The sequence below is a fragment of the Micromonospora sp. PRAS1 genome, assembly GCF_059553435.1.
Genome location: NZ_JCANNB010000016.1, coordinates 114,121 through 171,791, shown reverse-complemented (window position 1 = coordinate 171,791; position 57,671 = coordinate 114,121). Strand labels below are relative to the sequence as shown.

Below are 57,671 nucleotides of genomic sequence, written 5' to 3'. Positions count from 1 at the left end.
CGTATTTCCGGTCGCCGTGGCCGCACACGGCGCTGATCGCATCGGGGCAGGTCGGGCCTGCCTCGCTTATCTCACCGTGCGGCTGAACACCGGAGCGATCGCGCACCTGCACGTGAATTGGCTGTCGCCGGTGAAGGTACGAAAAATGATCATCGGCGGCTCGAAGCGAACCCTGGTCTGGGACGATCTCAACCCCGGTCAGCGGCTCGCCATCTTCGACCGGGGTGTGGACGTGGCCTCGACCGAGGAACTCGGCGACGAGCAGCGCCGGGAGATGCTGGTGTCGTACCGCTCCGGGGACATGGTCGCGCCAGCGCTGACGGAGCGGGAGGCGCTGCGGACCATGGTCGAGGAGTACGCCCGCGCCATCCGCACGGGCCGCCCGGCGCTCACCGACGGCCGGTCCGGTCTGCGCGTCCTCGCCACCCTGGAAGCGGCGTCCCGCAGCCTCGCCGACGACGGGAAGCTTGTCGAAATCAACGATTGGAGCGGATCGAAGTCATGAGCGCGGTGGAGATCGCCGGGGCGCGCGCCCTGGTAACCGGTGGGGCGGGCACGATCGGCTCGCACGTCGTGGACGAACTGGTCGCCGGGGGCGCGGCCGAGATCGTCGTGCTGGACAACCTCGTCCGTGGCCGGCGGGAGAACCTCGCCCGGGCCCTGCCGCACGACAGCGTACGGCTCGTCGAGGGCGACATCCGGGACGCCGCGCTGGTGCACGAGCTGACCCGGGGCAAGGATCTGGTCTTCCACCTCGCCGCCATCCGCATCACCCAGTGCGCCGAGGAGCCCCGGCTGGCCAACGAGGTGCTTGTCGACGGCACCTTCAACGTGCTGGAGGCGGCGAGCGCGGCCGGCGTACGCAAGCTGGTGCTCTCCTCCTCGGCCTCGGTGTACGGACTCGCCGACGAGTTCCCGACCACCGAGCGGCACCATCCGTACCACAACGACACGTTCTACGGCGCGGCGAAGGCCTTCAACGAGGCCATGGCGCGCAGTTTCCACAGCATGTCCGGGCTGGACTACGTCGCGTTGCGCTACTTCAACGTGTACGGCCCACGGATGGACATCCACGGGCTCTACACCGAGGTGCTGATCCGGTGGATGGAGCGGATCGAGGCCGGCCGGCCGCCGCTGATCCTCGGTGACGGCCAGCAGACGATGGACTTCGTCCACGTCGCCGACATCGCCCGGGCCAACATCCTGGCCGCCCGGGCGGACGTGACCGACGACGTGTTCAACATCGCCAGCGGCACCGAAACCAGCCTGCGGGAGCTGGCGCAGGCACTCAGCGACGTCATGAAGTGCGACCTGGCCCCCGAGTTCGGGCCCGCCCGCGCGGTCAACGGCGTACCGCGCCGACTGGCCGACGTGACCGCCGCCGCACGCGACCTGGGCTTCCGCGCCGAGATCGACCTGCACGAGGGGCTCCAGGGGTTGGTCGACTGGTGGCGGGCCGAACGGTGAGCGGGCTCAGCCGGCAGGGCCGGGCCGATCGGGCAGCGGAGACGGCGCGATGAACGGCCATCGGATCCCGGTGATGCTGCCCCGGCTCGGCGAGGAGGAGGCGGAGGCGGCCGCCGAAGCGGTCCGCTCGGGCTGGGTCGCCCAGGGGCCCCGGGTGGCCCGCTTCGAGCGGGAGTTCGCGGCCTTCGTCGGCGCCGGTCACGGGGTGGCCGTCAGCTCCTGCACCGCCGCGCTGCACCTGGCCCTAGTGGTGCTGGAGGTCGGCCCGGGCGACGAGGTCATCGTGCCCTCGTTCTCCTTCATCGCCACCGCCAACGCGGTGCGCTACGTCGGCGCGACCCCGGTCTTCGCCGATGTCGACTCCGCCACCGGCAACCTGACGGTGGCGACGGTGGACGCCGTGCGTACGCCCCGGACCCGGGCGGTCATCGCCGTGCACCAGGCCGGCGTGCCGTTCGACGTCGCCGCGCTGCGCCAGGCCGCCGACCGGTGGCGGCTGCCGTTGGTCGAGGACGCCGCCTGTGCGGCGGGCTCGACCGCGTACGGACGGCCGGTCGGTTCCGGTGCCATGATCTCGGCCTGGTCGTTCCATCCCCGCAAGCTGCTCACCACGGGTGAGGGCGGGATGGTCACCACCGACGATCCGGAGTACGCCGCCCGGCTGCGCCGGTTGCGGGAACACGGGATGAACGTCTCGGCGGCCGACCGGCACGCCAGCGCCACGCCGGTGCTGGAGTCGTACCTGGAGACCGCCTTCAACTACCGGATGACCGACATCCAGGCCGCGATCGGGCTGGTCCAACTGGGCCGGCTGCCGGAGCTGGTGCGGCACCGGCGGGCACTTGCCGCGCGGTACCACGAACTGCTCGCGCCGATCGGCGGCCTGCTGCCGGTCCGCGACCCCGCCCACGGCGAGACCAACTACCAGTCGTTCTGGGTGCTCATCGACCGGGAGTACGGGGTGGGCCGCGACGAGGTGCTCGCCGAGTTGGCCGCCGTCGGTGTCTCGGCACGGCGCGGCATCATGGCCGCCCACCTGGAGCCGGCGTACGCGGACGTCGTTGCCGGGTCGCTGCCGGCGACCGAACGGCTGACCCGGAACTCGCTGATCCTGCCGCTGCACCACGCGCTCACCGAAGCCGATCAGGATCACGTCGTCGCCGTGCTCCGCAAGCTGGCCACCTGATGCGCAGCCTGGTCATCGTCGGTGCCGGCGGGTTCGCGCGGGAGACCGCGGCCGCCGTACGCGCCGTCAACGACCTGCGGCCGAGGTGGCAGCTGCTCGGCTTTCTCGATGACGACCCGGCTCTGCACGGCACCGAGCGGGTCGGCCTGCCCGTCCTCGGCGGGACCGATCGGCTGGCGGAACTGGGCGAACCGGCGGTCGTCGTCTGCGTCGGTAACCCCCGCGACCACACGGTCCGGCGGCGGGTGGTGCACCGGCTCGCCCTGCCGGCCGACCGGTACGCCACGATCGTCCATCCCGGCGCGCACCTCGGTACGGCCTGTTCGGTCGGCCCCGGCGCGGTGCTGCTCGCCGGCGTGGTGCTCACCGCGGAGGTGACCGTCGGCGCGCACGTCGCGGTCATGCCGCACGCCGTGCTCACCCACGACGACACGGTGTCCGACCACGTCACCATCGCCTCCGGTGCCCGCCTCGGCGGCGGCGTCGTGCTGCGTCCGGGTGCGTACCTGGGCGCCGGTGCGCTGATCCGTGAGGGCGTGACGATCGGCGAGGGCTCGCTTGTCGGAATGGGTGCGGTGGTGTTACGCGACGTGCCGCCCGGCGAGGTCTGGGCCGGCAACCCGGCCCGCCGGCTGCGGGGCATCGAGCCGCCGGCACAGCCGACCGGATCCGAACGAAGGACCATGCCAGAGGCCGTGGGGAGCTGATCATGCCAGGAATTCCGCTCGTCGATCTCGCCGCCGCGCACACCGAGATCGCGGAGGAGGTGGAGGCGGGCTTCAAGCGGGTGATCGCCGACGCCGCCTTCATCGGCGGGACCGAGGTCGCCGCCTTCGAACGGGAGTACGCCGCGTTCACCGGCGTACCGTACTGCGTCGGGGTGGCCAACGGCACCGATGCGCTCGAGTTGGCGCTACGCGCCACCGGTGTCGGGCCGGGCGCCGAGGTGATCCTGCCGGCGAACACCTTCATCGCCACCGCCGAGGCGGTCGCCCGGACCGGTGCCCGGCCGGTGCTTGTCGACTGCGACCCGCAGTCGTACCTGATCGACGTCGACGCGGCGCTCGCGGCGATCACGCCGGCCACCCGGGCGATCGTCCCGGTGCACCTCTACGGTCAGCTCGCCCCGGTCGAGCGGCTGCGGGCCGGGCTGGTCGGGCGGGACATCGCCGTGGTCGAGGATGCGGCGCAGTGTCAGGGCGCGACCCGGCACGGGCGGGCCGCGGGCGCCGACGGCATCGCCGCGACGAGCTTCTACCCCGGCAAGAACCTCGGTGCGTACGGCGACGCCGGCGCGGTGGTGAGCGCCGACGCCGACCTCGCCACGGCGGTCCGCCGGCTCGGCAGCCACGGCGGGCTACGCCGGTACGTGCACGACGTGGTCGGCGTGAACAGCCGGCTGGACGGCCTACAGGCCGTGGTGCTGCGGGCCAAGCTGGCCCGCCTGGCCAGCTGGAACGCACTGCGGCGGGCAGCCGCGGCCCGCTACCACGCGCTGTTGGAGTCGGTCGAGGTGCTCCGCCCGAGCGTGCTGCCCGGCAACGAACACGTCTGGCACGTCTATTGCCTCCGGCTCCCCGGTGACGGCACACCGGCCCGCCGCGACCGGGTGCTGGACCGGCTGCACGCGGCCGGCGTCGGCGCGGCGATCCACTACCCCGTGCCGGTGCACCGGACGCCCGCCTTCGCCGACCTCGGTTTCGCCGCGGGTGCCTTCCCGCACGCGGAGCGGATCGCGCCGGAACTGCTCTCCCTGCCGATCTATCCGCAGCTCACCGCGGACCAGCAGGAGCAGGTCGTCGCCGCGCTGCGGAGCGCGCTCGCCGACTGAGATCCGCCGCCGGAGTCGACGGCGACCGGTGCCGGCGGACCCTCGGCGGCGACGACGGGCGGTGGGTGGAGGAAGCGGGCCTGGAGTTGGAGTTGCCGTGTACGTGACGCTGCGGGACCGCCCGGGCGGTACGGGTCACCGGGGAGCCGGTGACCCGCTGCGTCGCGTCTCCGGGACCGTCGTGCTGCTCGGCCTGGTCAGCCTGCTCACCGACGTCTCGTCGGAGATGGTGGCGTCGGTCCTGCCGCTCTACCTGACCGCCATGGTCGGCCTCGCCCCCATCGCCTACGGCGTCCTCGACGGCCTCTACCAGGGCGTCAGCGCGCTGGTGCGGATCGCTGGCGGCTACCTCGGTGACCGTGGCCGGCACCCCAAGTGGGTCGCTGTGGCCGGTTACGGCGCATCCGCGCTGAGCCGGTTGGCGATGCTGCCCGCCGCGAGTTTCGCGGCCATCACGGCGGTGGTGACGGCCGACCGGCTCGGCAAGGGGCTGCGTACCGCGCCCCGGGACGCCCTGATCGCCACCGCGTCGCCGCCCGAGGCGCTCGGGCGGGCGTTCGGCGTCCATCGGGCGCTGGACACCGCCGGGGCCGCACTCGGACCGCTCGTCGCCTTCGCCCTGCTCCTGCTCGTGCCCGGCAGCTACGACTCCATCTTCGTGGTCGCCTTCGCCTTCGCGGTCGCCGGCCTCGCGGTGCTGGTGCTCTACGTCCCGGACCTGCCCACCTCGGCCCGCGCCGACCGGCCCGGCCCCCGACAGGTGATCCGGGAGGTGACCGGCGGCAGGCTGCGCCGACCGCTGCTCGCCGCCGCGCTGCTCGGCGTGCTGACCATCGGCGACGGCTTCCTCTACCTGGCCCTGCACAGCCGCGACGAGCTGGCCGCCCGCTACTTCCCGCTGCTCTATGTCGGCACGAACGTCGCCTACCTGGTGCTGGCAGTGCCCGTGGGCCGGCTGGCCGACCGGGTCGGCCGTGGCCGGGTCCTGGTCGCCGGGCACCTGGCGCTGCTCGGCGGTTACCTGCTCGCGGCACTGCCCAGCGGAAACATCGGGCTCACCCTGGCCGTCCTGCTGTTGCTCGGCACCTTCTACGCCGCCACCGACGGTGTGCTCGCGGCGCTGGTGAGTCGCCTGGTGGCGGCCGAGGCGCGCGGCAGCGGCATCGCCGCCGCCCAGACCACTGTGGTGCTGGCCCGCTTCGCCGCGTCCGTGCTGTTCGGGCTCGCATGGACGCTGCACGGGCCGCAGCTCGCGTTGCTGTTCTTCGCCGCCCTGCTGGCCGTCGCGATGCCGGTCGCCGGGTGGCTGCTGCGTGGCGTCGACCGTCCCGCATCGGCGCCGGCCGCCGACGCCCGCCCCCAGGGAGCACCGGCATGAGTGGACTGAGCCCGCGTACCAGGCTGGTGGTGTTGACGGTGGTCCTGCTGACGACAGTCGTCGGCGCCGCCGGCTACGTCTGGCGGATCCGCCAGCAGCAGCCGGCGGCCGGTGCGGCGACGAACGCCGCAGCGGCCCACGCCGACCTGGCGGCGGTGCGTGCCGGGCCGCACGTGGTCTTCCGCAACACCGCGCTTGGCGCCGACTACGGACGGGTGGCGATGGTCCCGCTGGCGGAGCCGGCGACGGCGCGGGCGGTCACCCCGGTGTCCTGCGACCGGGTGTACGCGACCCGGGACGCGGCGGTCTGCGTCGCGGCGGAGCGGGGACTTGTCACCACGTCCCGGGCCCACCTGCTCGGCCCGGACTGGACGCCCCGGCGCGACCTGCCGGTCGTCGGCCTGCCGAGCCGGGCCCGGCTGTCCCGCGACGGCGCGCTGATCGCCACCACGACCTTCGTGCACGGCGACTCCTACGCCAACCCCGGACAGTTCTCCACCCGGACCGTGGTCACCCGCTCCGACGGCGAGGTCGTCGGGGACATCGAGCGGTTCGACCTCGTCGTCGACGGCAAGGTGGTCACCGCCGTGGACCGGAACCTGTGGGGGGTCACCTTCGCCGACGGCGACCGGTTCTACGCCACCGCCGCCTCCGGCGGCCGGACCTGGCTGGTCGAGGGAAGCCTCGCCGCGCGTCGGGTCACCGCCCTGCGGCGGGACGTCGAATGCCCGTCGCTGTCGCCGGACGGCACCAGAATCGCCTTCAAGGAGCGCGGCGACCTGCCGGCGGGCCGCTGGCGGCTGGCGGTATACGACCTGGCCAGCGGCACGCGGACCCGGCTCGCCGAGACCCGCAGCGTCGACGACCAGGTGGAGTGGCTGGACGACCGGACCGTCGTCTACGGGCTGCCCCGGGGCCGACCCGGTACGGCCTCCAGCGATGTCTGGTCGGTGCCGGCCGACGGGCGGGGTGCCCCCGCACTGCTGATTCCGGACGCCTGGTCACCGGCGGTCGTCCGGTGAGCGTCATCCGACCATCGGGGCCACGGCGGAACTGCCGGTGCCACGCCCCGGCCCACCGACCCTGAGGACCTGGCATGCCGCGACTCGCCGTCATCACCCCGAGCTACGCACCCGACTTCGAACTCTGTGCGGACCTGCACCGTTCGATCCAGGCCCAGCGCGTCGGGCCGGTGACCCAGCAGATCATCGTGCCCCGGCGGGACCTGGCCCGGTTCGGTCAGCTGGCCGGCGCCGAGGTGCACGACGTCGCCGAGTTTCTGCCCCGCACCTTCCGGCAGTTGCCCGGGGTTAACGGCTGGGTGAACCTGCGCCGGCCGGTCCCGCCGCTGCGGGGTTGGATCGTCCAGCAGATCGTCAAGCTCGCCGCAGCGGCGGGCTCGGACGCCGACGTGGTGCTGCTTGTCGACTCGGACATCGAGTTCGTCCGCCCGTTCGGGGTCGACCGGTTCCTGCGCGACGGGGTCACCCGCTTCTACCGCAAGCCGGGCGAGATCGACGATCGGCTGCCGCGCCACGTGCTCTGGCACCAGGTCGCCCGGAAGCTGCTCGGCCTACCGCCGGCGTCCCCGCCCTTCACCGACTACGTCTGCTGGCCGGCGCCGTGGGATCCGCAGATCGTCCGGGAGTTGCTGCGGCGGGTGGAGTCGGTGAGCGGCCAGCCATGGGCCACCGCCATCGGCGCGCAACTGCACTTCTCCGAGGAGATCCTCTACGGGGTCTTCGTGGACGAGGTGCTTGGTGCACCCGCCACCTCGTACGCCACCGACGACATGCTCTGCCTGGGCTACTCCGCGGAGGTGCCGCTCGACGAAGGCGGCCTGGCCGAGTTGCTCGACCGGATCGCGCCGGACGACATCGCGGTCATGATCTCCGCGAAGTCGGGAACCCCGTTGCCGCTGCGCCGGGCCGCGCTCGCCGCCCGATTCGTGGCCGGTGAGCATCGGGCCGCCGACTGAGCCGCGCTCGCCCGGGTGACGGTCCTCCGTGGACGGGGCCGGCCCGACCTCAGTCCACCCCCTCGACGGTACGCAGCGCACGCAGCGCGGTGCGCAGCCGGTAGACCAGCGCGCCCATCGCGACGAGGCTGGCCGCACCCGCCAGCATCAGGGCCAGCACGTCGACCGGGACGGTCCGGGTCGCCGCCCAGGCGGCCAACGCCACCGCCACGGTGCCGGCAACCGGCAGTAGCAGGCGCGCCACGAAGGCGCCCACCGGCACGCCCACCCGAGTCAGTTCGTACAGGTAGATCGGAAGGACGACGAGCAGGGCCACCGCGAACTGCGCGGCGGCGGCGCCCGGCGCGCCACCGAACCACGCACCTGAGTAGACGGCCGGCACCAGCGCGGCCAGCCAGATCAGTTGGATGGTGAAGACCGCCCGGGTGTTGGCCAGCACCACGAAGTAGTCGTAGACGAGTTCGAAGAGGATCCGCAGGATGGCCAGCAGCCCGAGCCATGGAAGCACCTCGGCGGCCGACTGCCAGGGCGTGCCGTAGACGAACCGGATCAGCGGGTCGGCGGCGGCGGCCAGCAGCACACACACGGGCATGGTCACCGAGGCGAGCAGCCCGGCCGTGGAGAGGAAGGTGCTCCGCATCGCCGCAGGATCGTGCTGGAGCCGGGCCAACGCGGCGGGTGCCACCGCGCGGACCGGTTGCGAGAAGATCGACAGCGGCCAGTTCGACAGGTTGACCGCCAGGACGTAGACGCCGAGGGGTACCGGTCCCAGCACGGCGCCGACGATCACCTTGTCGATGTTGCCGACGGCGAAGACCACGATGCTGGAGCCCGCCAACGGCACACCGAAGCGCAGCAGCGCGGTGGCCTTGGTCCGGTCGAATCCGAAGCGGACGCCCTGCGGGGCGAACGCGATGAAGAGCACGGCACCGGCGAGCACGCCCGCGACGTGCCCGATCGCCAGGCTCATCGCGCCGAGCCCGCCGAGCGCGCAACCGATGGAGGTAAGCGCGCTGACCCAGGTCGCCACCTGGTCGGCGATCATCTTGCGGCCCTGACGGAACTCGCGTTGCAGCATCGCCACCGGTGTGGCCACCAGGCCCGACACGATGACCGCCACGGTGATCACCCGCAGCACCGGGGTCGCCGCCGGATCACCCATGGCCGCCGCGAAGGCCGGTGCGCCCAGGAAACAACCGACGTAGACCAGGAGGCTGGACAGCACCGAGATGGTCGCCACGGTCGGCGCGATCTCGGCGGGCGGGCCCGGCCATCGGACGATGGCCAGGCTCACCCCCAGTTCGCTGAAGCTCAGCACCGCGAGCAGCGCCACCATCGCCACGGCGTACGTGCCGAAGGCGTCCGGGCCGAGGATGCGGGCCAGCGCGATGCCGATCCCGAGGGTGCTCAGCCGGCTGATGATGGTGCTCGCCATGCTCCAGCCCAGGGCCCGGGACGCCCTGGTGAGGAGAGCGGGTTGCTCGGCTGATGGGGAGGGTCGTTCCTCGACGCTCACCCGAGCACCTGTCGGATCCGTTGGCGTGCGGCGGCCGGCAGCAGATCGGCCGTGGCCCTGTGCCCGGCCACCCGCAGCCCTTCCCGCAGCCGGGCAGCCGGGGCGGGCCGGTGCCGCAGCGCCTCGGTGTAGACCTCCTGGAGGGTCTGGGTGGCCACCTTGAGGCTGAACCGGTCCAGGATGAGTCGCCGCCCCCAGCACCCACGCTCCACGCGCAGCATCGGGTCACCGGCCAGTTCGGCGATCTGCGCCGCGAGCGGCGCCGGATCAAGGTCACCCTCGCCGATGCCGTAGAAGCCCCAGCGCAGGAAGTAGTCGATCGTCTCCGGGGCGCAGGTACGGGAGAAGCCCTGGATACCGAGCACCACGAGAGGGCGGCCGAAGGCCATCGCCCGCAGTGCCGACCCGCCCATGCCCAGCGCGATGTCCGCAGCCGCGTACGCGGGACGTGGGTCGTCCAGCGGGCCGGTGAGCACCACCGCGGGGCGGCCGAGCGCGCTGTTCACGCGATCCGCTTCGGCCGCCACGTCGGGCAGCGAGGGGCCGCCGCCGGTCACCACGAGACGGAGCCGGTCGTCGTCGAGCAGCCGCAGGGCACGGATGGCCCGCAGCACCCCCTCGGCCTTCATGTCCGGTTCGAGGCGGGTGACCACACCGAGCACGATGTCTCCCGGTCGGATGCCGTGCTGTTGCCGGAACGGCTGACCATCGACCACCGCCGGGTCGTCGGAATCGGTCTTGACCGGTGGCTCGATCAGAGCCGGTGGCGGACGGAAGGCCGCGGCCTCCGCCACCAGCTGCGCGGTGCCGACGATGAGACTGCCGTAGCGGGGAATCCAGCGTGGAACCTGCATGCCGTACACGGTGGTCACCATCGGTGTGCCGAACCGCAGGTGTGGGCCGTAGAAGGCGTCGAGCGCGACCGAGTACTCGTACGCGTGGACCAGGTCGGCCCGGAAGTCACGGACGGCCCGACTCAGCGCCCGGGACAGCCCCGGCCGCATCGGCATCGCGCGGCTCAGGCGTTCGGCCGGGTGCCGGACGGCGATCACCGGCAGGCCCGCCTGCCGGGCGATCTCCGCCACCGGACCGGGCTCGTCCTGGTAGTTGCCGAAGATCGCCACCTGGTGGCCCTGGTCCCGGACGCTGACCGCGAGATCCAGGGCGTTGAGCTGACTGCCACCGAGTTCCAGATGGTGCAGGCCGACGAGCAGTCGCACCCTGATCCCCCACTTCGCGCTGCGCCGGCAGAACTGCCGCCGGAGCAGGAAAGCCGCCACCGGCCCCGTAACCCTAGGTGACGCCAGAGATCCGCACCGTCAACTGCCCGACAGTACGCGCCGTACCAACGGGGGATGCCGTGCCGCCCCGGCTCCACGATAGTTGCGCAGAGCGTTCGCGGGGACACGCTGAGGGCGGTACCCGCACTCAGGCGGACGGCGAAGGGGACGGGCAATCATCATGATCGGTCGCACGAAGCGGTTGGCGCGGGACCGGATCCGACGCCTCGGCCATGCCCGGGAGCTGCGACGTCGTACTCCCCCACCGCTTCGCTACGATGCCGGTCGCGCCGAGGAGGGCGTCGTCTACTACCTGAGCCCGGACGACAACCGACCCAGCGGCGGCATCCGCAACCTCTACCGCCACGTGGACCTGCTCAACGAGTCGGGCGTCCCCGCGGCGGTGCTGCACTCCCGTCCGGGTTTCCGCGCCGACTGGTTCGCCAACGACACCCGGGTGATCGCTGCCGGTCAGGTCACGCTCGGTCCCGCCGACCTGCTGGTGGTCCCCGAGTACTACGGTCCGGCGCTGCGCCGGCTGCCCGCACCCGCCCGCAAGCTGATCTTCAATCAGAACGCGTACCGCACCTTCGCCGAGTTGTCGCTCGACGGCACCTCGGCCGGTGCACCGTACCGGGACTGTCCCGGCGTCGAGGCGCTGCTGACGGTCTCCCGGGACAACGTCGCACTGCTACGCCACGCCTTCGCCGACCTCGACGTGCGACTGGCCCGGGTGGTGGTCGACGCCCAGCTCTTCCATCCGCCGGCCCGCCCGGCACCCCGCCGGATCGGGCACATGCCCCGCCGTCGCGCCGCCGAGCAGGAACAGTTGCTGCACATCCTGCGGGCCCGCGGCGTGCTTGCGGGTTGGGAACTCGTGCCGATCGACGGCATGAGCGAGGCGCAGACCGCCGAGGCGCTGCGCGGTTGCGCGATTTTCCTCAGCTTCAGCGAGCGCGAGGGGTTCGGCCTGCCACCGGCCGAGGCGATGGCGAGCGGCGCGTACGTCGTCGGCTTCACCGGGCTGGGCGGGCGGGACTTCTTCGACCCCGGCTACTGCTCCCCCGTCGCCGAGGGCGACCTGCTGGGCTTCGCGGTCGCCGTCGAGCAGGCGCTACGCCGTTACGACGAGGAACCGACGTCGCTGGTATCGGCCGGAAGGGCCGCAGCCGACCGGGTCCGCTCGGAGTACCACCCGGACGGTCTGCGCGCCGACCTCGCCGACATCTACCGGAGCTACCGCCGTCCGGTGCCCGGTGGGAGCTGCTGAGGACGGCTGCTGCGTTGCGACCGACGGTGTTGGCCGCCGTCCTCGGCAGCACGGCGCGGTGGGCCGTGCTGCCGAGGGCGGTTGTCAGGTTCCACTGGGTTCGAAGAAGACGTCGACCCAGTAGTTGTGGTGGGAGGTCCAGTTCGGGAACGCGCTCGGACCGTATCGGTAGCGGCCGGCGTTGGCCGACACCCGCAGCGGGCCGGTCACCACCTCTCCCGATTGGAACGCGGCGATGTTCACCGCGTAGTGCCCTCTCGTCGTGTGATACGACGCGACGTACGTCGTACCGGCGGTGATCGGCACGGGTTCCGGGAACCGTACGCTCTGCCAACCGGATCCGGTCTCGGCCACGAAGGTCGCCGTCGCCAGCCGCGCGCCACTGGCGGACCAGAGCGAACCGGTGTGCACGCCGGTGTTGCCGTTGCCCTTCCAGAAGCGGATCCCGGTCACCTTTCCGGCGACCTCGCTGCGGAACGCGACGCCCACCTCAAGGGCGTCCGGATCGTTCCAACTGGTCACCTGGGGTGCCGCCGAACCGGTGAAGATGTTGACGCCGGCCGGTGCGCCGGCCGGCCCGGACGGTGTCGAACTCGGTGTGCCCGACGGTGCTGGACTCGGCGGGGCCGACAGCGCCAGACTCGGTGTGACCGACAGCGCCGGACTCGGCGTCGGACTCGGCGTGACCGACAGCGCCGGACTCGGCGTGACCGACGGTGTCGGGCTGGGTGTGGCGGATGGTGTCGGACTCGGCGTGGGGGTGGGCCCTGCCCCGGGCTTGAACAGCGGATCCACCCAGTAGTTGGCGTTCTGGTACCACTGCGTGGGGAATCCCGACGATCCGTACCGGAACACTCCGTTGCCGTTGCTCGGCGCGCTGAGCAGCCCGTTGGTCCAGGGCCTGTCGAAGAAACCCGGGTCATAGGCGTAGTTGCCGTTCGGCGCGAAGTACGACATGACGTACGTGGTACCGGCGCTGACCGGGTACGGCTCGGCGAACGCCGCGGTCTGCCAGCCCTGGCCGGACTTCGGCCCGAAGGTGACCTGCCGCAGTCGCTCGCCAGCGGCCGACCAGAGGGTTCCGGTGTGCGCACCGGTGTTGCCCGGCCCCTGGTAGAAACGCAGCCCGAGTACCGTGCCGCTGACCGACGCAGTGAACCTGACCCCAAGTTCGACCGCACCGCTGTCGTCGGACACCGCCGGGTTCGTCGGCACCGCGTCGGCAGCGAAGAGCCGCACCACCGACGGGTCGAGGTCGACGGTGAAGCTCCACTCGGTCGGCGAGTCCGACGCGTTGCCCCGGGTGTCCTCGGCGGTCACGCTTGCGGTGTAGCGCTGCGCCGACTGCAACTCCTCGCTGGGAGTGAAGGTCGCCGTCCTGGTTGCCGCCTGGTAGGACGTGTCGCCCGCCACCGGATCACCATTGGCGTCCCGGAGGGTGAACTGGATGGACGACGGCGCGACCGCCTTGGAGAAGATCACCGACAGCGTCGAGTCCAGCGGTACGCCTGTCGCGTTGTCCATCGGCGTCGTCCCGACCACCATGGGTGGCGCGTCCTCGCTGGCCACGAATCGCACGTCCACGTAGTAGTTGGTGGCACTCGACGGGCGGTCCGGGAAGCCGGCACCGTACTTGTAGACGCCGTTGGGCTCGTCGAGGTTCGAGTGCGGCGCGGTCAGCGGCCCGGCGATCTGGTCGGCCAGGGAGAAGTAGTACTCGTCGGCCGCGTAGTGCCCGTAGGGCGCGAAGTACGAGGCCACGTAGGTGGTGCCGGCCGACACCTCGACCGGCCTGCTGAAGGTCAAAGTCTGCCAACCGGTGCTGCTCTCGCCGGTGAAGGTACCTCCCGCGAGCAGCCGGCCGCCCACGGTCCAGAGACTTCCGGTATGCGTGCCGGTGTTGCCCGGCCCCTTGTAGAAGCGGATGCCGGTGACCAGCCCGTCGACCTGTGGCCTGAATCGGACACCCAGTTCCACCGCGGTGGAGTCGGTGGCAGCGGCCGTCTTCGGCACCCGGGCACCGAAGAGCGTGCTCGGTCCGGTGAGATTGAACAACCTGCTCTCCAACGCGCTGCCGATGTTGACGCTGTCGTCGATCGCGCGTACGTGGAACACCTGGGCACCGAGGCCGGCCGTGTAGAACTCGTACGCCCAGTCGGTGGTGCCGGTGGCCGGGTGCCACGTGGCGCCGCCGTTGGTGGAGACCTCGACGCCCGCGACCCGGCCGCCGCCGGTGTCGGCGGCGGTGCCGCGGACGGTGACCTTGCTGCCGTTGGCGACCGTGGTGACCGCCGCCGGCGCGGTGATGGCGACCGTGGGCGCCTCGGTGTCGGTGGAGGAACTGACGGGCTCCAGGTCGGTCATCAGCGTGCCGGGCTGCACCCCCATGTCCCCGAACAGGTTGACGGTGGCCTGCTGCATCGGCCGGCTGACCGGCGACCGCACCCCGTCGTGGTAGGTGTCCAATCCCCAGGCCCACTGGATGGTGCCGGCGGAGAAGACCAGGGCTCCACTCGCGGCGCGGTAGAGCGTCGCGTGGTGGGTGGTGGTGCCGGCGGCCGTTTCGGAGCCGAAGTCCTGCAGGTACTCCGGGGTCGGTCCCACGGTGGTGGAGAGGCGGATCAGGCCCGGCGGCCGGAAGCCGTTGTCGAGGTCCTCGTTCGACTCGTAGCCGACGATGTGCGGGGCCAGGGTGGCGGTCCCGGTGGTGGGCAGCCCGGCGTTGCGCCAGAAGCGGTACCGGCCCTGCTCGGCCGGCACCTGAAGCGGCAGGTCGGTGAAGTTGGCCATGTACGCGGTGCCGATCAGTGCGTTCTCCGGACGGCCGCCACCGTTGGTCGGGGTGCTGAACCGTGGATCGCGCCAGGTCCCGGTCCACTCCTGCGGGGTGTCCTCGATCCGTTTGTTCTCCCAGGTTTCCTTGTAGCAGACCAGGGTGCGGTGCGGCGTGTCGTTGCCGTCCACGCTCGGTTCCCAGCGGGTGCGCCAGTAGACGTCGTTGCCGCTGAAGAAGGCGAGGCTGACCCCGGCGTCGCGGGCCGCCTCGACGTTTGCGCGTTGGGCACCGGACCAGTACTCGTCGTGGCCGGTGGAGATGAAGACCTTGTGGTTGCGGATCAGTTCGCCACGCCGGTCGGAGTCGACGCCGGTGGTGTAGCTGATGTCGTATCCGTTGCGTTCCAGGAAACGCAGCATCGGGTACTCGTTGCTGAACAGGAAGTCGCGACTGGCCTCGCGTCGGGTGGCGAACGGCCGGTTGTAGCTGATCTTGTATGCCCGCCCGAGAAGCCCCGGGTAGAGGTTGGCGCCGCCGTACGAGTTGTATGCGTGCCAGGTGGTGTCGGAGGTCTGGAAGAACAGATCCGAGGTGCTCGCGTCGTCGCGGATCACGAATGTGATGTGGCTGGCTCCCCCGGTGTCCGTCCGGGTCAACCGAGCGAGGTGGACGCCGGACACCGCCGTGGCGGGCACGTTCCAGAAGGCCGACACCGCCCAGTTGCCGCAGTCGACGAGATTGGTGCTCGGGTCGCTGACGCAGGCGGGCTGCACCTGCGGCAGCGCCACCAGCGGGGCGATCTCGGCGACCCGGCGCGCTCCGGCGCCACCGTAGTAGCCCAGCCGGTAGATGTCGATGCGGTAGTCAGCCGCATCAGTCTTGATCTTGAAGTCGATCCGTTCCCCCAGGTTGACGCTCATTTCCGTGGCGAATCCCTGAATGCTCTCGTCGTCCCCCCAGGGAACATCCCACACCGCGCTGGGTGTGCCCTCTTTGCTGTTTTCGCAGACGATCGGATTCACCACCGGATTGCACGGATCAATTTCGCCGGCCGCCGATGCCGCACAGATCACCACGGATCCGGCAACCACCATGCCCCATGTTGAAGATACCGCCACAATTCGACGGAATCGCCTCCCCGGACCCCCACCCATGATTCACGTCTCCCGCCGTCGCCCCAGCCACGACCAGGCATTTTTCAGCCCAGCTAACTGGGAGTGACGGTATAGATGCAAACTACCCGGCTACTCCACCAAACGGATCGTTCCATCGGGAAAACGATGATCGACCCACCTGTTCGGACCAACCGGACCATTTCGCAACCGGTAATTTCACCACCGGCTGTCGGCTACCCGGCCGCGAACCAACGGGTGGTTGAGGTACGGACGGTTCGTCGCGGGTGGGTGAAACGCCAGACCGCACCGGTCGCGCCGATCATGAGCGGCAGCAGCGTGGCGAAGGTGGTGAAGCTCAACGAATCAAACGTGAACCCGACAGCTATCGCGACGATCTGGGTCGAGATGAGCGCCGCGCAGAGATGCCGATCCTCCGCGCGGGTCGCCCGACGCAGGGCGACAACGGCCAACGCCATGGCAGCCAGATGCAGCGCCGCGAGCACGGCGACGCCGACCAGCCCGCCGGCTAGCGCCTGCGCGAACCACTGGTTGTCGAGATACTGGTACTGCGGCCAGACCCAGGTGCCGATCCCCCGGCCGAGCCAGGGACGCTCGACGAAGTAGCTCTGCACCATCTCGTACCGGTCGGTGCGGGCGGTCACGCTCGGATCCTCGGAGGCGCCGGTGAAGAGCCCGACCACCGTGTTGATGAGGCCGGGCTTGAGGAACATCAGGGCGGTCAGCAGTCCGGCCCCGATCATCGCCATGTTGTACCGCATCCGCCAATTCCAGATCGGCACCATGACCAGCAGCATCAGGCCCGCCGCCAGGAAACCGGTGCGGGAGACCGTGGTGGGAATCGCCGCCGCGATGAGCAGGGCGAGAATCACGAAACGCTGCCGGTCCTTTCGCTCGGGAGCGAAGCGGGCGAAATGAATCGCAAATGGCAGGCTCATGGCCATCACCGAACTGAATTCGATGTAATGCAGTGTTGTGCTGGCCACCCGGATTCCGGAACCCCGTATCTCGAATCCCGGCACAAAGCCTTTCGGCTCGAGCCCGGGCACCATCAGATAAACGGTGACATCGGTCCAGAGGACAAACTGCAACAGCCCGACCAGGGCCATGAAGCCGGCACACCAGACGAACACCCGGAAGACCAGCCGTAACCGGTCCCAGTTCGGCAGCCCGTCGGCAACCACCAGCACCACACCGGCGAACGCGGCAACGTAGAGCATCGCCCGGTCGGCGCTGTTGGCCTCCATCGTGGTCAGACCACGCAGGAAACCCACCGCGTAGGAGAGGATCGCCCAGAGCAGGTAGAGCAACACCACCCAACGCAACGGCTGCGGCCCCACCATGGACAGTCGCGGACTGCACCGCACCAGAACCCACCAGGCCGAGAGCAGCACCGCGATGATGAGCGCCGGCCGCCCCAGGTCGGTCATGTTGGGCACGATCAGCTTCGCCGGGATCAGCATGAGCAGGCAGAGCATCAGGCTGAGCAGCACGGCGGCGTCCACCCGGGCGTACCGGCGCCGGGAGACGTACACGCCGTTCGCGACGCTGGCCGGCTCGAGATCCGCCGGGTGCAGTAGCGACATGGTCAACGGTGGTTGCCTTTGGCACCCGGCGGCGGCCACTCGGTGCGCGGCACGATGACCGTCGCGTCGGCGGAAACCGGTTCGAGCGCCGCGCCACGGTCGTCCAGGCCGCCGGCCTGGGCGCTGTTCCGCTCGGCCCAGGCGCTCCGCTGGTTCACCGGTGGGACAGCGGTCGGCGGCGCGGTGGCCGCCGAGTGTCGCCCCCGCCGACGCCGGATCACCGCGTCCAGCAGCACGGTCAGTGCCGTGGTGAGCAGTACGCCGAGCCCGGCGATGGCGACCAGTGCCCGCTTGACCTTCGAGGTCGACTCGGTCACGTTCTCCCCGACGGTCAACCGGAGAGTGGTGATCGTCTGCTCGGCGACGGCACCGTAGTCGGCCTGGAGGGCGGTCACGTTCTCGCCGAAGCGCCGGACCAGTTCCTGGGTGGTGGCCGTGGCCTGTTCCCTGGTGGGTGCGATGACCTCGAAGGTGACGATCGGCAGCGCCTGGTCCAGGGTGAGGGTGAAGGAGTCGGTGTACCCCGCGTCCTTGAGCGCCTCCACCACCTTCTGGTCCTGCACGGTGAGGATGGCCGCCTTGCCCAGCGAGGCGAGGCCGAGATCGAGCCACGGGTTGCGTGGTCGGGGCGTACGGCGGTCGTCTTCCTTCGGAGTGACCGAGGGCGGGACAAGTTGGACATAGCTGGTCGCCACGTAATTCGGCTCTATCTTGACCGCCGCTAGAACGGTGGCGGCGACCGTCAGCAACAGCAACGGACCGGCGATGTACCACCGGCGGATCAGAAGCTTGGTCAGGTCCCAGAAGTCCACTACGTCCCTCTCAGCCCCAGTACGAGGGCCGACGTTTTCCCGGACGTGACCCACCCACGTCGCCCATGCGTATTGCCAGCCCAGTGTCCAATCGGCATGCCCCTGGTGCAAGGAGGTAGCGGACGCGCGGAGCCGGAATTCACCTCGTCCTCCATCTCAGCGGAGGTCAAGACGGCGGCCAGTCAGGAATGCGACAGTCAATTGCTGCGAGCTGGTTTCCAAATAGCGACAGTCCGGCGCCACCGAGGGTGGTGCCGGACTGTCCGCCGGTGGTCCCAATCAGCCGGTCGGCGTGATCTTGTAGATGTGGTACGAATGCTCGCTGGCGAAGTTGTCGTTGATCATTCCCCCGCTGATCGGCACCGTCCGGTTCTCGAAGAGCACCTGCGCCTGGTTCGCGGTGATGCCCGCCGGCAACGTGAGCCCCTGGATGCCGGTGCCGCCGGTGCGGCCCGGCATCGCGAAGATGTAGTACGAACCGGCGTACTCCTTCAGCATCGTGTCGAGATGGTGGTTGAAGGTCCAGGCGTACGACTGGGTGTTGAGCACCGGCGCCAGGCTGGTGATCCGCTTGTTCAACTCGGTCACCGTCGGCCGCACCGCCGCACCGCACTCGTCGCGCAGCAGATGCTGGGTGAGGCACGGCCCGCCGAAGTTGTGGTTGAAGTAGATGATGCCGCGGGCCTCGTTGATCAGAGAGTTGATCACTGCACCGGCGATCTGGGGCCCGGTGATGGTCGGTGCCGAATCCTCGGTGAACGGATGCCCCAGCTCGACGAAGGCCCAGATCGGCTGACGTTTGCCGTCCATCGCGTCGACCTGGCGCATCCGTTGCATGGTCAGGCCGTAGTTGGCGGCGCGGCGGCAGGTGCTCGCGGAGACCCCGATGCTGGGTCCCTCCGAGACGGAGAGGCATACGTTCGGATCGGTGTACCAGTAGATGTCACTGGAGAACAGCGACGTGTAGCTGTTGGCGAAGTGGCTGGCCTCGCTGTCGGTGTTCCAGAACATCACCCCCTTGCCGAAGTTCGCGTACCGCATCCGACCGTCGCCGGTCGGCAGCTTGGCGGAGAGCCGGCGCAGCACGTCGAAACCGCAGTCGAGCTGGGCACCGACACAGATCTGCCCCTCGCCCGGGTAGTTTCCGGTCCAGGTGCCGGTGCCGGGCCCGGCCCACATGTCGACCTCGTCGTTGAGGCCCCACGCCGTCGTCTCGGCGCCCTGCCCCGGCACGTCGGTGTCCACGACGGCGAACATGCCGTTGCGCCGGACCAGGGACAGGTCGGAGTTCGAGGTCAGTACGACGTAGGTGTTGAGCCCGGCGGCGCGATCCAGGTCGACGTCGTGCTGGGTGAGCACCGACTCGAACCACACGCCGATCGGGAAGAAGTTGTGGCTGGCCCAGCCCGCCGCGTTGGGCACCGGGAAATTCGCGTAGTAGGACGGACCGCCCTCCCAGGCGACCAGGGGCAGGTTCAAGGCTCGGCGAACCGGTGGACTGGCCGTGGGCGTGCCCGTCGGTGGCGCCGTGGTGGCCGTCGGCGTGGTGGGTGCCGTGGTCGGGGCAACCGGGGCGGGCGCGAAGACCACGTCCACCCAGTAGTTGCTCGCCCGGTACGTCTCGGTGGGAAAGCTCGACTCGCCGTACGCGTAGACACCCGCACCGGAGGTGGTCATCAGCGGACCCGAGCTGGCCTTCTCGGCGAAGTAGTCCTCCGAGACCCGGTACCGCGTCGTGTGGTACGAGACGACATAGACCTCACCGGCCTTGATCACGACCGGAGCTGGCAGCCGCACCTCCTGCCACCCGGAACTCGTCTCATTGGTCGAGGTCGCCGTGGCCAGCCGCTGACCTGCGGTCCACACGCTCACCGGGTGGGTGTTGCCGGAGCCCGCCGCCTTGAGGAACCGCACAGCGGTCAGCGTGCCGTCGCTCGACGAGGTGAAGCGCAGCCCCACCTCGACCGGGGTGGCGTCCGGATCGGTCGGCACCCCGGAGACGTCCAGGTCGGCGAAGAACGAGTAGCTGGTGACCGCCGCGGCGGTGCCCCAGGCGCCCAGCGCCGACGCGAGCACGATGATCATGGCTGCGGCGACCGTGGTGAGGACCCGGCCGCGCCCCGGTCGGCGGGCCGGCGGCGCGGGGTGCGGGTACGCGAGACGAAGTGGAGCAGCGGGGGGATACGGGCTTTCCACGAAATAGCGCCTTTCCGTCAGGTATGCGCTGCCGCCGGTGCCGGGCGGTCCACGTGGAACTGCGATCCAGCCGGACCCACCGAATGCGAGCAGCAGTCGCGTTTTTCGCTCGTCATTGCTGTGACGGCTAACGACGCCCGGCGTGCCGCCGGAATGTTCGTCCCGCAGATTTAAGCGGTACTTAACGAATATCCTGCTAACCCGTATCGCCCCATTGATGGCAGAAATACGACACCGCCTCGGGGCTACCGTCGCGCCCGTACCGACCCCGGTCGCCCCCAGCCGGACCGGGCACTCCAGCCCGGCGAGCGGCGCTTCGCCTCGGCCAGCAGGATGATCGCGACGTAGCAGAGCGCTGCCGGCGCCAGCCGAGGTGACCGGAGCAGCACCTGCCGCAACCAGGACCAGGAACTCGGGCCGGGCACCGGGTCGGCGGCCACGCCGTACTCTGGCGGCGCGGCCCGCAGGAAGCGCCAGAACTCCGCGTTTCCCTCCCGCGCCCGGGCCACCCGGCGGACCAGATCCCCGGTACGTCGCGGCACCCGCACCGGGACCGCCGCCGCGATCTCCACCTTCTCGTCGGCCCGCACGACCGCGTCGAGGAACATGTCATCGGCGATGATCTCGGGGAAACGAGCGAAACGCGACCGGGCCTCGGCGGAGAGCGCGATGATCCCCCGGCCGAAGAGCCGGTTCCGGAAGACCGGCAGCCGCGCGTTGACCGCGTAGTACGCCCGGACCGGCCAGGCACTCCCCGAGGTGTCGATCACCGGCCGGGGCACCGCCGCGGCGACACCGGGCCGCCCGACGGCGGCGGCGAGGTCGTGTAACAATTCCGCCGTGATCGGCACGTCGGCATCCGCGTAGATTCGTACGTCACCGTCGATCACCTGCTCGGCGGCATTCATCGCGGCCGTCTTGGACGGCGTCGGTATTTCCAGAACGTGTACGCCGAATGAACGAGCAACCGCTGCGGTGTCGTCGGTGCAGCCATTGGCGACGACGACGATCTTCAGATCATTGCCCAATTGTGAAGATTCCGACAGTCGACGCAGCGTACCGGCGATTCCCGCAGCCTCATTGAAGGCCGGCATGATGACATCTATTCGCACCCGCCGATAGTGGCAGTCCGCAGCGTGGACAATCAACCGACCAAAGGGCCAGGACACGGCACAGAGACTGAAACACGACATCAGCTTGCCGCGTTGTCGCAGCTAAAGCATCGCTAGGATGCTGTTTCGTGTCATCCGATGCGAACGGTTTCGCCTCCGGAAACCGGATCAAACTGTACGGGATTGACTTTGATCCTTTTCACGAGAAGGACGTGATCCGGCATGTCGTCGCCGAGATCACCGCAGGCCGGGGCGGCCAGATCGTAACCCCGAACGTGGACATTCTTCGTCGTACCCGCCGAGATCAGGAAGCCCGCGCCCACGTGGCATCGGCGAACGTGGTCGTGGCGGACGGGAAACCGTTGATCTGGGCGAGCCAGCTCGCCGGTAATCCGCTCCCCGCGCGGGTACCCGGTTCGGATCTGATCTGGAGCCTGACGGCGGCGATGGCCGAACAGAACCGCTCCGTCTACCTGTTCGGCGGTGCGCCCGGCACCGCCAGCCGGGCGGAGCAGGCCATGCGGTCCCGGTTCCCCGGACTGCGCATCGCCGGGCACCTCAGCCCACCGTTCGGGTTCGACACCCGACCCGAGCAGTTCGAGGCCGCCTGCGCCACCGTGGCCGCCACCGCGCCGGACATCGTCTATGTCGGGCTCGGCTTCCCCAAGCAGGAAAGGGTGATCGCCCGGCTGCGCGCCCTGCTACCCGGCACCTGGTTCCTCGGCTGCGGCGCGGCCATCGGCTTCGTGGCCGGCATCCACCGGCGAGCGCCGCTGTGGATGCAGCGATCCGGCCTCGAATGGATGCACCGCCTGGCCAACGAGCCGGCCCGGCTGGCCCGCCGTTACCTGATCCACGACCTCCCCTTCGCCCTGGAACTGCTGACGGTGACCGCGCTACGCCGACTACACCGGGGACAGCCGCCGACTCCATCGGGAGATCTACCATGAGCCGCCCCGACCTCAGCATCGTGATCGTTTCGTACAACACCCGCACGCTGACGCTGCGGTGCCTACGCGAACTGGAGGCCAGTCGTACCCCGGACGTGCGATTCGACATCGTCGTCGTGGACAACGCCTCCAGCGACGGCTCGGCGGAGGCGATCGCCGAAGAGTTTCCCGGGGTGACGCTGGTCCGGCTGACCGAGAACGTGGGTTGGGGACGGGGGGTGAACCGCGGCGCGGTCGCCAGCGACAGCGACTATCTCCTGCTGGTCAACCCGGACACCGTACCCGTTGGCCGGCCGGTCGCCGACCTGATGAGGTTCGCCCGGCAGCGGCCGGAGCACCGCGTCTACACCGGACGGACCCTGCACGCCGACGGCACCGACGACGGCCACTCCTGCCTGGGGCTGCCCAGCCTGTGGAGTCAGTTCACCTTCGCCACCGGACTTTCGACGGCGTTCCGGCGCCGCCACTGGGCCAACCCGGAGAGCCTGCCCGCGTACGACCGACGCACGGTACATGAGGTGCCGGCCGTCTCCGGCTGTTTCCTGCTCATCGAACGTACGCTCTTCGACCGGCTCGGCGGCTTCGATCCGCAGCTGTTTCTCTACAGCGACGACATCGACCTGTGCACCCGGGCTGTCGCGGCGGGCGCGCGGCCGGTGCTCTATCCCGACGCGGCCGTGATCCACGTGGGCGGTGCCTCGTCCAGCTCGGAGGGGCAGCGGATCAAGATCCTCCGGGGCAAGGTCACCTATTTCCGCCGGCACTGGTCGCCCCTGCGATCCCGGCTCGGCGTCGGCCTGCTGGTGGCCGGCGTCGGGCTGCGAGCCGCCGGCAAGCTGGTGCTCGGCACCGACCGGTCGCGCGGGGTGAACTGGGTGACCGTCTGGCGGGAGCGCCGGACCTGGACGGCCGGCTGGCCACCGGTCGACGAACCCCGCCCGCCACACGACCCCGACGGTGTCCGACGCGGCAGCCCGGTCGACGCCAGTCCCGTCGGGTGAAGCCCAGCTGTTGAGGGGCCCTTACGGCTGCGCGTTTCGCGGCATATTGCGCCTTTGGTGACGATATCGTCGGGGTGATGACCCCGCCCGTGTTGCCACCGATGTGAAGAAGCTGCTCGCCGCCACGCTCGGGATCCTCTCCGCGGTCGGCGGCTTCGTGGACATCGGCGACCTGGTCGCCGCCAGTCAGGCCGGCGCACGCTTCGGCATGGCGCACAGCTGGGTGCTGCTGCTCGGCGTGGTCGCGATCTGCGCGTACGCCGAAATGGCCGGACGGATCGCGGCGGTGACCGGCCGGGCGGTGTTCGACCTGATCCGGGAGCGGCTCGGCGCCCGGGTGGCACTGCTCAACCTGGTGGCGTCCTACGTGGTCACCGTGGTCACCCTCGGTGCCGAACTGGGTGGGGTGGCGCTGGCGCTGCGGCTGGCCAGCGGGGTGCCCTACCTGATCTGGGTGCCGGTCGCCGGGGTGGCGGTCTGGCTGGTGCTGTGGCGGATCCGGTTCCCGGTGATGGAGCGGGTGTTCGGGCTGGCCGGTCTGGTGCTTGTGGTCTTCGCCGTGGCGCTGTTCTGGCTGCCCACCGACTGGGCGGCCCTCGGCCGTGGCGCGGTCACCGTCGACGACGCCGGGCAGGGTTGGGGCGCGTACTGGTTCATCGCGGTGGCGCTCTTCGCCTCCACGGTCAGCCCGTACGAGGTCTTCTTCTTCTCCTCCGGCGGGGTGGAGGAACGCTGGAGTGCCGCCGACCTGGCCGACGCCCGGTTCAGCGTGCTGGTCGGGTTCCCGATCGGCGGGTTCCTCGCGCTCTCCCTGATCGCCACCGCGACCGTGGTGCTCGGCCCCGCCGGACTGACCGTCTCCGGCCTCGAAGAGGTCGCCCACCCGGTCGTGCTGGCCTTCGGCGGGGTCGGCCTGGCTATCGCGGCGCTGGCGTTCTTCGCGGTCACCTTCGGCGCCGCGCTGGAGACCGGGCTCTCCGCCGCGTACGCCGCCGCACAGTACTTCGGTTGGCAGTGGGGCAAACGGGTCAGCCCCCGCGAGGCGGCCCGGTTCCACACCGTGCTGCTGGTCAGCGTGCTGCTCGGGGTGCTCCTGCTGCTCACCACCATCGACCCGGTGGCGCTCACCGAGTACATGCTGATCATCAGCGCGGTGGCGTTGCCCCTGACGTACCTGCCGATCCTTGTGGTCGCCAACGACCGCAGATACCTCGGCGACCGGGTCAACGGACGCTGGCTCAACACGCTGGCCGCCGCGCTGCTGCTGGTCATCCTGGTGGCGTCGATCGCCGCCGTACCGCTGGCCGTCGGCACGAGGATGGGACAGTGAGGATCGAGGTGAGCCGCGAGTTACTCGACCGGCAACTCGTCGACCGGCACGGCCGGCTGATCGGCAAGGTCGACGACGTGGAGTTCGCGCTCGACGCGGAGGGGAACCCGTACCTGCGGACGCTGCTCAGCGGACCGGGCGCACTCGGGCTGCGGGTCGGCGGCCGGCTCGGCCGGATGCTGGTACTGGCCGCCGAGCGGTTCGTCACCGACCGGCCGCTGGCGCCGCTGCGCATCCCGTACCCGCTGGTCGCCAGGGTGGACAGCGCCGTGTGGCTGCGGATCCGGGCCGAGGAACTGCCCACCTCACCAGTGGAGGACTGGCTGCGCCGCCACCTGATCGACAAGATCCCGGGAGCCGGCCGTGCGAGCGGGTGAGCTGCTCGGCCGCACCGCGTACGACGAGCGGGGACGACGGCTGGGTCGGGTGGTGGACCTGGTCGTCCGCGGTACGCCCGGCGGACCGCTACGGCTGACCGACCTGGTCGTCACCCGGCACTGGTACGGCCGGTTGAGTGGCCGGCTGATCGGCTCGGAACGGCACCCGTCGGGCCCGTGGGCCATCCGCGCGGCGGCCCGGCTGCTCGGCCGCAGCACCATCCAGGTGCCGGTGCGTCGGGTCCGGCTGGACCCACCGCTGCCCGGTCTGCCCGGGCTCGACCCGCCCCCAACCGGTCAGGCGAGACCGGCCGGCGAGGGCTGATCCGACGCCGGATCCCGGCCCTCCCCCGCCGAGCCCCGGCCCTCCGCCGGATCCCGGTTTTCCATCGGCTCCCGGTCCGGGTCCGAGGTCGCTTCCGGATCTTCGTCCGACTCGGTCCGCTCGGCGCGGCGGCGCAGCCGGATCTCGGAGATGGCCCGGTCGTCGGCGTGGGTGACCTCCAGCCGCCAGCCGTCGACGGTGACATGCTCGCCGAGCGTGGGAATCCGGCCGAGCACGGCGAGCACCAGCCCGGCCACGGTGGTGTAGTCGCCCTCCGGGCGCCCCGGCAGGTCGACACCGATGTCGGGCAGGTCGTGCATCGGGAAGGTGCCGGGCAGCAGCAGCGAACCGTCCGGCTCGGTGCGCACCTCGCGTACGTCCCGGTCGGTCTCGTCGTAGATCTCGCCGACGATCTCCTCCAGGATGTCCTCCAGGGTGACGATCCCGTCGACCGCGCCGCGCTCGTCCACCACCAGGGCCATGTGCTGGCGCTCGGCCTTGAACTGGCGCAGCGCGTCCACCACCGGCACCGAGTCCGGCAGCAGCATCGGCGGCCGGGCCACCTCGTCGACCGGCTGGTCGTCGCGTACGCCGACCAGGTCCCGCAGGTGGATGACGCCGACCGCCTCGTCCAGTCCCCCGTGCCGGACCACCGGCGCGCGGGAGTGCCCGGAGGCGGCCAGCACCAGCCGGGCGGCCTCGGCGGTGGTGCCGCTGTCGAGGCAGAAGACCTGGAGCCGGGGCACCAGCACCGCGCGCAGCTTCCGCTCGGCGATCTCCACCGCACCGGCGATGATGGTCTGCTGCTCCTTGGTGAAGCCGTGGTGGCCGGAGACGATGTCGCGCAGCTCGTCGGGGCTGATCTCGTCCCGCTCGGGCTTCGGGTTCAGGCCGACCATCCGCACCACCAGGTCGCTGGTGGCGCTCAGTGCCCAGACCGCCGGGCGGGTGAACGCGGCGAGCAGGTCCAGTGGGCGCGCGACGAGCAGCGCCCAACGCTCCGGGATCTGCATCGCGATCCGTTTCGGCGCCAGCTCACCGAAGACCAGGGTGAAGAAGGTCAACGCCAGCGTGACCAGCACGATGGCCGCCGGTTCGGCGGCCCGGCCGAAGACGCCCTCCAGCAGCGGCACCAGCGGCCGGGCCAGGGACACCGCGGCGGCCGCCGAGGCCAGGAAACCGGCCAGGGTGATGCCGATCTGGATGGTGGCCAGGAACCGGTTGGGATCCCGGGCCAACCGGGCCAGCACCCGACCGGCCCGGCCGGTGCGTTCCAGTCGCTGCACCTGGCTGTCGCGCAGCGACACAAGCGCCAGCTCGCTGCCCGCGAAGATCGCGTTCACCACGATCAGGACTCCGACCAGGGCCAGCTGGCTCCAGTAGCTCTGCACGCCCGGCTCTCCCTCGCTGGACCCGCGCCCGGTGGCGCCGCCAACGGCCTCCCGCCGGCGTGGGGGTCCCTATGCCCACTCGCCCCGTCCGCGAATCATGTCCCGGCGGGAAGCCCGAAACCGCCTAACGATCATGAAGTGATTGCCGCGACACGCCGGAGCGGGGTGGCAACAACTTCATGATCAACGGAGAGGGGTGGGGGTGGTGGGGAGGTCCAGGACGTACGAGTGGCCTTCGCGGCGGAAGCCGAGGCGGTGGTAGTACGGGGCGATCATGCCGGGCGGGCTGACCACCCGGCGGAAGCCACGATCGGTGAAGAGGCTGCTCCGCCGGTAGACGAACTCGCCCGGGGTGAAGTCCCGGAACGACGGGGTGACGTAGTCGAGGTCGATCTGGGCGATGCCGTCACCGACGTCCCGGGCCAGCACCACGCCGACCACCTCGTCGGCGCGTACCACGAGGTAGGCCGACCGGCCCGGCACCGGATCGGGCTGGAAGCCGGGGTTGAACCGGGCGATGTCGGCGGCGTGCACCCGCAGCGTGTGCGCCAGGAAGGCGTCGTCGGAGCGTACCTCGACCACCTGGTAGGTCTGCTCGTCGTGCCGGGTGGTGAACAACCGCCGCAGGTACCAGAGGTTGATCACGGCGAGCACCACGTTGAGCCCCACCATGGGCCAGACCTGCACCGCGGCGTTGTAGCCGATCAGGACGAGACAGCCGATCAGGTTCAGGGCACGCAGCCGCAGGATGCGCGTCTGCAGCAGGGACCAGACCAGCAACGCCGAGCCGGCCCAGCCGACAAGTTCCAGCCAGTTCACCCCGCGAGGGTAGTCGCCGCCCAGGTCAGCGGCGAGGCGGGTGGCCACCGACCGGTTCGGGCGAACCGGTCAGGCGGGCAGTTCGAGGAGGTACTCGTCGACGTCGTGGCCCCGAGCCGGGGCGTACGCCCGCTCGGTGCCGCGCACCACGAACCCGCACCTACGCAGCACGGCCAGCGAGGCGACGTTGTCGGTCGCGGTACGGGCGTACAGCGGCCGGCGGGTGACCTCGCGCAGCAGCGCGGCGAGCGCGCGGGTGGCGTACCCGCGGCCCCACCGGTCCCGGTCGATCCAGTAACTGACCTCGGTCCGGTCGCCCACCGGAAAGGCCAGCACGTGCCCGACCACCTCGCCGTCCACGATCACGGTCCGGGCCACGATCTGCGGATCGGTCAGGATCCGCACCCAGTGCGCGGCGAACGCCCGCCGGTCGGTCGGATCCGGCGCGCCGAAGGCCGCCATCCGGTTGGCCTCCGGGTCGAGTTGCTGGGCGAAGAACTCCACCAGGTCGTCCTCGCCGACCGGGCGCAGCCGCAGGTCTTCGGTCACCGGCCGACGATACGTGTCCGGGCAGGGGACCTGTGGCCCGTGCCGGATCGGCCTTCGGCCCTGCCCCGACGAGCACCGGCGCTGCTACCAAGAGATGCAGAGGCATCGACGGCGAACCTGCGCCGGCTACGACGCCCGATGGGAGGTACCCAAGATGACTGCGATCTTCAACGCCACCGGTCCCCTGCCGCTGGTTCCGCCCCGGCCCGCTCCCGAGCCGGCACAGCCGATCGCCGCGCCGCCGCCGGCGCCGGTCGGCCCGGTGCTGCCGCTGCCGGGCACACCGCCCGCCGCGCTGGTGCCGGTGACCCGGGACGGACGGCCGATCGGGGTCTTCGTGGCCAGCGGCGGGCGGATCCGGTACCGGCCGCTGCCCGACCCGGACCGGCTGCTCGTCGCGACGGCCGCAGTGCTGGCCGCCGGGTTGGTCACCACCGGTGTCGCGGTGCTGGGCCGACGCCGGCCGCCCGCGATCGGCGCGTTGACCATGGGACCGGGCGGCTGGGTCAGCCTCCGTGGCGTACCCGCACCGGCGCCCCGCGCGCCCCGGCCCTGGTGGGCCCGGCTGCTCCGGGCCCGTCGGCTGGTGGTCGAGCGGTGACGAACGCATCGGGTGCCCCCGTCGCCCCGGCGGGGGCGCGCTCGGGTGACGGGCCGCAGGGGGCGGCCCCGACAGGGCCGTTGGTCCCGGGTCACGCGGGCGGATCGCCCCTGCCGGCCACTGCCGGCCTGGGCGAGGCTGGAATCGCAGCGGGCGTGCCGTAGGGGCGCGCCCGGCGGACGGGGTGGAGCGGCCGGTGACCGGACAGGTCCAGTTCGCGGGCGGGGACGTACGCGCCGAGACCGTCGCGACGGCGGAGCCGGGCATCGGGCTCAGCTCCGCCGAGGCGGCGCGGCGGCTGCGCGTCGACGGGCCGAACGTCGCCGCCGCACCGCCCCGCCGGCACCTGGCCGGCCGGATCCTGCGGCAGCTCACCGATCCCCTGGTCGCCCTGCTGCTGGCCGCCGCCGTGGTCACCACCGCGCTGCGGGACTACCCCGACACGGCGGTGATCCTGCTCGTCGTCGCGGTGAACACCGCGATCGGGGTGGTCCAGGAGGTACGCGCCGACCGGGCCATCGCCGCGCTCGACCAGCTCGCCGCGCCGACCGCCCGGGTGGTCCGCGACGGTCACGACGTGGTGCTGCCCGCCGCCGAACTGGTCCGGGGCGACCGCGTCCGGCTCGAGGCCGGTGACGTGGTCCCGGCCGACCTGCTGCTCGACGCAGCGAACCGGCTGACCCTGGACGAGTCGGCGCTGACCGGCGAGTCGGTCTCGGTGGCCCGCGAGGTGGGCGCGGAGGCCAGCGCCGGCACGGTGGTGACCACCGGCCGGGCCGCCGGCACGGTGCTGCGGACCGGCCCGGCCAGCGCGCTGGGCCGGATCGCCACCCTGGCGGCCACCACCCGGCCGGCCGCCACGCCGCTGCAACGCCGCCTCAACGCCCTCGGCCGGATCCTCGGCCTGGTCGCCGTGCTCCTCTCCGGGCTGGTCTTCGCCGTCGGCGTGCTCGGCGGGCGGCCGGTGGTGGACATGGCGGTCACCGCCGTCAGCCTGGTGGTGGCCGCCGTACCGGAGTCGCTGCCGGCGGTCGTCACGCTTGCCCTGGCTCTCGGCGCGCGCCGGATGGCCGCTGCCCGGGCGATCCCCCGCCGGTTGCACGCGGTGGAGACGCTCGGCTCGGTCACCGTGATCGCCTCGGACAAGACCGGCACGCTCACCGAGGGCCGGATGGCCGTCCAGCAGGCGGTCACCGCCGACGGCGCCCGGTTCTCGGTCACCGGCAGCGGGTACGCCCCGCACGGCGCGGTGCACCGGGACGGCGTCCAGGTGAGCGCGCCGGACGAGCTTCGCCGGCTGGCCCGCGCCGGGCTGCTCTGCAACGACGCGACCCTGGCCCCGCCGGACGACGAACGGCCGGGGTGGCGCGCCGTCGGTGACCCGCTGGAGGCGGCGCTGGTGGCCTTCGCCGCCCGCTCCGGCCTGGACCCCGACGCCACCCGCCGGGCCTGGCCCCGGATCGCCGAACACCCCTTCGACCAGCAGCTACGCCGGATGACCACGGTGCACCGCTCCTGCGACGGCCGCTACCTGGTGGTGTGCAAGGGCGCTCCGGAGAGTGTGCTCACCGCACCGCTGCTCGACGCCACCGCCGACGAGTTGGCCGCGTTGAGCGCCGCCGCGCACCGGCTGGCCGCCGACGGGCTGCGGGTGCTCGCGCTGGCGGCGGCCCTGGTCGACAGCCCGCCCGCCGATCCTGCCCAGCCGCAGGGACTACGCCCGCTGGGACTGGTCGCGGTCGGTGACCCGCTGCGCGCCGGTGCGCCGGACACCGCCGGTGGCCTCGCCGACGCCGGGGTCCGGCTGGTGCTGATCACCGGCGACCATCCGGCCACCGCGGCCACCATCGCCGGTCGGCTCGGCCTCTGGCGCGAAGGCGATCCGGTGGTACGCGGCGACACCGGCGATCCCGCCGAGGCGCCCCCGGCCGCCCGGGTGTTCGCCCGTACCCAGCCGGAGCAGAAGCTCGACATCATCGCCGGGTTGCAGTCGCGGGGGCACGTGGTGGCGATGACGGGCGACGGGGTCAACGACGCGCCGGCGCTGCGGCGGGCCGACATCGGCGTGGCCATGGGTGGCGGCACCGAGGTCGCCCGCCAGGCGGCCGACCTGGTGCTGGTCGACGACGAGTTGTCGACCGTGACCACCGCGATCGGCGAAGGCCGGCGGATCTACGACAACATCCGCCGGTTCCTGCGCTACGCCCTCTCCGGCGGTCTGGCCGAGATCGCGGTGATGCTGCTCGGGCCGCTGTTCGGGCTGCCCGTGCCGCTGCTGCCGGCACAGATCCTCTGGATCAATCTGCTCACCCACGGTGTGCCGGGGGTCGCCCTGGGTGCCGAGCCGGCCGAGCCCGGGACGCTACGCCGGGCACCGCGCTCGCCCCGCGAGTCGGTGCTGGGTGCCGGGCTGGGCCGGCAGATCCTGGTCACCGGCGCGCTGATCTCGGCGGTGACGCTCGGCGCGGGCGTACTCGCCGCACGGTGGGACCGGCCCTGGCAGTCGGTGGTGTTCGTGGTGCTCGGCCTGGCCCAACTCGGGGTGGCGCTGGCGGTCCGGGCGCCCCGGCCGGCGGGCGCACGGCGGGGCAATCCGGCGCTGCCGCTGGCCGTGGCCGCCTCCGCCCTGCTACAGGTAGCCGGGGTGCTGGTGCCGCCGCTGCGGGAGTTGCTCGGCACCGAGGCGCTCAGCGCGGTGGAGCTGCTCGCCTGCGCCGTGGTGAGCACCCTGCCGGGTCTGCTGCTGTGGCTCAGCCGGCAGATCGGCGCCCGGAAACGGCGGTGCGGGTCCGTGACACCGCCCGGTGAGTCAGGCTGACAACGGACGAGGAGGAGACGATGACCAGCAACATGGCAGCCCCGGTGGTGGTGGGTGCGGACGGTTCCGAGGTGGCCTTGCAGGCGGTCCGGGCCGCCGCGCGCGAGGCCGCGCAGCGCAACTGCCCGCTGCGGATCGTGCACGCGTTCATCTGGCCGCTGATGCGGGTGCCGCTGGGACCGGCACCCGGCGCGCCCGCCGACGGCGGGCTGCGCAACCAGGCGTGGCAGCACGTCGACGAGGCGGTGGCCGAGGCCCGCAAGGTGGCGCCGGAGGTCACCGTGGACGGTGCGGTGGTCCACGGCGCGGCCAGCGCGGTCCTGCTCGCGGAGTCCGCTGCCGCAACTCTTGTGGTGCTCGGCAGCCGGGGCCTCGGCGGTTTCGCCGGACTACTGCTCGGCTCGACCGCCGTGCAGGTCAGCGCGCACGCCGACTGCCCGGTGCTGGTGATCCGGGGTGAAGCGCCGGCGAGCGGTCCGGTGGTGGTCGGTGTCGACGGCTCGGAACTCTCCGAACAGGCGGTGGCGTTCGCGTTCGCGGAGGCGTCCCGGCGGGACACCGAGCTGATCGCGGTGCACGCCTGGCTGTATCCGACCCCGGTCGGCCCCGGCGACATCCTTCCGCTGGTCTACGACCTGGACGCCTTCCGGGAGCAGGAGGAGCGCGTCCTCGCCGAATCGGTGGCCGGCTGGTCCGAGCGCTATCCGGAGGTGACCGTGCGGCAGCGGCTGGTCCGCGGCTCCCCCGGCGGGGCGCTTGTGGAACAGTCCCGCACCGCGCAACTGGTGGTGGTCGGCGCACGCGGGCGGGGCGCGCTGGGCGGGCTGCTGCTCGGCTCGGTCAGCCACGCGGTGCTGCACCACGCCGAGTCGCCGGTGGCGATCGTACGGAAGCCGCGTACGGTCAAGGGATCATGACCGACCGGTCGACAACGACCTGACCGATCTCTGGAGAAGGCTGATGAACCGAGCTGTCGTGGTGGGCGTGGACGGGTCGCCACCGAGCCTGGTCGCCGCCGAGCACGCCGCGCAGGCGGCGGTGTGGCGCTCCCGCCCGCTGCACCTGGTGCACGGCTACCTGCATCCGCTCGGCTACGGGGTACCGATCAACCCGTACGACGTGGGGTTGCCGGCGCCCTCGGAGGACGGCCGCAAGATGCTCGAACAGACCGCCGCTGAGCTGCTCGACAGGTGGCCGGGGTTGAGCGTCGAGGTGCGGCAGGTGGCCGGCGGTCCGGGCGCCACCCTGGTCGAGGAGTCGCGGCGGGCGGAGCTGGTGGTGGTGGGCAGCCGGGGCCTCGGTGGCTTCGCCGGGCTGCTGCTCGGCTCGGTCGGCACCCAGGTTGCCGCGCACGGCCACTGCCCGGTGCTGGTGGTCCGGCCGCCCGACCGGCCGATCCCGACCGAGGGACCGGTCCTGGTCGGGGTGGACGGCTCGGAGCCGGCCGAACTCGCCGTCGGGTACGGCGCGGACGAGGCCGCTCGGCGCGGCGTCGAGCTGGTGCTGGTGCACATCGCCGACGAGCGGAACGCCGATGCCGACGGGCCGGCCACGGAGCTGCTGGCCACGGCGGCGGCGGCCGCCCGGGGCGCCCATCCGGACCTGACCGTGACCGAGCGCCTGGTCACCGCCCCCAAACCCGACCAGGCGCTGATCGAGGCGTCCGAGACGGCCGCGCTGGTGGTGGCTGGGTCCCGGGGGCGGGGCGGTTTCACCGGGCTGCTGCTCGGCTCGGTCAGTCAGGCGCTTGTGCACCACGCCCGCTGCCCGGTGCTCGTCGCCCACCCGTACGGGCACGCGGCCTGAGCCGGTACCGCCGCCCCGGTGCGGGCCGGCGGGCGTCCCCGGGCCGGCGGGCATCGCGGGCCGGCGGTTCAGGCGTCCCGGCCGCGCAGCAGCTGCTCGAAGTCGGTGGTGAGGGTGAACGGATCGGCCGGTCCGCTCGCGGCGGGCCGCCTGTGGATCTCCTCGGCCAGCTCCCGGCCGGCCCGGCCGATCCGGGCGCGCAACGCCCCCTCGGCCGTGCCGCCCGACCAGTCCTCAGGCGCGGCGAAGACCGCCGTCGGGGTCACCACCGCCCGCAGGTAGCTGAACATCGGACGGACCGCGTGTTCCAGCGCGAGGGAGTGCCGGGCGGTGCCGCCGGTGGCGCCGATCAGCACCGGCCGGCTGGCCAACGCCTCCGCGTCGACCAGGTCGAAGAACGACTTGAACAGCCCGTTGTACGAGGCGTTGAAGATCGGCGTGACGGCGATCAGCCCATCGGCGCCGGTGACCTGCTCCAACGCCTGCCGCAGCGGCTCCGACGGGAAGCCGGTGAGCAGGTGGTTGACGATGTCGTGGGCGTGCTCACGCAGGTCGACCGGGCGCAGCTCGACCGTGTCGCCGCGCCCGACCAGCTCGTCGCGGGTGGCCGCGGCGAGCTGGTCGGCGAGCAGCCGGGTCGACGAGGGCTGACTGAGACCCGCCGACACCACGGCTAGGGTGCGTGCGGTCACCGGTCAGCCTCCACGCCGGTCCCGGCGAGGGTCTCGTCGCTGCGCGTCGCGTTCGCGTCCCCCTGCGCCCCGGCATCGCCGCGCTCGGCGGCGGCCCGCAGCGACGCGTGCGTCGGCGCCAGCGGTACGTGTGCCGGCCGCAGCGACTCGAACTCCTTGCGCAGCACCGGCACGACCTCCTCGCCGAGGAGGTCCAGCTGCTCCAGCACCGTCTTCAGCGGCAGCCCGGCGTGGTCCACCAGGAACAGCTGGCGCTGGTAGTCGCCGACGTACTCGCGGAAGCCGAGCGTCCGGTCGATGACCTGCTGCGGGCTGCCCACGGTCAGCGGGGTCTGCGAGGTGAACTCCTCAAGCGACGGGCCGTGCCCGTAGACCGGCGCGTTGTCGAAGTACGGCCGGAACTCGCGTACCGCGTCCTGGGAGTTGCGGCGCATGAACACCTGGCCGCCAAGGCCGACGATGGCCTGGTCGGCGGTGCCGTGGCCGTAGTGCTCGAAGCGCTGCCGGTAGAGCCCCACCATCCGCCGGGTGTGCTCGGCCGGCCAGAAGATGTGGTTGGCGAAGAAGCCGTCGCCGTAGTAGGCGGCCTGCTCGGCGATCTCGGGGCTGCGGATCGAGCCGTGCCAGACGAACGGCGGTACGCCGTCGAGCGGGCGCGGTGTCGAGGTGAACGACTGAAGCGGCGTACGGAAGCGTCCCTTCCAGTCGACCACGTCCTCGCGCCAGAGCCGGCGCAGCAGGTCGTAGTTCTCGATCGCGAGCGGGATGCCGTTGCGGATGTCCTGGCCGAACCAGGGATAGACCGGGCCGGTGTTGCCGCGCCCCATCATCAGGTCCACCCGGCCGTCGGCGAGGTGCTGCAACATCGCGTAGTCCTCGGCGATCTTCACCGGGTCGTTTGTGGTGATCAGCGTGGTCGCGGTGGAGAGCAGCAGCCGCTCGGTACGGGCGGCGATCCAGCCCAGCATGGTGGTGGGCGACGACGGCACGAACGGCGGGTTGTGGTGCTCGCCGGTGGCGAAGACGTCGAGACCGACCTCCTCGGCCTTGAGCGCGATGGTCACCATCGCCTTGATCCGCTCGGCCTCGGTCGGCTCACGACCGTTGGTCGGGTCGACCGTGACGTCGCCGACGGTGAAGACTCCGAACTGCATGACCGCTCCTCGTCTCGTCCGACCGGGGCGGGGTGCCTCCCGGCGCTCCCGACAACATATTTGACGAGTCAACTATTCCGCGAGCCCGTCTCGCCCCAGTGTCCCCCGTCACCGCTGACGCAGACATTGCCGGACGGGTCAGGTTCGGCGGCGTGGCACGTGCCGGCGGTACGGGCTGACGGTCGGGTCGCCGGTGATCCAGAAGCGCCAGGGCACGTCGTGCGCGGCGGCCACCCCGACGCGCGGCCCGGCGGAGACGGCCGACGGCGCGACCGGGCGGGACGGCGGCGTCAGCAGCAACGCTCCGGTCCCGTCGAGCATCGAGGTGCCGTTCGCCGTCGCGTCGACGCCGAGCGCCACCACCAGCCGGGCCGGCCCACGAGCCAGATCCCGGTCGGCCACCTCGCCCCGCCGCTTGCGGGCGAGATCCACCCCCTCGATCACCTCACCGGCGCGCAGCAGGACCGCCGCCGCCTCCCCGTCGCGGCCGCAGACGACGTTCAGACACCAGTGGACCCCGAAGACGAAGTACGTGTAGGCGTGCCCCGCCGGCCCGAACATCACCCTGGTGCGCGGTGTCGGACCACGGTGGGCGTGCGAGGCCGGGTCCTCTCCGGTGCCGGCGTACGCCTCGACCTCGGTGAGCCGGATCCGTACGCCACCGGCCGAGACCTCCCAGCCGAGCAGGCTACGTGCGGTCTCGGCGACGGCGGCGGCGGGCGCGTGCAGCCACGGATGGTCCATCCGTCCAGGTAACCGCCTGCCACCTCGACCCGCAACGCCGGCCGGCCCGACGCCCGATGTGATCCGGGCCGCCTCAGCCGGCCCGAGCCACCACCACCTGAGCGCTGGTACGTGTGCGCAGGACCGTTCGCAGGTGCGCCTGTTCCGTAAGCACCCGACGGTGCACCTGCCGGAGCGCGGGGCCCGGCTCCACCCCCAACTCCTCCACCAACCGATCGCGGGTACGGCGATAGACGGCAAGCGCGTCCGCCCGCTGTCCGGACCGGTCGAGCGCGATCATCAACTGCCCGACCAGGCGCTCCCGCAGCGGATGGTGTGCCGCGAGGCTGAGCAGTTCACCGATGAGTCGGACATGGTGACCGAGGCGTAGTTCGGCCTCGATCCGGTCCTCGATCGCGGCCAGTCGCAGCTCCCGCAGCCGGGGTCCTTCGGTGTGTCGGATCATGGCAGGGCCGAGGTCGGCCAGGGCCGGGCCGCGCCAGAGGGCGAGCGCCGCGCGCAGGGCGGTGGCCGCCCCAGCCGGATCGGTGGCCATCCGGGCCCGGGCGTAGGCGGCGCCCTGCTCGAAGCGGTGCAGGTCGAGCGCGGCAGGGGTGATCCGCAGCAGGTAGCCGGAGGAGTTGGTCTGCAACACGGGTTCGGGCAGGGTCCGCCTGATCCGCGAGATGTAGGTCCGGATGGTCCGGAGCGAACTGGCGGGCGGGTCATGTCCCCAGATCCGGTCGGCCAACGACTCCACGCTCACGGTTCGGTTGGCGGACAGGAGCAGGACGGCGAGCACGGCACGTTGCTTGGCCGCGCCCAGGGTGAGCGACCGGGTGCCGTGCCCGATCTCCAACGGCCCGAGAAGACGGAAATCCACTTTGGTTAGGCAAGCAGCCGGCCTGTTCGTCCGGCAAGATCCCGACGGCAGCCGGACGATTCCAGACATCCGCGTACGGTCCTGCCGGACGCTGCCGGACGACCGGCGCTGAGATTCCGATCCACATGAGAGAGTAAGTGCGCCGGTACCGACGGTGGCGACTGGGACGGCGTCGGCAGGCGAGTGGAGGCAGTGGGTGGGCGCTACGGGGGAAACGGACGCCGGAACGCGTGAACCGGGCAATGGACCGCCGGACCCGGCGGTTGCCGGGGACCCGGCGCAGTTGGTTGCTGAGCTCAACCGGTTACGCGCCTGGGCGGGGCAGCCTTCGCTGCGCGTCCTGCGGAAGTTGGCCGGGACCCGTCCGGGGCCGGGCGGCCGGCAGTTGGAGGCCCTGCCCAGCAGCACCACCCACGAGGTGCTCGCCGGCAAGCGTCTCCCCCGGCTGCCCCGACTGGAGTTCGTCGAGTCCTTCGTGCGGGCCTGCCTGCGGGCCCGGCGGTGCCGGGAACACGAGATCGAGACCGAGGTCGAGCGCTGGCGGCAGGCGTGGCGTGCGCTTGCCGATCCCCCGACGACCCGCGAGGAGCGCGCCGACGAAGGTGACGTGCCGGCCCCGACCGTCGGTGTCGACGCGGCCGTACCGGACCCCGACGGGCCGGTCGCACCGGCGGCACCGGGGTCGGCCGGCCGCTGGCGGCTGCTCGTCACCACGGCGCTGGTCTTCTTCCTGATCGGCGGGGCCGCCGGCATGGCCGGCACCAGGATGCTCTCCGGCGGCCACCTGTCGCCGTCCGGAGGCCAGGCCGACCGGCTTGACTTCGGTACGCCGCCCAGCGCCACCGCCGTGGTGGACTCCCCGACAGACCGGTGCGCGGCGGCCCAACCCCGCCCCGCCGGCACCGAACTGGTCGACGAGAGCGACTTCGGCACCGGAGCCGCCGGCCCCTGGGACCTGAGCGCGGCGACAGTGGACGTCTCCGGTGGGCCCGGCCGGCTCTGGGCCCGGGTGCTGGGTGGCACGGCCGATCCCTGGGACGCGATCCTGATGTACCGGGGTGTGCACCTGGTCGAGGGACGCAGCTACACGCTCTCGTTCGACATGCTCACCAGCGCACCGGCCCGCGTCCGGGTCACCGTGCAGGAGAACGTGCCACCCGACTATCCGGCGCTGCTGATGCGTGACCTCGACACCGATCCGATGCTCTGCCATCAGCGCTTCTCCTTCGTCGCCGACCGGAGCACCGGACAGGGGGAGATCACCTTTCAACTGGGCGGTCATCCCGAGACCTACCAGGTCATGCTGGCCAATCTCTCGCTGGTGGCGGAGGCTGCGGCCCCGAGCCCGAGCAGATAACTACTCTCCGTAGCAGTAGCGCTATCGAGGTGATACTGACGCGGGCCAGGCTGAGGTCGGCAATCGCCGATTCCTCCCTCTAGGAGTCCTCAGTGGTCCGTTCGTCCTCGTCCACGTCGCCGTCGAAAGGTCACCGGCTCAGACGGTACGCCCGCCTGCTGGCCGGTACCGTGCTGGCCACGGTGCTGGGCAGCACCCTGGCGGCACCCGCCCAGCCGGCGGCTGCGGCGCCCCTGGCGGAGCTGATCAGCAACGGCAGCTTCGGCAGCGGCTCCACGACCTCCTGGTGGAACAGCCAGCACACCAGTTTCCAGGTCGTCGCCGGGCAGCTCTGCGTAAACGTGGCCGGCGGAACCACGAACGTGTACGACGCATTGGTCGGCCAGAGCGGCATCTCGCTGACCCAGGGGAAGGCGTACGCGCTCTCCTTCGACGTCTCGGCGAACGCGTCGATCAACATCCGGGCCCGGGTGCAGCTCGAAGCCGCCCCGCAGACGGCCGCCGTCGACCAGGGCGTCCAGGCCAACGCCGGCCTGCGCCGGATCTCGGTCCCGTTCGCCTCCTCGATCGGCACCTCAAGCGGACAGGTGGTCTTTCAGCTCGGCGGCCGGCCGCAGGCGGTGACCGTGTGCCTGGACAACATCTCCCTGATCGAGACGGAGTTGGTCGACAACGGCACCTTCGGCAGCGCCACCACATCGTGGTGGCGGAGCAACACCGCGACCCAGTTGAGCGTGGACGGCCAACGGCTCCGGGTCGGCGTGGGGGGCGGCACCGCCCAGCCGTGGGACGACATCGTTGGCCAGAGCGGCCTGACGCTGCGGGCCGGTCGCTCCTACCGGATGGCCTTCGACGCCTCGGCCAGTACCGCGCGGGCCGTGCAGGCGGTCGTGCAGCGGGAGGCGGCCCCGCACGCCGCGCCGTTCAGTCGCAGCATCAACCTCACCACCAGCCTTCAGCACTTCTCCTTCACCTTCACCTCGCCGCTGGCTGCCAGCGACGGGCAGGTGCTCTTCCACTTCGGCGGCGGCCCGGCCTTCACCGCCTGGCTCGACAACGTCTCCCTGGTCGAGCTGACCGAGGCCCCGTTCGATCCGGTGCGCTACTGGAACGGCGTCCTGCTCGACGCGTACCGCGCCGCGACCGGCACCGCGGCCGGTCCGACCGTGCTCGGTCGAGCCGGCGCGATGATGCACGGCGCGATCTACGACGCGGCCACCTCGGTGGTGCCGACCAGCCAGCCGTACCTGGTCCGGGTGCCGGTCACGGCGGACAGCGTCGCCCCGTCCCTGGAAGCGGCGATCAACAAGGCGGCGTACACCGCGCTGGTGGCGGCGTTCCCGGGCCGTAACTTCACCGCGAATCTGACCCACGCCACCGCCCAGCTACCGACCGGCACCAGCCAGCTGCAACTCGACCGGGGTGCCTCGATCGGCGCGCAGGCGGCCGACGCCATGATCTCGGCCCGGAGCAACGACGGTTCCGCCAACAACGCGCCGTACCAGTCGGAAAACGTTCCCGGCGCGTGGCGGCCGACGGACTCCCGGCCGGCGCTGGCCCCGAACTGGGGCCTGGTCAAGCCGTTCGCGATGACCTCGGGCAGTCAGTTCCGCCCGCCACCGCCGCTGGCCGCCACCTCCTACGCGGACCTGCTCGGCAAGGCGGAGTACGGCAACCAGGTCAACGAGGTCCGGCAGTTGGGCGCGGCGAACTCGACCACGCGGACCGCCACGCAGACCCAGATCGCCCACTTCTGGGCCAACGACCTGGACGGCACGTACAAGCCGCCGGGGCAGTTGCTGGAGCACACCACGATCCTCTCGGTGCAGCGTGGCCTGACCATCATGGAGAACGCCCGGCTCTACGGGCTGGTGGGGCTGGCCCTCGCCGATGCCGGCATCGTCGCCCGGGACGGAAAGTTCCTGACCAGCATCGACCTGTGGCGGCCGGAGACCGCGATCCAGCGCGCCCACGAGGACGGACGGCCGGAAACCGTCGCCGACCCCAACTGGCGACCGTTGTCCAAGGATCTCGCCGGGGTCAGCTTCTCCCCACCGTTCCCGGCGTACGCCTCCGGGCACGCCACCTTCGCCGGAGCCTGGGCGGGCATCATGCGGCGCTACTTCGGCACCGACAACCTGGCCTTCACCCTCACCACCGACGACCCGTACGCCTCGGGGGTCACCCGGGGCTTCACCAGCTTCAGCCAGGCGGCGACCGAGAACGCGGTGAGCCGGATCTACCTCGGGGTGCACTTCCGGTTCGACGCCGATGCCGGTGTCGCCTCCGGCGAGGCGCTGGCGGCGCACGTCTTCGCCAACCGGCTCCGCCCGTAGCCGGACCCGTTCTCCTGCTGGTGCCGGGTACGGCCACGGGGCGTATCCGGCACCAGCAGGATCTCGGTCTTCACAATTCTTGCTCGACGTCGCAGTCCGCCGTGCGGCTCATGACCGCCCGCCGCCGGGCAACAGAAGATCACAGAAAACCCGATGCCGTCCGCCCTGCTCGTCCTCGGCCGCCACGGTGACCTCCCTGCCTGGCGGCCTGGGCCGCCTTCGTGGTGGGCGTGAAGCGGCAGACCCGCCGCAGCTGAGGTGGCGGGGCGCGGGCCAGCGCCCGGCAGTTGCGGCGAGCAGGTCCGCGCCCTCAACCAGTCGAGGAAGCTTGATTTCACACCGAAATTTTTATTTCAGGGTGAAATCAGACCAGAGCAACTCATCACCGGCAGCTCACCCCGCGCGAAGATCTCTCCCGCCGGGTGTCCGCCTCCTGACTTCTCCCGTCCTCGCCTTCACCCCGGCGGCCTGGGCCGCCTTCGTGACGGGCGCAGCGAGACATGTGCGGATCACGAGTGGACCACGACGTCCCAGCGCCCACACCGTGAGCGCGAAGCAGCAGAGCGCCGTTCCGGTGATCGTGACCGCTGTCCAGCCGCCCGCCGACCAGAGCATGGCCGCGGCGGCGGAGCCGATGGCAGCGCCGATGAAGTTACTGGCGGCAAGCGCCGTGTTGAGCCGGCTGCGGGCCTCGTGGGAAAGAGCGAACAGCCGCGCCCGGTTGAGGAGAGCCTGCAGCTGAAGCGCGACGTCGATCATGATGATCACGATGACGATAAGTACGACGGACCGGCCGGCGAACGCCGCGGTGACGAAGGCGCTGAGGGCCAACACCCAGGCCGCGCCGGTGGCCGGAAGCGACAAACCTCGGTCGTGCAGACGACCGCCGTGCAGGCCGGAAAGGACACCGGCGAGGCCCGCCAACCCGAACAACCCGATCACCGCTACCGGATACCGGAACGGTGGACCGCTGAGCAGGAACGTCAACGCCGTCCAGAACAGCGAGAACGTGGCGAACCCGGTGGCAGCCAGCACCAGCGTCCACCGGGCCACCCGCTCGCGCATCACCACCAGGCCGACCGAGACGATGAGCTGCGGGTACGGCATTCGCGTCCGCGGTCCCAACGGCGGAATCGCACGATAGAGCAACACCGCGAGCAGGACAGCGACGACCGCGGCGAGGGCGAAGACCGCACGCCACCCGGCCGCGCCGGCGACGAACCCGCTGATCGTGCGGGAAGCCAGAATACCGGTGAGGGTCCCGGACCCGACGACACCGACGATCCGACCCCGGTGGGCATCGCCAGCCAGGTCCCCGGCGAGTGGGGTGAGAATCTGCCCGGAAATCGTCGTCACACCGAGCACGCCCAGTGCGAGCAGGAGCATGCCGATCGACGGCGCAAGCGCGCACAACAACAGGGCGACGGCCGAGGCCAGCAGCATCACCGGAACGAACCGGCGGCGGTCGAGAACGTCGCCGAGCGGCACGAGCAACAACACACCGACGGCGTACCCGACCTGCGTCGCCGTGACCAGCCAACCAGCCGTCGGGGTCGCGGCGCGCAGATCACCGGCAATGAAGCCCAGCAACGGCTGCGCCCAGTACAGGTTGCCGATGGCCACTCCCGCCGCCAACGCGAACAGGAACGTCAGCCGGCGGCTCATCTCCGACGGCGGTGCCATCCGGCGTACTGCCACCCTGCCACGCTAAAGCGCGGAATCAAGGCGTGAGAACCCCGCAGTTCTCGTAGCGGCCTCTCATCGGGCGTCTCCTGCCGTGGATTGCTCGGTGACCCCGCGTCAATGAGCGGGCACCGAGACACAGACCATTGTGGTGTCCTCCAGCGCCTCGACGATCCCCGGTGTCTGCTCCGGCACATGCACGAAGTCGCCCGAACGAACCGTCACGGCGTCGCCCTCGGCACCCACCCGTAAGGCTCCGCTGAGCACCACCCAGACCTCCGCGTAGGAGGCCGGTAGGTCGGCACGCGCCCCGGCAGCGAAGAACGCCGGGTACGCACTCATCGACCGGCCGACCTCTTTGTTGAGGCCCGGCGCGATAAGAATCCGGTCATCGAAGCGGACGGCGTCGTCGCCGATCACCGAGCTGAACCGACGGACCCGCGCGGACGTCTCCGACATGTCGAACGCCTTCCCATATCCAGACCAAGACCCTAGAACCTCAAGTCTGGTTGAAGTCAAGGGAATAGTCATCGAATTGAATTCCGCCTGACGACGGGTGTGATCCGGGACGCCGACGCCTAGGAAATTAGGGCAGCCTTACCTTAGAGTGCCTCCGTGACTGTCGCTCCATCCCTGGTCCCGGCCCGGCGGGCGGTGCCGTTCGTCCGCGATCTCGCGAGCCACGGCAACCGGACCGCTGTCGTCACCACGGCCGGTGAGATCAGCTACGCCGATCTTGCCCGCCGGGTCGCCGAGGGGGCCGAACGGCTCGGCAGCGTACGCCGGCTGGTGCTGGTGGTCGGTGCGAACAGCCTCGACGCGCTGGTGGCGTACCTGGCTGCGCTGCACGGCGGGCATCCGGTGCTGCTGGTGCCCGACGGGCCCGCGCTGCCGGAGCTGGTGCGGGCGTACGACCCGGACGTGCTGCTCGGGCCGGACGCCGGCTGGGCGGTCCAGGAACGGCGGGTCGGCAGCGCACACGAGCTGCACCCCGACCTGGCGCTGCTGCTGAGCACCTCCGGCTCCACCGGCTCGCCGAAGCTGGTCCGGCTCTCCCACGACAACCTCGCGGCCAACGCCGAGTCGATCGCGCGGTATCTGGGCATCCGGGAGAGCGACCGGGCGGTCACCTCGCTGCCGCTGCACTACTGCTACGGGCTGTCGGTGGTGCACAGCCACCTGGCCCGGGGCGCGGCGCTGGTGTTGACCGATCTTTCCGTAGCCGACGCCTGCTTCTGGGAGCTTTTCCGGGCCGCCCGGTGCACCAGCCTGGCCGGTGTGCCGTACACCTTCGAGCTGCTGGACCGGGTCGGCTTCGCCGAGATGGAGCTGCCGCAGCTGCGATATGTCACCCAGGCCGGCGGTCGGCTCGCCCCCGAGCGGGTCCGCCGCTACGCCGAGCTGGGCCGACGCGGCGGCTGGGACCTCTTCGTCATGTACGGGCAGACCGAGGCGACCGCGCGGATGGCGTACCTGCCGCCGGACCTCGCGGCCGAACAGCCGGCGGCGATCGGCGTGCCGGTGCCCGGCGGCGCGTTCCGGCTCGCGCCGGTGCCCGACCATCCGGACCCGCAGGTAGGCGAGCTGGTGTACGCGGGCCGCAACGTCATGCTCGGCTACGCCGAGCGCCCGGCCGACCTGGCGCTCGGGCGCACCGTCACCGAGCTGCACACCGGTGACCTGGCCCGGCGCACCCCGACGGGACTGTACGAGATCGTCGGCCGGCGCAGCCGGTTCGCCAAGATCCTCGGGCTGCGGGTGGACCCGGACCAGGTCGAGGCGCTGCTGTCCCGGCACGGGGTGGCCGCCACCTGCGTCGGCACCGACGACGAACTGGTCGTGGCGGTGCCGGGTGACGCGGACGGCCGCGGCATACGCCGGCTGGTCGTCGACGCGGTGGGGCTGCCGCCGCGTGCCGTGCGGGTGCTGGTCCTGGCCGAGCTGCCCCGACTCGGCAACGGCAAGCCCGACCTGGCCCGGCTGCGCGCGCTGGCCGCCGCCGAGCCGGCCGGGGCCGCCGCCGAGCCGGCCGGGATCGACGCAGACGGGGTGAGCAGGTCGGCGCACGCAGCCAGCGGTCCGGCCGGCGGCGGCGCCTCGGCCGACGAGCTGTGCCGGCTGTACGCGCAGGTGCTCGACCGGGACGACGTACGCCCCGAGCTGAGCTTCGTCGACCTGGGCGGCGACTCGCTGTCGTACGTGGAGATGTCGGTCCGGCTGGAGCAGGCACTGGGCCACCTGCCGTCGAACTGGCACACCCTGCCGATCGCGGCACTGCGCGCGCCGCAGCGGCCCGGCAGCCGGCGGCGGTCGCTGGAGACCAGCGTGGCGTTGCGCGCGGCGGCCATCGTGCTGATCGTCGGTTCGCACATCCAACTCTTCGCCGTCACCGGCGGCGCGCACCTGCTGCTGGCGGTGGCCGGGTTCAACTTTGCCCGGTTCCAGCTCACCAGCGCCGGGCGGCGCGACCGGCTGCGGCAGATCGGCGCCAGCCTGGCCCGGATCGTGCTGCCGACGATGGCCTGGATCGGCGCGGTGATGCTGGTCAGCGACCAGTATCGGGCCAGCACCCTGCTGCTGGTGCACAGCATCGTCGGGCCGGACGAGGCGGGCAGCGGGTGGCACTTCTGGTTCATCGAGGCGGTGGTGTACCTGCTGGTCGGGTTGGCGGCGCTGCTCGCCCTGCGCCGGGTCGACCGGCTGGAGCGCCGGCACCCGTTCGCGCTGCCGTTGGGGTTGACCGCGCTCGGCCTGCTCGGCCGGTACGACGTGTTCGGCCTGGACGCCCGCTACGACCTGCCGGCCGCGCTGGTCGCCGGCTGGCTCTTCACCCTCGGCTGGGCCGCCGCCCGAGCCGACGGCATCGGGCAGCGGCTGCTGGTCAGCGCGGCGGCGGTGCTGATCGTGCCCGGCTTCTTCGGCCAGCCGGCCCGTGAGGCGCTGATCGTGGCCGGTTTCCTCCTGCTGGTCTGGCTGCCCACCGTGCCCAGCCTCCGGCTGGTCAACCGGATCGCCGGCCTGCTGGCCGCCAGTTCGCTCTACATCTACCTGACCCACTGGCAGGTCTACCCGCACCTGCGGCAGTGGCCGCTGGTGGCGCTGGCCGCCTGCCTGGCCGTCGGCATCGGCTATGCCGCCGTGGCCGGGCGGGTGGGTCGGCACGGGCTCGGCCTGGGCAGCGGGCTCGGCCTGGGCAGCGCCCAGGCGGACCGGGCCACCGGCTGACGCCGATGGCCCGGTCACGATCGTCGAGGGTGCCCCACTCACCCCGACGCCGTACGGTCACTGCTTGAGCAGCCACCCGGGGATCTTCGGGTCCTCGTAGACCGGCCCGGTCACGGCGTGGTAATCCGGCTGCGCGAACGCGTCGTCCGCGTACTCGGAGTAGCGGATCAGGTTCTGCACCTTCGCGGGAGAGACACCCGCCGCCACGTACGCGTCCCGCAGGCGCTGCGTCGAGGTGTAACTGTTGGCCACCGGCAGCACCGGGTCGCTGGTCGCGTGGGTGATCCAGAACGGGGTCCTGGCCGTGGCGATCTGCGCCGCCTGCGCCGGGGTGACCTGGAAGCCACCGTTGATCAGCGCACCGGCGAACAGGCCCGGGTGGCGGGACATCGCGTCGTACGCCAGGGTGGAGCCCCAGGAGAAGGTCGAGACGTAGACCCGGTCCCGGTCGGCGCCCCGGTGCTGGTTCAGGAAGGACCGCAGCAGCGCCACCATGGCGGCCGACTCGGCCACCGTGCCGATACGCGGGTTCTGCGGGGCCAGGACGATCACGTCCTCCCGGCTACCGGTGCGCTCCGGGCGCAGCCAGGCGGTGACCATGATGTCGACGGCGAGCTGCACGCCACGGTTCTCGCCGTCGAAGCCGGATCCCCAGCCGTGCAGGGCGACCACGACCGGGTACTGCTTGCGCGGGTTGTAGTTACGCGGCAGGTGGTACGCGTACGGCAGGTCGGTGCCGTCGTGCGTAAAGGTGCCGTGCTGGAACTCGTCCACCAGCAGGTTGATGGTGTCGCCGGTGAGCGGGTGCCGGGTCGGCCCGCCCTTGGCGAGCACCGGCCCGTTGCCCTTGCCCTTGCCGGGCTGGGCGTGCACGTCGGCGTTCTGGATCACCTGGGTCGGCAGGTCCGGGTTGACCTTCTCGTAGCAGCGACCCGAGCACGTCGACCGGATGACCGTGTTGCCACCCGGGTCGGCCATGCTCAGCTCGACGATGACGAATCGGCCGCGCTGCGAGGTGCCGCGCGGGTGCAGCGCGGGCCGGTCGTTGGTGTAGATCCGGGTGATCGTGCGGTCCGCCCGCTTGGCCAGATCCTCCGGTTCGTTGAACCGGAAGTTGTAGATGCTGTCGGAGACGGTGAACGTCGTGCGGTCCAGCTTGCGCGGATTGACGTCGGCCCGGTACTCCACGGCCACCGCCTTGACCTTCTGGCCGAAGCTGTCGACCTCGGTGATCGCGGCGATGCTCTGGATGCCGGTCTTGACGCCCTTGCCCAGCGGCGTGGCCGAGGCCGGCCCGCCGAGAGTCGCGACGAGCGCGATGCCGGTGAGGGCAGCGGCGAGGTGGCGAAATCTCATGCGATGTGCCCCTCCTGCAGTGGTGATGGGTGGCGGCAGAATCTTGCTAAATCGAGTTAGCAGTTTCAACGGTCACTCTGGCCACTCCGCCCCCTCATGTCAAGCCCCGGTCGTCAGCGGAAGGGGCAGGCTGGTCGCGGGAAAGACGAACGCGCGGCCCCGTGGCGAAACCACGGGTGCCGCGCGCGTCCGGCGCAAACCTCAGCGCGGAACGACCTGCTCCGCTGCCCACTCCCGCCAGCCCACCAACTGGTCGGCGGCGGCAGCGAGCTGGTCGGCCACCGGACCGGGACCGGTCGAGCCCGGGGTGATCCGGGCCGCCAGGGCCGAGCGGACCGACAGCACATCGCGTACGCCCGGGTCGAGGTGTTCGCTGATGGTGGCCAGGTCGGCGTCGGAGACCTCGTCGAGGGCGCAGTCCCGGGCCGCACAGAGCGCCACCAGCTTGCCGGTGATCTCGTGCGCGTCACGGAACGGCACACCCTTGCGAACCAGCCAGTCGGCCACCTCGGTGGCCAGCGAGAAGCCCACCGGCGCGGCGGCGACCAGCCGGTCGACGCGTACCGTCATGGTGGAGATCATTCCGGCGAGGGCCGGCAGCAGCAGTTCCAGGGTGTCGACCGCGTCGAAGGCCGGCTCCTTGTCCTCCTGCATGTCCCGGTCGTAGGTCATCGGCAGGCCCTTGAGCATGGTCAGTACGGCGACCAGCCCGCCGACGAGCCGGCCGGACTTGCCCCGGGCCAGCTCGGCGATGTCCGCGTTCTTCTTCTGCGGCATGATCGACGAGCCGGTGGCGAAGGCGTCGTCCAGCTCGACCCAGCCGAACTCCTGCGACGTCCAGAGCACCACCTCCTCGCCGAGGCGGGACAGGTGCACCCCGATCATCGCGGTGGCGAAGAGGAACTCGGCGACGAAGTCCCGGTCGGCGACCGCGTCCATCGAGTTGGCGAAGGAGGTCCGGAAGCCGAGTTCCTTCGACACCGCCACCGGGTCCAGCGGCAGGCCCGACCCGGCCAGCGCGCCGGCACCGAGCGGGCTGACCGCGGCCCGATGGTCCCAGTCGCGCAGCCGCTCCAGGTCGCGCAGCAGCGGCTGCACGTGGGCGAGCAGCCAGTGGCCGAAGGTGACCGGCTGGGCGTGCTGGAGGTGGGTCATGCCGGGCGCGGCGGTGTCCACGTGCCGCTCGGCCTGCTCCACAAGCGCCTCGGCCAGCTCGACCAACCGGGCGGCCACGCCCCGGGCGTGGTCACGCAGGTAGAGCCGCAGGTCGGTGGCGACCTGGTCGTTGCGGGACCGGCCGGCACGCAGCTTGCCGCCGAGGCCGCCGAGCCGCTCCAGCAGCCCGCGTTCCAGGGCGGTGTGCACATCCTCGTCGTCGACGGTCGGGCGGAACGCACCCGAGGCGCAGGCCGCCTCCAGGTCGTCGAGGGCGGCGAGCATGCGGCCCAGTTCCTCCGGGTCGAGCAGCCCGGCGCCGGCCAGCACCCGGGCGTGCGCCCGGGAACCGGCGATGTCGTACGGGGCCAGGCGCCAGTCGAACTGGACGCTCACCGACAGCCGCGCGAGCGCCTCCGACGGGCCGCCGGCGAACCGGCCACCCCACAGACTCGTCCGGTTCGCTGGGGCGCTGTTCTCGGTCAGGCTCTTGTCATCCACCCCGCCAATTCTGGTGGTCAAGGCCGCACCCCATCCAGCCGGGCCACGCTCTCCAACTGCTCCGTCAAGGTGTGTTGTCCCCTTCAGTGTTGTCGTCCCGGCGGGCCCAGCGGGCGAGCCGTTCGCCGAGCGCCGCCCCGCCGTCGGGCTCGCGCGCCACGACGAGGATGGTGTCGTCGCCGGCGATGGTGCCGACGATCTCCGTCAGGCCCGCCCGGTCCAACGCGCTGGCCAGGTACTGGGCCGCGCCGGGCGGAGTACGCAGCACCGCGATGTTGCCGCTGGAGTCGACCTCATTGAGCAGTTCCCGCAGCAGCCGCACGAGGCGGGCCGGTGCCCCCTCGGCATCGCGCAGCGGGCGGTGGCCGTCCTCCGGGATGACGTAGACGGCCCGACCGTCCCCGCCCCGGGCGGTGACCGCGCCGAGTTCCTTCAGGTCCCGGGAGAGGGTGGCCTGGGTGACCTGCACACCCTCGTCGCCGAGCAGTTCGGCCAGCTCGGTCTGCGAGCGAATCTCGTGGTCGCGGATCAGCTCGACGATGCGGGCGTGCCGGGCGGCACGGGTCAACGGTGCGGTCACCGAACCTCCTCGGTCGCTACGGCGGCGCCGCTGCTCACGCCGTCTGCGTGAGCAGGAACGCCAGCAACGCCTTCTGGGCGTGCAACCGATTCTCCGCCTGGTCGAAGACGGCGCTGCGCGGGCCGTCGAGCATCTCGTCGGTGATCTCCTCGCCGCGGTGCGCGGGCAGGCAGTGCAGCACGATCGCCTCCGGCGCGGCGTGCCCGAGCAGCGCCTTGTTGACCTGGTACGGCAGGAACGGGGTGATCCGGTCCAGCCCGTCGCTCTCCTGGCCCATCGAGGTCCAGGTGTCGGTGGCGACCACGTCGACATCCCGGACCGCGGCGACCGGGTCGGTGAGCACCCGCACCGACCCGCCGGTGCCGGCGGCGATCGCCTCGGCCCGGGCCACCACGTCGGCGGCGGGCTGGAAGCCGGCCGGGCCGGCGACCCGCACGTGCATCCCGGCGGTCGCGCCAGCCAGCAGGTACGAGTGGGCCATGTTGTTCGCCGCGTCGCCGACGTACGCCAGGCTCCGGCCGGCGGTGCCGCCGCACCACTCTCGCACGGTGAGCAGGTCGGCCAGCAGCTGGCAGGGGTGGAAACCGTCGGTAAGCGCGTTCACCACCGGCACGGTGGCCCCGGCCGCCACCTCCGCGATCCGGTCGTCGCCGTGGGTACGCAGCACGATCGCGGCCACGTAGCGGGACAGCACCCGACCGGCGTCGCCGAGGCTCTCGCCCCGACCGAAGTGGGTGACCTGGGTGTCCACCACGAGGGGATGGCCGCCGAGTTCGGCGATGCCGACGTCGAACGAGATCCGGGTACGCAGGCTCTGCTTGTCGAAGAGGACGGCCACCGACCGGGGCCCGGCCAGCGGCCGGTGCGCGTACCGGTCGGCCTTCATTTGGGCCGCCAGGTCGAGCACGCTTGCCTGCTCGTCCGGCGAGAGATCGTCGTCGCGCAGGAAGTGCCGGGTCATGCGGAAGCCTCCGTGCTGTCGGTCGGGCTGATGGGTGGCGGCGACCCCGCAGTGTCCGTACCGGGACTCGCGGCCGACAGCGCGGCGGGCAGGGCGGCGAGAAAGGCGTCGACCTGGGCGGCGGTGAGGATCAGCGGCGGGGCCAGCCGGAGCACGTCCGGCTGGACGGGGTTGACCAGGAAGCCGGCCGTACGCAGCGCCTCGGCGGCGGCGGCCGACACCGGTTCGGTGAGGGTCACGCCGAGCAGCAGCCCGGCACCCCGTACGCCGCCGATCAGCGGGTGACCGAGCGCCTCGATCCCCCGGCGCAGCCGTTCGCCGACCCGCTTGACGTGGTCGAGCAGGCCCTCGTGCGCGATCGTGGAGATCACCGCCAGGGCGGCGGCGCAGCTGACCGGGTTGCCGCCGAAGGTGCTGCCGTGCGAGCCGGGGGCCAGCAGCTCGGCGGCCGGGCCGAAGGCGAGGGTCGCACCGATCGGCAGCCCACCGCCGAGCCCCTTGGCCAGGGTCACCACATCCGGTTCCACCCCCTCGGCCTGGTGGGCGAACCAGTGTCCGGTACGGCCGATCCCGGTCTGTACCTCGTCGAGCACCAGCAGCGCGCCGTGCCGGGCGGTGATCCGCCGCGCGGCGGCGAGGTAGCCGGCCGGCGGGACGATCACGCCGTTCTCGCCCTGGATCGGCTCCAGGATCACCATGGCCGTGGCGTCGGTGACCGCGGCCTCAAGGGCGGCCACGTCACCGAACGGGATGTGGCTGACCTCGCCGGGCAGCGGGCGGAACGGGTCGGCCTTGGTCGGCTGGCCGGTCAACGCGAGGGCACCCATGGTGCGACCGTGGAAGCCGCCGACGGTGGCGACCACGTGGGTCCGTCCGGTCCGGCGGGACAGCTTGAACGCCGCCTCGTTGGCCTCCGCGCCGGAGTTGGCGAAGAAGACCCGCCCGGGCCGGCCGGCGAGGGCCAGCAGCAGCTCCGCCAGGGCCACCGGCGGTTCGGCGACGAAGAGGTTGGAGACGTGCCCGAGGGTGGCGACCTGCTTGGAGACGGCGGCCACCACCGCCGGGTGGGCGTGCCCGAGGGCGTTTACCGCGATGCCGCCGAGCAGGTCGACGTACTCCCGGCCGGCCTCGTCGACCACGACGGCGCCGGAACCGGAGACCAGCGCCAGCGGGGGCGTGCCGTAGTTGTCCATCATCGACTGCCGCCAGCGGCTCACCAGCGTCATGAGGGGATCACCATGGTTCCGAAGCCTTCCGAGGTGAACACTTCCAGCAGCGTGGAGTGGGCGACCCGGCCGTCGACGACGTGCGCGGCGGGCACTCCCCCACTGACGGCCCGCAGGCAGGCCTCCATCTTGGGCACCATGCCCGACTCCAGCGACGGCAGCAGCTTCGCCAGGTCGTCCGTGCTGATCTCGCTGACCAGGCTCGACCGGTCCGGCCAGTTGGCGTAGAGGCCGGGTACGTCGGTGAGGACGACCAGCTTGCGGGCGCGCAGCGCGACGGCGAGCGCGGCGGCGGCGGTGTCGGCGTTGAGGTTGTGCAGCACCCCGTCGACATCCGGCGCCACCGTCGAGATCACCGGGATCCGGCCGGCCGCGATCAGGTCGTCCACCGCCGAGACATCCACCGACTCGACGTCGCCGACCTGCCCGACGTCGACCGGCTCCCCGTCCACGTACGCGGGACGCCGCACGGCGGTGAAGAGTCCGGCGTCCTCGCCGGAGAGACCGACAGCGAACGGGCCGTGCGCGTTGATCAGCCCGACAAGTTCCCGGCCGACCTGACCGACGAGCACCATCCGGACCACGTCCATCGCCTCCGGGGTGGTGACCCGCAGGCCGCCCCGGAACTCGCTGTCGATGCCGAGCCGGCCGAGCATCGCCGAGATCTGCGGGCCGCCGCCGTGCACCACCACCGGCTTGAGGCCGGCGTAGCGCAGGAACACCATGTCGGCGGCGAAGGCGCGTTGCAGTTCGGGATCGACCATGGCGTTGCCGCCGTACTTGACCACGACGGTGGACCCGGCGAAGCGGGCCAGCCAGGGCAGCGCCTCGATCAGCGTGGCGGCCTTGGCCTGGGCGTGGGTGAGGTCGGAGGAGAGATTCATGTCGAGTACGCCGAGTTCTCGTGCACGTAGGCGTGGGACAGGTCGTTGGTCCAGATCGTCGCCTCGGCGGCACCGGCGTGCAGGTCGATCCGGATGGTCACGTCCCGGCCGGTGAGGTCGACCTTCGAGCGGTCCTCGGCGGCGGCACCGGAGCGGCAGACCCAGATCCCGTTGACTGCCACGTCGACGGTGTCCGGGTCGAAGGCGGCGGCGGTGGTACCGACGGCGGCGAGGATCCGCCCCCAGTTCGGGTCGTTGCCGAACAGCGCGGTCTTCACCAGGTTGTTGCGGGCCACCGACCGGCCCACCTCGACCGCGTCGTCCTCGTCGGCGGCGCCGACCACCTCGATGGCGACCTCCTTGGTGGCGCCCTCGGCGTCGGCGAGCAACTGCTGGGCCAGGTCGTGGCAGGCGGCGGTGACCGCCGTGGTCAGCTCCGCCGCGCTCGGCGTGACGCCGGAGGCACCACTGGTCAGCAGCAGCACCGTGTCGTTCGTGGACATGCAGCCGTCGGAGTCGACCCGGTCGAAGGTGATCCGGGTGGCGGCGCGCAGCGCGGCGTCGAGCGTCTCCCGGTCGGCCACCGCGTCGGTGGTGAGTACGCAGAGCATGGTGGCCATGCCCGGGGCCAGCATGCCGGCGCCCTTGGCCATGCCGCCGACGGTCCAGCCGTCGCCGGACACGACGGTGGTCTTCGGCCGGGTGTCCGTGGTCATGATCGCCTCGGCGGCGGCGTCACCACCGTCGGCGCTGAGGACCTGCCCGGCGGCGTCCACCCCGGCCAGCAGCTTCTCCATCGGCAGGCGTTCACCAATCAGGCCGGTGCCGCAGATCGCCACCTCCCCCGCACCGATCTGCGCCGCGCCGATCGACGTCAACGTGGCGGCGGTGTGTTCCGCGGTGGCGTGGGCGTCCTGGAAGCCGGCCGGGCCGGTGCAGGCGTTCGCCCCACCGGAGTTGAGCACCACCGCCCGGACCACGCCGCCCCGGACGACCTGCTCGCTCCAGAGCACCGGTGCGGCCTTTACCCGATTGGTGGTGAAGACCCCGGCGACTGCGGTGTCCGGGCCGTCGTTGACGACGAGCGCTACGTCGCGCGCGTCGCCACTCTTGAGCCCGGCGGCCACTCCGGCCGCTCGGAAGCCCTGCGGTGTGGTCACGCTCATGGGGCGACTCCCCAGGTGGACAGGCCCGTGGTCTCGGGCAGGCCGAACATCAGGTTGGCGTTCTGCACCGCCTGCCCCGCGGCGCCCTTGCCGAGGTTGTCCAGGGCGGCGACCACGATCAGCCGGCCGGAGTCGACGTCGACTGTGGCTTGCAGGTGGCAGGAGTTGCCGCCGAGGGTGGCGGCGGTGTGCGGCCAGCGTCCCTCGGGCAGCAGGTGCACGAACGGCGTGTCCGCGTACGCCTGCGCCAGCACCGCCCGTGGATCGGAGTCGGCGGCGTTCCCGGCCGGTAGCGCGGTCACCGTGGCCAGGATGCCGCGCGGCATCGGCGCGAGCACCGGGGTGAAGGAGAGGCCGGTAGCGCCGGTCGCCTGCTTGATCTCCGGTACGTGCTGGTGGGCACCGACCTTGTAGGGCGACAGGTCGCCCATCACCTCGCTGCCCAGCAGGTGCGGCTTGGCGGCGCGGCCCGCGCCCGAGGTGCCGGAGGCAGCGACGACCACCACGTCGGCGGGCTGGGCCACCCCGGCGGCGATCAGCGGGGCCAGCGCCAGCGTGATCGTCGCGGCGTAGCAACCGGTGTTGGCGACCCGGGTAGCGGCGGCGATCCGCTCCCGCTGCCCGGGCAGTTCAGGCAGGCCGTAGGTCCACGCGCCGGCGTGCGGGCCGCCGTAGTAGCTGGCCCAGGCGTCGGCGTCGACGAGCCGGTGGTCCGCGCCTAGGTCGACGATCCGGACCCCGGCGGGCAGCTGCGCCGCCAGGGCCGCCGACTCGCCGTGCGGCAGGGCGAGGAAGACCAGGTCGGCGTCGGCCAGCACGTCCGGCACCGTCTCGGCGAACGTCAGGTCCAGCCCGGTCAGCTGCGGGTGGACGGCGTCGACCGGCTGCCCGGCGCTCCGGTGTGCGGTGGCGGTCACCAGGTCGAACTCGGGATGCTGGGCGAGCAGGCGCAGCAGCTCGCCTCCGGCGTAGCCGCTCGCACCCGCGACCGCAGCCTGAATTCCCATACCCACCTCCGCATGACTATGCAACGAAGGCTAGCAGTAACCAGCGAGCTGCTGCAAGTTCATGCAGTTGACTGCATGAGAATGGCATTTGTGATAGCCGATCTCAGTGCCGTCGACTCCTCCCGGCGGGAGGAGTCGACGGCGACGGCTACTCCGCTCGTCCCGCGAGCCCCTGTTGCCGCTCGTACGTCCGCAGCGCGACATCCCATGCCTGGGTGTACTCGGACGGGCCCAAGCCGAGGTCGTTGTGCCCCTTGACCGCCTCCCGCAGCAGCTTCACCAGGTCCGGGACCAGCTCACGGCGTTCCTCGATGTAGCGGTGGAACACTGCGGCGAACTGCTCACCCGTCAGCCGGGCCGCGTGCGCCGTGACCGGATCGTCCTGGAGGCTCCGCAGCACGCCCGCCCAGCGCCGGGTCAGCTCGTCAGCCTGGCGAGTACGGATCTTCTCGAGTTCGTGGTCGCACTCGAGCATGATCCGCTGCTCCCAGTACGGCCGTAACCGCTCCCGCACCCGTTCGTCCGGGCTCACCCGCAGCCGCACCGAGAACTGCGGCAGGTGCGCCTCCTGCGGCCAGCGCTGGTGCATCAGCAGGTTGTTCAGCGCCCGTTCAAGGTCGTGGGCACGATGCGGTTCGTGCTCGCGGGCCAGGTCGATCGCCCGTTCCCGCACGATCCCGCCCGCCCACGGCAGCATCGCGGCCGCCCTCAGCTGAAGTTCCTCGAAGCTCATGTTCGTCGCCGTCCAGTGGTAGACGACGTGCAGGTTGAAGTCGAACGCATCACCCTTCGCCGGCACCAGGAGCGGGTGCGGCACGTCCTGCCGGAAGGTGACCCGAGGGGGTGTGGCGGCAGCCTGCGAGGTGAGATCGGGAGCAGGCGTGAAGAAGGAGTGCCACCAGTGGCGTCGCGTCTGTTGCGGCACGCCGTGCCGCCGGTCAGCGGTTCCGGAGGAGTGGACGGTCATCAGGCTTCCTCAGCAATCAGGTTTTCGACGTCATCGAGCAGCAGGCATCCAGGCATGACCGGACGCCAGACGTGCCGCAGCTGGTGGTCGAGCCGGCGGCCAAGTGGCGGGCGTCCGGTCAGCACGAGCCGCAACAGCGCCAGCACATGCGCTGCGACCTCGGGCTGGCCGTCCGCCCGGCTGAGCCAGAAACCGAGCGTCCGCCAGGCCCGGTACGCCGTCTCCGGCAGGCTCAACGCGGTCGCCCAGAGGGTTGCGAGGTCTTCGGCGGACACCATCCCCTGACGCTCCAGTTCCAGCAGTTCAGGCCAGTGTTCGCGAGGTGGTCGAGCCCACCGTTCGGCAAGAATCCGCAACGTCCGTGCCGCGTGCAGCCGCACCTCCCGCTCGGTGGCCCCGGTCCGATCGGTGGGCTCGGTCCATTCGGCCAGGGACCGCAGCAGAGCGGACTGGTGTCCACCCTGATAGACCTCGACCAGGCCGCGGACCACCGAGTTGTGCCACCGTTGCATCCGCCCGGACGCGACCAGGCGAAGCTGCCCCAGAGCCGCTTCCGGCCACAGCCGGGCCAGCCCGAGTTCGTGCGCCCGAGCGACCGTGTCCCGCAGATGGGCCGCCGGGCCGGCGGCCCAGCGGTCCAACTCGACCCGGACCCGATGCCTCAGCTCAGGTTGCATCGCCACCGCGACGAGCACGATCGCGGCCGCCTGTCGGATGCTCGCCCGCCGCTCTCGCGCCAGGTCGCACACGGTGTCCAGAGCGGCCTGCACGTTCCGGCTGGCCGACCAGCCCACAGCGGCGGCCGCTGCCTGCCGTACGTCCGGCTGGTCCGCGCGGACCAGGTCCGCAAGCCAGCCGAGCAGCACCTGCGGCGGCCACCAGTCGGTCCATGCCACGTCGAGTACGGCGGAGCGCAGTTGCTCGGTGCCTGGCGTGAACTGGACCTGGACGCTGCCGGTGGCCCACTGCCCGGCCCGAACCACCACCGCGGCGCGGAGCGTCGGGCCGAGCAGGTCGTCGAGAGTGGCACCGCGCAGCCGCACCGGTGCCGGCTGTGCCCCTTCGTGACCTGGTACGAGCCGGTTGGCGGCGAGTCGGATCTCGGCCGTCGACAGTCCGGCGAGCACCACACAGGACAGCCGGAACGCCCGGACCTGCTCGACGGACCAGCCCACCGGGGCACCCACGTCTGCAGGTGGATCCAGGATATGTGCGGCCCGTTCGTACAACTGCTGAGGCAGCAGCTGCGCCAGCCGCTCGGTAAGCGGTCTGGCTCGTGGCGTCGACGGCGCGAGGGCCTCGACCACGGAGACCACCTCGCGCGGGCGAGGTTCCCCGGCCAGGTATGTCGAGAGCAGGGGGTGGCGGACGCATTCCCCGTCGACGTACTGCTCCACGCATTCGGCGGTACAGCCATTGGTGCAGAAGCCCACGCAGCGTCCGGCCAACTCCCGCCGTAGGCGGGCCCGGAACACCTCCCCGGCCGGAGCCGGTCGATGCTCGACGATGTGCCCGGCGAGATCCTGGACCCGTCGAGAGAAATCGCCTACCAGCAGCAACGTCATTCCGTTGGCGTTCGCCCGCGCGGCCAGCCCGATCAGGGTGTAACCGTCAAGCGCACCGACATGCTCGTCGCTGAGTCGCAGCACGTAGCCGCACCCGCGTCGTCGACCCAGTTCGGTGCGCAGCAGGTCGGTGAGTTGCTCGACACCGACCACGTTCACCCCGCCGATACCGTGCCGACGGGCCGAGGCGACCACCGCCGAGGTGAACCGTCCGCTTCCCGGCGGGCCGGACAGACAGACCAGATGGCGTTGCTTCAGATTGTGGTCGAGCTGTGGGTCGCTGCCGGCGGGCGCATAGCTCTTCACCATGTCCAGCACCGTCACCTCACTCAGCGTTTCCGACCAGACCCGCCGGCCCTCCACCGATTCGGTGGCCGCGCTGACATTTACCGTGCCGATCGCCAGGGCACCGGCGCCGGTGGCGTTCTGCCCGCGTACGAACATGTCGCCGGTGTCGATCCCGGCGCTCCCGAACAAGCCGGCCAACCGGTGCAACACCTCGCTGGAGTCCAGCGGATCCTCGCGGTCGTCCACCTCGTCCGCGTCGTCTGCCGGCGATGCCGGATCCGCCTCACCCTCGTCCGGTGCCGCCTCAGCATCCGTGGGATGCGCCTGGGGCGGTTCAGCGACGGATTCCGGTGGGCCGTCGACGGTGGCGGGATGCTCGGGGTGGCCGGTCGCCCGACCAGCCGAGGGGTCGCCGAAGGGCGCTTCCGGCTCCGGGTACGGGTTGCTCATCGGTCCGGGTCCGGACGCAGAATG

At 71.5% G+C, this 57,671-nt stretch carries 48 protein-coding genes (2 of these 48 only partly in view); 21 read left to right on the top strand and 27 right to left on the bottom strand.

Going from position 1 to position 57,671, the window contains the following annotated elements; translation table 11 throughout:
* The 8 genes from AC507J_RS17725 to AC507J_RS17690 all read left to right on the top strand — a co-directional run.
* Positions 1-505 carry the 3' portion of a Gfo/Idh/MocA family protein gene (locus AC507J_RS17725; RefSeq protein ID WP_496290254.1) on the top strand. The gene continues 575 nt to the left of window position 1, outside the view, so the window shows 505 of its 1,080 coding nt (coding positions 576-1,080); its start codon lies off the left edge, out of view; its stop codon occupies positions 503-505.
* Positions 502-1,467, top strand: coding sequence for an NAD-dependent epimerase/dehydratase family protein (locus tag AC507J_RS17720; RefSeq protein WP_496290253.1), 966 nt, complete (start codon positions 502-504; stop codon positions 1,465-1,467). Before AC507J_RS17725 ends, AC507J_RS17720 begins: the two co-directional genes overlap by 4 nt.
* A gap of 49 nt (positions 1,468-1,516) precedes the next feature.
* A complete protein-coding gene (locus tag AC507J_RS17715; RefSeq protein ID WP_496290252.1) occupies positions 1,517-2,653 on the top strand; it encodes a DegT/DnrJ/EryC1/StrS family aminotransferase in 1,137 nt (378 codons plus the stop codon).
* A complete protein-coding gene (locus AC507J_RS17710) occupies positions 2,653-3,360 on the top strand; it encodes an acetyltransferase (protein WP_496290251.1) in 708 nt (235 codons plus the stop codon). The genes AC507J_RS17715 and AC507J_RS17710 overlap by 1 nt, the downstream gene beginning before the upstream one ends.
* Before the next feature lie 2 nt (positions 3,361-3,362).
* Positions 3,363-4,484 (top strand): DegT/DnrJ/EryC1/StrS family aminotransferase, encoded by a 1,122-nt coding sequence (locus AC507J_RS17705; protein ID WP_496290250.1) that lies wholly within the window; start codon positions 3,363-3,365, stop codon positions 4,482-4,484.
* A gap of 97 nt (positions 4,485-4,581) precedes the next feature.
* A complete protein-coding gene (locus AC507J_RS17700; RefSeq protein ID WP_496290249.1) occupies positions 4,582-5,862 on the top strand; it encodes an MFS transporter in 1,281 nt (426 codons plus the stop codon).
* Positions 5,859-6,884, top strand: a complete 1,026-nt coding sequence (locus AC507J_RS17695) for a TolB family protein (RefSeq protein WP_496290248.1) — start codon at positions 5,859-5,861, stop codon at positions 6,882-6,884. The genes AC507J_RS17700 and AC507J_RS17695 overlap by 4 nt, the downstream gene beginning before the upstream one ends.
* 74 nt (positions 6,885-6,958) lie before the next feature.
* On the top strand, positions 6,959-7,840 hold the full coding sequence (locus tag AC507J_RS17690; RefSeq protein WP_496290247.1) for a DUF6492 family protein: 882 nt from the start codon (positions 6,959-6,961) through the stop codon (positions 7,838-7,840).
* A 49-nt stretch (positions 7,841-7,889) separates the two neighbouring features.
* Here AC507J_RS17690 and AC507J_RS17685 read toward each other — a convergent pair whose 3' ends face one another.
* Both AC507J_RS17685 and AC507J_RS17680 read right to left on the bottom strand, forming a co-directional pair.
* Positions 7,890-9,356 (bottom strand): lipopolysaccharide biosynthesis protein, encoded by a 1,467-nt coding sequence (locus AC507J_RS17685; RefSeq protein WP_496290246.1) that lies wholly within the window; start codon positions 9,354-9,356, stop codon positions 7,890-7,892.
* Positions 9,353-10,636 (bottom strand): glycosyltransferase family 4 protein, encoded by a 1,284-nt coding sequence (locus AC507J_RS17680; protein WP_496290245.1) that lies wholly within the window; start codon positions 10,634-10,636, stop codon positions 9,353-9,355. Before AC507J_RS17680 ends, AC507J_RS17685 begins: the two co-directional genes overlap by 4 nt.
* A gap of 181 nt (positions 10,637-10,817) precedes the next feature.
* Between AC507J_RS17680 and AC507J_RS17675 the strand changes: the two genes are divergently transcribed.
* Positions 10,818-11,906, top strand: coding sequence for a glycosyltransferase (locus tag AC507J_RS17675; protein WP_496290244.1), 1,089 nt, complete (start codon positions 10,818-10,820; stop codon positions 11,904-11,906).
* Between the two features lie 84 nt (positions 11,907-11,990).
* Here AC507J_RS17675 and AC507J_RS17670 read toward each other — a convergent pair whose 3' ends face one another.
* From AC507J_RS17670 to AC507J_RS17650, 5 genes are all read right to left on the bottom strand, one after another.
* The gene (locus tag AC507J_RS17670; RefSeq protein WP_496290243.1) at positions 11,991-15,602 is read right to left on the bottom strand and encodes a DUF4082 domain-containing protein; all 3,612 of its coding nucleotides are present in this window, start codon (positions 15,600-15,602) and stop codon (positions 11,991-11,993) included.
* Between the two features lie 428 nt (positions 15,603-16,030).
* A complete protein-coding gene (locus AC507J_RS17665; RefSeq protein ID WP_496290263.1) occupies positions 16,031-17,401 on the bottom strand; it encodes an O-antigen ligase family protein in 1,371 nt (456 codons plus the stop codon).
* 2 nt (positions 17,402-17,403) lie between these two features.
* Positions 17,404-18,213: a hypothetical protein gene (locus AC507J_RS17660; protein WP_496290242.1), complete on the bottom strand. Its 810-nt coding sequence runs from the start codon at positions 18,211-18,213 to the stop codon at positions 17,404-17,406.
* Positions 18,214-18,492: 279 nt separating this feature from the next.
* A complete protein-coding gene (locus tag AC507J_RS17655) occupies positions 18,493-20,409 on the bottom strand; it encodes a DUF4082 domain-containing protein (RefSeq protein WP_496290241.1) in 1,917 nt (638 codons plus the stop codon).
* 245 nt (positions 20,410-20,654) lie between these two features.
* Positions 20,655-21,503: a glycosyltransferase family 2 protein gene (locus AC507J_RS17650; protein ID WP_496290240.1), complete on the bottom strand. Its 849-nt coding sequence runs from the start codon at positions 21,501-21,503 to the stop codon at positions 20,655-20,657.
* 146 nt (positions 21,504-21,649) lie between these two features.
* Between AC507J_RS17650 and AC507J_RS17645 the strand changes: the two genes are divergently transcribed.
* The 5 genes from AC507J_RS17645 (at position 21,650) to AC507J_RS17625 (ending at position 25,504) form a co-directional block, all read left to right on the top strand.
* Positions 21,650-22,471 (top strand): WecB/TagA/CpsF family glycosyltransferase, encoded by an 822-nt coding sequence (locus AC507J_RS17645; RefSeq protein ID WP_496290239.1) that lies wholly within the window; start codon positions 21,650-21,652, stop codon positions 22,469-22,471.
* A complete protein-coding gene (locus tag AC507J_RS17640; protein WP_496290238.1) occupies positions 22,468-23,472 on the top strand; it encodes a glycosyltransferase family 2 protein in 1,005 nt (334 codons plus the stop codon). The genes AC507J_RS17645 and AC507J_RS17640 overlap by 4 nt, the downstream gene beginning before the upstream one ends.
* Before the next feature lie 103 nt (positions 23,473-23,575).
* Entirely contained in the window at positions 23,576-24,802 is a 1,227-nt protein-coding gene (locus AC507J_RS17635; protein ID WP_496290237.1) for an NRAMP family divalent metal transporter, read from the top strand.
* Positions 24,799-25,179: a hypothetical protein gene (locus tag AC507J_RS17630; protein ID WP_496290236.1), complete on the top strand. Its 381-nt coding sequence runs from the start codon at positions 24,799-24,801 to the stop codon at positions 25,177-25,179. The genes AC507J_RS17635 and AC507J_RS17630 overlap by 4 nt, the downstream gene beginning before the upstream one ends.
* Positions 25,166-25,504: a PRC-barrel domain-containing protein gene (locus AC507J_RS17625; protein ID WP_496290235.1), complete on the top strand. Its 339-nt coding sequence runs from the start codon at positions 25,166-25,168 to the stop codon at positions 25,502-25,504. The genes AC507J_RS17630 and AC507J_RS17625 overlap by 14 nt, the downstream gene beginning before the upstream one ends.
* Here AC507J_RS17625 and AC507J_RS17620 read toward each other — a convergent pair.
* The 3 genes from AC507J_RS17620 to AC507J_RS17610 form a co-directional block, all read right to left on the bottom strand.
* Complete coding sequence (locus AC507J_RS17620; RefSeq protein ID WP_496290234.1) at positions 25,477-26,895, bottom strand: hemolysin family protein; 1,419 nt, start codon at positions 26,893-26,895, stop codon at positions 25,477-25,479. The two genes, AC507J_RS17625 and AC507J_RS17620, sit on opposite strands and share 28 nt — an antisense overlap.
* Positions 26,896-27,078: 183 nt before the next feature.
* Entirely contained in the window at positions 27,079-27,714 is a 636-nt protein-coding gene (locus tag AC507J_RS17615) for a hypothetical protein (protein ID WP_496290233.1), read from the bottom strand.
* A 69-nt stretch (positions 27,715-27,783) separates the two neighbouring features.
* Positions 27,784-28,263 (bottom strand): GNAT family N-acetyltransferase, encoded by a 480-nt coding sequence (locus AC507J_RS17610; RefSeq protein ID WP_496290232.1) that lies wholly within the window; start codon positions 28,261-28,263, stop codon positions 27,784-27,786.
* A 154-nt stretch (positions 28,264-28,417) separates the two neighbouring features.
* Here AC507J_RS17610 and AC507J_RS17605 point away from each other — a divergent pair, with 154 nt between their 5' ends.
* From AC507J_RS17605 to AC507J_RS17590, 4 genes are all read left to right on the top strand, one after another.
* Positions 28,418-28,864: a hypothetical protein gene (locus tag AC507J_RS17605; RefSeq protein WP_496290231.1), complete on the top strand. Its 447-nt coding sequence runs from the start codon at positions 28,418-28,420 to the stop codon at positions 28,862-28,864.
* A gap of 265 nt (positions 28,865-29,129) precedes the next feature.
* The gene (locus tag AC507J_RS17600; RefSeq protein WP_496290262.1) at positions 29,130-31,682 is read left to right on the top strand and encodes a cation-translocating P-type ATPase; all 2,553 of its coding nucleotides are present in this window, start codon (positions 29,130-29,132) and stop codon (positions 31,680-31,682) included.
* A 20-nt stretch (positions 31,683-31,702) separates the two neighbouring features.
* Positions 31,703-32,599 (top strand): universal stress protein, encoded by an 897-nt coding sequence (locus AC507J_RS17595; RefSeq protein ID WP_496290230.1) that lies wholly within the window; start codon positions 31,703-31,705, stop codon positions 32,597-32,599.
* A gap of 43 nt (positions 32,600-32,642) precedes the next feature.
* Positions 32,643-33,488 (top strand): universal stress protein, encoded by an 846-nt coding sequence (locus tag AC507J_RS17590; RefSeq protein ID WP_496290229.1) that lies wholly within the window; start codon positions 32,643-32,645, stop codon positions 33,486-33,488.
* Positions 33,489-33,556: 68 nt separating this feature from the next.
* Here AC507J_RS17590 and AC507J_RS17585 read toward each other — a convergent pair whose 3' ends face one another.
* The 4 genes from AC507J_RS17585 to AC507J_RS17570 form a co-directional block, all read right to left on the bottom strand.
* Positions 33,557-34,180, bottom strand: a complete 624-nt coding sequence (locus tag AC507J_RS17585; RefSeq protein WP_496290228.1) for an FMN reductase — start codon at positions 34,178-34,180, stop codon at positions 33,557-33,559.
* Positions 34,177-35,334 (bottom strand): LLM class flavin-dependent oxidoreductase, encoded by a 1,158-nt coding sequence (locus AC507J_RS17580; protein WP_496290227.1) that lies wholly within the window; start codon positions 35,332-35,334, stop codon positions 34,177-34,179. Before AC507J_RS17580 ends, AC507J_RS17585 begins: the two co-directional genes overlap by 4 nt.
* A gap of 138 nt (positions 35,335-35,472) precedes the next feature.
* Positions 35,473-36,078: a DNA-3-methyladenine glycosylase gene (locus AC507J_RS17575; RefSeq protein WP_496290226.1), complete on the bottom strand. Its 606-nt coding sequence runs from the start codon at positions 36,076-36,078 to the stop codon at positions 35,473-35,475.
* Between the two features lie 73 nt (positions 36,079-36,151).
* Positions 36,152-36,940, bottom strand: coding sequence for an AfsR/SARP family transcriptional regulator (locus tag AC507J_RS17570; RefSeq protein ID WP_496290225.1), 789 nt, complete (start codon positions 36,938-36,940; stop codon positions 36,152-36,154).
* Positions 36,941-37,223: 283 nt separating this feature from the next.
* Between AC507J_RS17570 and AC507J_RS17565 the strand changes: the two genes are divergently transcribed.
* Together AC507J_RS17565 and AC507J_RS17560 are read left to right on the top strand one after the other, a co-directional pair.
* Positions 37,224-38,297, top strand: coding sequence for a carbohydrate binding domain-containing protein (locus AC507J_RS17565; RefSeq protein WP_496290224.1), 1,074 nt, complete (start codon positions 37,224-37,226; stop codon positions 38,295-38,297).
* Between the two features lie 92 nt (positions 38,298-38,389).
* Positions 38,390-40,633, top strand: coding sequence for a carbohydrate binding domain-containing protein (locus AC507J_RS17560; protein WP_496290223.1), 2,244 nt, complete (start codon positions 38,390-38,392; stop codon positions 40,631-40,633).
* 393 nt (positions 40,634-41,026) lie between these two features.
* On the opposite strand, the gene AC507J_RS17555 is transcribed toward AC507J_RS17560, so the two are convergent.
* Both AC507J_RS17555 and AC507J_RS17550 read right to left on the bottom strand, forming a co-directional pair.
* On the bottom strand, positions 41,027-42,298 hold the full coding sequence (locus AC507J_RS17555; RefSeq protein WP_496290222.1) for an MFS transporter: 1,272 nt from the start codon (positions 42,296-42,298) through the stop codon (positions 41,027-41,029).
* Positions 42,299-42,433: 135 nt separating this feature from the next.
* Positions 42,434-42,775 (bottom strand): cupin domain-containing protein, encoded by a 342-nt coding sequence (locus AC507J_RS17550; protein ID WP_496290221.1) that lies wholly within the window; start codon positions 42,773-42,775, stop codon positions 42,434-42,436.
* Positions 42,776-42,931: 156 nt separating this feature from the next.
* Between AC507J_RS17550 and AC507J_RS17545 the strand changes: the two genes are divergently transcribed.
* Positions 42,932-45,541, top strand: coding sequence for an AMP-binding protein (locus AC507J_RS17545; protein WP_496290220.1), 2,610 nt, complete (start codon positions 42,932-42,934; stop codon positions 45,539-45,541).
* Positions 45,542-45,598: 57 nt separating this feature from the next.
* Here the strand turns inward: AC507J_RS17545 and AC507J_RS17540 are convergent, their stop codons facing one another.
* From AC507J_RS17540 to AC507J_RS17490, 11 genes are all read right to left on the bottom strand, one after another.
* Positions 45,599-46,897, bottom strand: coding sequence for a PHB depolymerase family esterase (locus AC507J_RS17540; protein WP_496290219.1), 1,299 nt, complete (start codon positions 46,895-46,897; stop codon positions 45,599-45,601).
* Between the two features lie 201 nt (positions 46,898-47,098).
* The gene (argH, locus tag AC507J_RS17535; RefSeq protein WP_496290261.1) at positions 47,099-48,562 is read right to left on the bottom strand and encodes an argininosuccinate lyase; all 1,464 of its coding nucleotides are present in this window, start codon (positions 48,560-48,562) and stop codon (positions 47,099-47,101) included.
* A gap of 55 nt (positions 48,563-48,617) precedes the next feature.
* The gene (locus tag AC507J_RS17530) at positions 48,618-49,133 is read right to left on the bottom strand and encodes an arginine repressor (RefSeq protein ID WP_496290218.1); all 516 of its coding nucleotides are present in this window, start codon (positions 49,131-49,133) and stop codon (positions 48,618-48,620) included.
* 34 nt (positions 49,134-49,167) lie between these two features.
* Positions 49,168-50,094 (bottom strand): ornithine carbamoyltransferase, encoded by a 927-nt coding sequence (gene argF / locus AC507J_RS17525; RefSeq protein ID WP_496290217.1) that lies wholly within the window; start codon positions 50,092-50,094, stop codon positions 49,168-49,170.
* Positions 50,091-51,320, bottom strand: a complete 1,230-nt coding sequence (locus tag AC507J_RS17520; RefSeq protein ID WP_496290216.1) for an acetylornithine transaminase — start codon at positions 51,318-51,320, stop codon at positions 50,091-50,093. The genes argF and AC507J_RS17520 overlap by 4 nt, the downstream gene beginning before the upstream one ends.
* Positions 51,317-52,204, bottom strand: coding sequence for an acetylglutamate kinase (gene argB / locus AC507J_RS17515; RefSeq protein WP_496290215.1), 888 nt, complete (start codon positions 52,202-52,204; stop codon positions 51,317-51,319). The genes AC507J_RS17520 and argB overlap by 4 nt, the downstream gene beginning before the upstream one ends.
* Positions 52,201-53,370, bottom strand: coding sequence for a bifunctional glutamate N-acetyltransferase/amino-acid acetyltransferase ArgJ (gene argJ, locus AC507J_RS17510; RefSeq protein WP_496290214.1), 1,170 nt, complete (start codon positions 53,368-53,370; stop codon positions 52,201-52,203). Before argJ ends, argB begins: the two co-directional genes overlap by 4 nt.
* Positions 53,367-54,377: an N-acetyl-gamma-glutamyl-phosphate reductase gene (argC, locus tag AC507J_RS17505; RefSeq protein WP_496290213.1), complete on the bottom strand. Its 1,011-nt coding sequence runs from the start codon at positions 54,375-54,377 to the stop codon at positions 53,367-53,369. The genes argJ and argC overlap by 4 nt, the downstream gene beginning before the upstream one ends.
* A gap of 148 nt (positions 54,378-54,525) precedes the next feature.
* Entirely contained in the window at positions 54,526-55,344 is an 819-nt protein-coding gene (locus AC507J_RS17500) for a hypothetical protein (RefSeq protein WP_496290212.1), read from the bottom strand.
* Positions 55,344-57,647, bottom strand: coding sequence for a hypothetical protein (locus AC507J_RS17495; protein ID WP_496290211.1), 2,304 nt, complete (start codon positions 57,645-57,647; stop codon positions 55,344-55,346). Before AC507J_RS17495 ends, AC507J_RS17500 begins: the two co-directional genes overlap by 1 nt.
* Positions 57,644-57,671, bottom strand: the 3' end of a protein-coding gene (locus AC507J_RS17490) for a hypothetical protein (protein WP_496290210.1). 797 nt of this gene lie beyond the right edge of the window; 28 of the gene's 825 nt are visible here — the last part of the coding sequence; its start codon lies beyond the right edge, outside the window — the gene reads right to left on this strand; its stop codon occupies positions 57,644-57,646. The genes AC507J_RS17495 and AC507J_RS17490 overlap by 4 nt, the downstream gene beginning before the upstream one ends.

What these genes read in the sequence shown, in the direction of transcription:
- AC507J_RS17720 (WP_496290253.1), top strand. Translation starts at nt 502, where the DNA reads ATGAGCGCGGTGGAGATCGCCGGGGCGCGCGCCCTGGTAACCGGTGGG.
- AC507J_RS17715 (WP_496290252.1), top strand. Translation starts at nt 1,517, where the DNA reads ATGAACGGCCATCGGATCCCGGTGATGCTGCCCCGGCTCGGCGAGGAG.
- AC507J_RS17710 (WP_496290251.1), top strand. Translation starts at nt 2,653, where the DNA reads ATGCGCAGCCTGGTCATCGTCGGTGCCGGCGGGTTCGCGCGGGAGACC.
- AC507J_RS17705 (WP_496290250.1), top strand. Translation starts at nt 3,363, where the DNA reads ATGCCAGGAATTCCGCTCGTCGATCTCGCCGCCGCGCACACCGAGATC.
- AC507J_RS17695 (WP_496290248.1), top strand. Translation starts at nt 5,859, where the DNA reads ATGAGTGGACTGAGCCCGCGTACCAGGCTGGTGGTGTTGACGGTGGTC.
- AC507J_RS17690 (WP_496290247.1), top strand. Translation starts at nt 6,959, where the DNA reads ATGCCGCGACTCGCCGTCATCACCCCGAGCTACGCACCCGACTTCGAA.
- AC507J_RS17675 (WP_496290244.1), top strand. Translation starts at nt 10,818, where the DNA reads ATGATCGGTCGCACGAAGCGGTTGGCGCGGGACCGGATCCGACGCCTC.
- AC507J_RS17670 (WP_496290243.1), bottom strand. Translation starts at nt 15,602, where the DNA reads ATGAGCGTCAACCTGGGGGAACGGATCGACTTCAAGATCAAGACTGAT.
- AC507J_RS17665 (WP_496290263.1), bottom strand. Translation starts at nt 17,401, where the DNA reads ATGTCGCTACTGCACCCGGCGGATCTCGAGCCGGCCAGCGTCGCGAAC.
- AC507J_RS17650 (WP_496290240.1), bottom strand. Translation starts at nt 21,503, where the DNA reads ATGCCGGCCTTCAATGAGGCTGCGGGAATCGCCGGTACGCTGCGTCGA.
- AC507J_RS17640 (WP_496290238.1), top strand. Translation starts at nt 22,468, where the DNA reads ATGAGCCGCCCCGACCTCAGCATCGTGATCGTTTCGTACAACACCCGC.
- AC507J_RS17605 (WP_496290231.1), top strand. Translation starts at nt 28,418, where the DNA reads ATGACTGCGATCTTCAACGCCACCGGTCCCCTGCCGCTGGTTCCGCCC.
- AC507J_RS17595 (WP_496290230.1), top strand. Translation starts at nt 31,703, where the DNA reads ATGACCAGCAACATGGCAGCCCCGGTGGTGGTGGGTGCGGACGGTTCC.
- AC507J_RS17590 (WP_496290229.1), top strand. Translation starts at nt 32,643, where the DNA reads ATGAACCGAGCTGTCGTGGTGGGCGTGGACGGGTCGCCACCGAGCCTG.
- AC507J_RS17580 (WP_496290227.1), bottom strand. Translation starts at nt 35,334, where the DNA reads ATGCAGTTCGGAGTCTTCACCGTCGGCGACGTCACGGTCGACCCGACC.
- AC507J_RS17575 (WP_496290226.1), bottom strand. Translation starts at nt 36,078, where the DNA reads ATGGACCATCCGTGGCTGCACGCGCCCGCCGCCGCCGTCGCCGAGACC.
- AC507J_RS17555 (WP_496290222.1), bottom strand. Translation starts at nt 42,298, where the DNA reads ATGAGCCGCCGGCTGACGTTCCTGTTCGCGTTGGCGGCGGGAGTGGCC.
- AC507J_RS17550 (WP_496290221.1), bottom strand. Translation starts at nt 42,775, where the DNA reads ATGTCGGAGACGTCCGCGCGGGTCCGTCGGTTCAGCTCGGTGATCGGC.
- AC507J_RS17540 (WP_496290219.1), bottom strand. Translation starts at nt 46,897, where the DNA reads ATGAGATTTCGCCACCTCGCCGCTGCCCTCACCGGCATCGCGCTCGTC.
- argF (WP_496290217.1), bottom strand. Translation starts at nt 50,094, where the DNA reads ATGACCCGGCACTTCCTGCGCGACGACGATCTCTCGCCGGACGAGCAG.
- AC507J_RS17520 (WP_496290216.1), bottom strand. Translation starts at nt 51,320, where the DNA reads ATGACGCTGGTGAGCCGCTGGCGGCAGTCGATGATGGACAACTACGGC.
- argB (WP_496290215.1), bottom strand. Translation starts at nt 52,204, where the DNA reads ATGAATCTCTCCTCCGACCTCACCCACGCCCAGGCCAAGGCCGCCACG.
- argJ (WP_496290214.1), bottom strand. Translation starts at nt 53,370, where the DNA reads ATGAGCGTGACCACACCGCAGGGCTTCCGAGCGGCCGGAGTGGCCGCC.
- argC (WP_496290213.1), bottom strand. Translation starts at nt 54,377, where the DNA reads ATGGGAATTCAGGCTGCGGTCGCGGGTGCGAGCGGCTACGCCGGAGGC.
- AC507J_RS17500 (WP_496290212.1), bottom strand. Translation starts at nt 55,344, where the DNA reads ATGACCGTCCACTCCTCCGGAACCGCTGACCGGCGGCACGGCGTGCCG.
- AC507J_RS17495 (WP_496290211.1), bottom strand. Translation starts at nt 57,647, where the DNA reads ATGAGCAACCCGTACCCGGAGCCGGAAGCGCCCTTCGGCGACCCCTCG.